Annotated in this window: 44 protein-coding genes; 25 read left to right on the forward strand and 19 right to left on the reverse strand. The window is 61.0% G+C overall.

Going from position 1 to position 56524, the window contains the following annotated elements; all coding sequences use genetic code 11:
- Positions 1–36: 36 nt before the first annotated feature.
- From HOC_RS15225 to HOC_RS15255, 7 genes are all read right to left on the reverse strand, one after another.
- Entirely contained in the window at positions 37–1386 is a 1350-nt protein-coding gene (locus tag HOC_RS15225) for a M24 family metallopeptidase (RefSeq protein ID WP_035540142.1), read from the reverse strand.
- Between the two features lie 89 nt (positions 1387–1475).
- The gene (locus HOC_RS15230; protein ID WP_241767054.1) at positions 1476–3134 is read right to left on the reverse strand and encodes an MFS transporter; all 1659 of its coding nucleotides are present in this window, start codon (positions 3132–3134) and stop codon (positions 1476–1478) included.
- Positions 3135–3185: 51 nt separating this feature from the next.
- On the reverse strand, positions 3186–6470 hold the full coding sequence (locus tag HOC_RS15235) for an efflux RND transporter permease subunit (protein WP_084146362.1): 3285 nt from the start codon (positions 6468–6470) through the stop codon (positions 3186–3188).
- Positions 6467–7543 (reverse strand): efflux RND transporter periplasmic adaptor subunit, encoded by a 1077-nt coding sequence (locus tag HOC_RS15240; protein ID WP_051624956.1) that lies wholly within the window; start codon positions 7541–7543, stop codon positions 6467–6469. The genes HOC_RS15235 and HOC_RS15240 overlap by 4 nt, the downstream gene beginning before the upstream one ends.
- Before the next feature lie 176 nt (positions 7544–7719).
- Complete coding sequence (locus tag HOC_RS15245) at positions 7720–8748, reverse strand: zinc transporter ZntB (RefSeq protein WP_051624957.1); 1029 nt, start codon at positions 8746–8748, stop codon at positions 7720–7722.
- Positions 8749–10266 carry an amidase family protein gene (locus tag HOC_RS15250; protein WP_035540214.1) on the reverse strand — a complete coding sequence of 506 codons (1518 nt, stop codon included), beginning with the start codon at positions 10264–10266 and terminating at the stop codon, positions 8749–8751. It lies immediately after the preceding gene.
- Positions 10267–10383: 117 nt separating this feature from the next.
- Positions 10384–10971 carry a superoxide dismutase family protein gene (locus tag HOC_RS15255; protein ID WP_035540143.1) on the reverse strand — a complete coding sequence of 196 codons (588 nt, stop codon included), beginning with the start codon at positions 10969–10971 and terminating at the stop codon, positions 10384–10386.
- A 71-nt stretch (positions 10972–11042) separates the two neighbouring features.
- Here HOC_RS15255 and HOC_RS15260 point away from each other — a divergent pair, with 71 nt between their 5' ends.
- Positions 11043–11771, forward strand: a complete 729-nt coding sequence (locus tag HOC_RS15260; protein ID WP_035540144.1) for a TlyA family RNA methyltransferase — start codon at positions 11043–11045, stop codon at positions 11769–11771.
- Here the strand turns inward: HOC_RS15260 and HOC_RS21425 are convergent.
- Positions 11768–12613 (reverse strand): hypothetical protein, encoded by an 846-nt coding sequence (locus tag HOC_RS21425; protein WP_051624959.1) that lies wholly within the window; start codon positions 12611–12613, stop codon positions 11768–11770. The two genes, HOC_RS15260 and HOC_RS21425, sit on opposite strands and share 4 nt — an antisense overlap.
- 118 nt (positions 12614–12731) lie before the next feature.
- On the opposite strand from HOC_RS21425, the gene HOC_RS15270 reads away from it, so the two are divergent.
- Positions 12732–13805 (forward strand): class I SAM-dependent methyltransferase, encoded by a 1074-nt coding sequence (locus HOC_RS15270; RefSeq protein WP_035540145.1) that lies wholly within the window; start codon positions 12732–12734, stop codon positions 13803–13805.
- On the opposite strand, the gene HOC_RS15275 is transcribed toward HOC_RS15270, so the two are convergent.
- Both HOC_RS15275 and aroC read right to left on the reverse strand, forming a co-directional pair.
- Positions 13806–14861 (reverse strand): hypothetical protein, encoded by a 1056-nt coding sequence (locus tag HOC_RS15275; protein ID WP_035540147.1) that lies wholly within the window; start codon positions 14859–14861, stop codon positions 13806–13808.
- A 94-nt stretch (positions 14862–14955) separates the two neighbouring features.
- Positions 14956–16047: a chorismate synthase gene (aroC, locus tag HOC_RS15280; protein ID WP_035540149.1), complete on the reverse strand. Its 1092-nt coding sequence runs from the start codon at positions 16045–16047 to the stop codon at positions 14956–14958.
- 81 nt (positions 16048–16128) lie between these two features.
- On the opposite strand from aroC, the gene pdxH reads away from it, so the two are divergent.
- Entirely contained in the window at positions 16129–16785 is a 657-nt protein-coding gene (pdxH, locus tag HOC_RS15285; protein ID WP_035540150.1) for a pyridoxamine 5'-phosphate oxidase, read from the forward strand.
- Positions 16786–16789: 4 nt separating this feature from the next.
- Here pdxH and HOC_RS15290 read toward each other — a convergent pair whose 3' ends face one another.
- Together HOC_RS15290 and HOC_RS15295 are read right to left on the reverse strand one after the other, a co-directional pair.
- On the reverse strand, positions 16790–17239 hold the full coding sequence (locus HOC_RS15290) for a glyoxalase superfamily protein (RefSeq protein WP_035540219.1): 450 nt from the start codon (positions 17237–17239) through the stop codon (positions 16790–16792).
- A 204-nt stretch (positions 17240–17443) separates the two neighbouring features.
- Positions 17444–18478: a glycerophosphodiester phosphodiesterase family protein gene (locus HOC_RS15295; RefSeq protein WP_241767056.1), complete on the reverse strand. Its 1035-nt coding sequence runs from the start codon at positions 18476–18478 to the stop codon at positions 17444–17446.
- Between the two features lie 103 nt (positions 18479–18581).
- Between HOC_RS15295 and HOC_RS15300 the strand changes: the two genes are divergently transcribed.
- Positions 18582–20207 carry a long-chain-fatty-acid--CoA ligase gene (locus HOC_RS15300; protein ID WP_035540152.1) on the forward strand — a complete coding sequence of 542 codons (1626 nt, stop codon included), beginning with the start codon at positions 18582–18584 and terminating at the stop codon, positions 20205–20207.
- Positions 20208–20285: 78 nt separating this feature from the next.
- Here the strand turns inward: HOC_RS15300 and HOC_RS15305 are convergent, their stop codons facing one another.
- Positions 20286–20660, reverse strand: a complete 375-nt coding sequence (locus tag HOC_RS15305; RefSeq protein ID WP_035540155.1) for a hypothetical protein — start codon at positions 20658–20660, stop codon at positions 20286–20288.
- Between the two features lie 156 nt (positions 20661–20816).
- Here HOC_RS15305 and HOC_RS15310 point away from each other — a divergent pair, with 156 nt between their 5' ends.
- Positions 20817–21692, forward strand: a complete 876-nt coding sequence (locus HOC_RS15310; RefSeq protein WP_051624960.1) for a DUF1499 domain-containing protein — start codon at positions 20817–20819, stop codon at positions 21690–21692.
- A gap of 23 nt (positions 21693–21715) precedes the next feature.
- Positions 21716–22204 (forward strand): GNAT family N-acetyltransferase, encoded by a 489-nt coding sequence (locus HOC_RS15315; RefSeq protein WP_035540158.1) that lies wholly within the window; start codon positions 21716–21718, stop codon positions 22202–22204.
- Here the strand turns inward: HOC_RS15315 and HOC_RS15320 are convergent.
- Complete coding sequence (locus HOC_RS15320; RefSeq protein WP_035540162.1) at positions 22201–23112, reverse strand: ABC transporter permease; 912 nt, start codon at positions 23110–23112, stop codon at positions 22201–22203. The two genes, HOC_RS15315 and HOC_RS15320, sit on opposite strands and share 4 nt — an antisense overlap.
- The gene (locus HOC_RS15325) at positions 23112–24083 is read right to left on the reverse strand and encodes an ABC transporter permease (RefSeq protein ID WP_084146365.1); all 972 of its coding nucleotides are present in this window, start codon (positions 24081–24083) and stop codon (positions 23112–23114) included. The genes HOC_RS15320 and HOC_RS15325 overlap by 1 nt, the downstream gene beginning before the upstream one ends.
- 132 nt (positions 24084–24215) lie before the next feature.
- Here HOC_RS15325 and HOC_RS15330 point away from each other — a divergent pair, with 132 nt between their 5' ends.
- The 3 genes from HOC_RS15330 (at position 24216) to HOC_RS15340 (ending at position 26660) form a co-directional block, all read left to right on the forward strand.
- On the forward strand, positions 24216–24626 hold the full coding sequence (locus tag HOC_RS15330) for a protein tyrosine phosphatase family protein (protein WP_035540165.1): 411 nt from the start codon (positions 24216–24218) through the stop codon (positions 24624–24626).
- Positions 24627–24773: 147 nt separating this feature from the next.
- The gene (locus HOC_RS15335) at positions 24774–25712 is read left to right on the forward strand and encodes an ATP-grasp domain-containing protein (protein ID WP_035540167.1); all 939 of its coding nucleotides are present in this window, start codon (positions 24774–24776) and stop codon (positions 25710–25712) included.
- Positions 25713–25748: 36 nt separating this feature from the next.
- Positions 25749–26660 carry an MBL fold metallo-hydrolase gene (locus tag HOC_RS15340; RefSeq protein ID WP_035540170.1) on the forward strand — a complete coding sequence of 304 codons (912 nt, stop codon included), beginning with the start codon at positions 25749–25751 and terminating at the stop codon, positions 26658–26660.
- 8 nt (positions 26661–26668) lie between these two features.
- Here HOC_RS15340 and HOC_RS15345 read toward each other — a convergent pair whose 3' ends face one another.
- Positions 26669–28588 (reverse strand): DUF3604 domain-containing protein, encoded by a 1920-nt coding sequence (locus tag HOC_RS15345; RefSeq protein ID WP_035540173.1) that lies wholly within the window; start codon positions 28586–28588, stop codon positions 26669–26671.
- Between the two features lie 88 nt (positions 28589–28676).
- Positions 28677–29183 (reverse strand): hypothetical protein, encoded by a 507-nt coding sequence (locus HOC_RS15350; protein WP_051624962.1) that lies wholly within the window; start codon positions 29181–29183, stop codon positions 28677–28679.
- Between the two features lie 112 nt (positions 29184–29295).
- Here HOC_RS15350 and HOC_RS15355 point away from each other — a divergent pair, with 112 nt between their 5' ends.
- From HOC_RS15355 to HOC_RS15365, 3 genes are all read left to right on the forward strand, one after another.
- Positions 29296–30921: a peptide ABC transporter substrate-binding protein gene (locus HOC_RS15355; protein WP_035540177.1), complete on the forward strand. Its 1626-nt coding sequence runs from the start codon at positions 29296–29298 to the stop codon at positions 30919–30921.
- A 24-nt stretch (positions 30922–30945) separates the two neighbouring features.
- Positions 30946–32019, forward strand: a complete 1074-nt coding sequence (locus HOC_RS15360; protein WP_035540181.1) for a DUF3667 domain-containing protein — start codon at positions 30946–30948, stop codon at positions 32017–32019.
- A gap of 181 nt (positions 32020–32200) precedes the next feature.
- Positions 32201–35212: a TonB-dependent receptor plug domain-containing protein gene (locus HOC_RS15365; RefSeq protein ID WP_051624963.1), complete on the forward strand. Its 3012-nt coding sequence runs from the start codon at positions 32201–32203 to the stop codon at positions 35210–35212.
- 215 nt (positions 35213–35427) lie between these two features.
- Here HOC_RS15365 and HOC_RS15370 read toward each other — a convergent pair whose 3' ends face one another.
- Together HOC_RS15370 and HOC_RS15375 are read right to left on the reverse strand one after the other, a co-directional pair.
- Positions 35428–36318 carry a class I SAM-dependent methyltransferase gene (locus HOC_RS15370; RefSeq protein ID WP_051624964.1) on the reverse strand — a complete coding sequence of 297 codons (891 nt, stop codon included), beginning with the start codon at positions 36316–36318 and terminating at the stop codon, positions 35428–35430.
- Complete coding sequence (locus tag HOC_RS15375; RefSeq protein ID WP_035540187.1) at positions 36315–37127, reverse strand: TrmH family RNA methyltransferase; 813 nt, start codon at positions 37125–37127, stop codon at positions 36315–36317. The genes HOC_RS15370 and HOC_RS15375 overlap by 4 nt, the downstream gene beginning before the upstream one ends.
- A 97-nt stretch (positions 37128–37224) precedes the next feature.
- Here HOC_RS15375 and HOC_RS15380 point away from each other — a divergent pair, with 97 nt between their 5' ends.
- The 13 genes from HOC_RS15380 to fusA all read left to right on the forward strand — a co-directional run bounded on the left by HOC_RS15380 (position 37225) and on the right by fusA (position 56452).
- Complete coding sequence (locus HOC_RS15380; RefSeq protein WP_035540189.1) at positions 37225–38670, forward strand: OmpA family protein; 1446 nt, start codon at positions 37225–37227, stop codon at positions 38668–38670.
- On the forward strand, positions 38670–40484 hold the full coding sequence (locus HOC_RS22200; RefSeq protein WP_051624965.1) for a hypothetical protein: 1815 nt from the start codon (positions 38670–38672) through the stop codon (positions 40482–40484). The genes HOC_RS15380 and HOC_RS22200 overlap by 1 nt, the downstream gene beginning before the upstream one ends.
- Before the next feature lie 121 nt (positions 40485–40605).
- Complete coding sequence (locus HOC_RS15390; RefSeq protein WP_051624966.1) at positions 40606–41457, forward strand: M48 family metallopeptidase; 852 nt, start codon at positions 40606–40608, stop codon at positions 41455–41457.
- 201 nt (positions 41458–41658) lie between these two features.
- A complete protein-coding gene (gene rplK / locus HOC_RS15395; RefSeq protein ID WP_034740641.1) occupies positions 41659–42105 on the forward strand; it encodes a 50S ribosomal protein L11 in 447 nt (148 codons plus the stop codon).
- A 5-nt stretch (positions 42106–42110) separates the two neighbouring features.
- Positions 42111–42803: a 50S ribosomal protein L1 gene (gene rplA, locus HOC_RS15400; protein WP_035540193.1), complete on the forward strand. Its 693-nt coding sequence runs from the start codon at positions 42111–42113 to the stop codon at positions 42801–42803.
- A gap of 394 nt (positions 42804–43197) precedes the next feature.
- A complete protein-coding gene (gene rplJ / locus HOC_RS15405; protein ID WP_035540195.1) occupies positions 43198–43713 on the forward strand; it encodes a 50S ribosomal protein L10 in 516 nt (171 codons plus the stop codon).
- Between the two features lie 58 nt (positions 43714–43771).
- Positions 43772–44149, forward strand: a complete 378-nt coding sequence (gene rplL / locus HOC_RS15410) for a 50S ribosomal protein L7/L12 (protein WP_035540198.1) — start codon at positions 43772–43774, stop codon at positions 44147–44149.
- Positions 44150–44303: 154 nt separating this feature from the next.
- Positions 44304–48440, forward strand: coding sequence for a DNA-directed RNA polymerase subunit beta (gene rpoB / locus HOC_RS15415; RefSeq protein WP_035540200.1), 4137 nt, complete (start codon positions 44304–44306; stop codon positions 48438–48440).
- A gap of 132 nt (positions 48441–48572) precedes the next feature.
- The gene (rpoC, locus tag HOC_RS15420; RefSeq protein WP_035540201.1) at positions 48573–52799 is read left to right on the forward strand and encodes a DNA-directed RNA polymerase subunit beta'; all 4227 of its coding nucleotides are present in this window, start codon (positions 48573–48575) and stop codon (positions 52797–52799) included.
- Between the two features lie 81 nt (positions 52800–52880).
- Entirely contained in the window at positions 52881–53129 is a 249-nt protein-coding gene (locus tag HOC_RS15425; protein ID WP_035540203.1) for a hypothetical protein, read from the forward strand.
- Positions 53130–53383: 254 nt separating this feature from the next.
- Entirely contained in the window at positions 53384–53755 is a 372-nt protein-coding gene (gene rpsL / locus HOC_RS15430) for a 30S ribosomal protein S12 (protein ID WP_034740661.1), read from the forward strand.
- Positions 53756–53767: 12 nt separating this feature from the next.
- Positions 53768–54238 carry a 30S ribosomal protein S7 gene (gene rpsG / locus HOC_RS15435; protein ID WP_034740664.1) on the forward strand — a complete coding sequence of 157 codons (471 nt, stop codon included), beginning with the start codon at positions 53768–53770 and terminating at the stop codon, positions 54236–54238.
- A gap of 90 nt (positions 54239–54328) precedes the next feature.
- On the forward strand, positions 54329–56452 hold the full coding sequence (gene fusA, locus HOC_RS15440) for an elongation factor G (RefSeq protein ID WP_035540205.1): 2124 nt from the start codon (positions 54329–54331) through the stop codon (positions 56450–56452).
- The last annotated feature ends 72 nt before the right edge of the window (positions 56453–56524 follow it).

Raw genomic sequence — 56524 nt, forward strand, 5'->3', positions numbered from 1 at the left:
TAAACACTGCAGATCGCGTCAGGCGGTTTTGCGTGTTCACTCTTCACCGATCAGATGCAGACGCGTTTGGCGCCCATCGATGAACCGAACGGTTTTGCCGTCAAAGAACGCGTCATCCTCTGTGCGGAACGGGATTTCCTGCCCCCCCCATTCAGGAACAGCCTTCTTGGCGGCCAGTTCAATGGACCAGGCCGTGTTCGGTCGCAGGCGATAGGTGCCTTTGTCGGATGGTGCCTGGTTGTCCCAGAAGCCAATGGCCGACCCGGCGCCGTGTCCATGATAGCCAATCGGGTGGCTGTAGATCGTTGGCTCAAGACCGGCTGCGATGGCTTTCTGCCGGGCGCGCGCAAGTATCTCGTTGCCTGAGAGGCCGGTCTCGAAGGAGGAGATAAGCGCGTCCTGTACGTCATTGCTGGCCCTCAGACCCGCTTTGAGGCCTTCGGGGGCATCCGTCTCGCCATCCTTCAGGACATAGGCCATGTGCTGCGTATCGGTGTTGAGGCCAAGGTAGACGATCCCGAAATCGATCCAGAGCAGGTCGCCCTTCTCGATAACCGTATCGCCCGCCAGTTCTTCCGGCTCACCTTCCCTGAAAACGCTCACCGAGGTGTGAAACCACGGGGACAGGCCAAGATCCGAAATCTTCTGGCGTGTCCACCAGACAACATCATCTGCCGTGGTCTCGCCCGGTGTGATCACGCGGGAGGAGAAGGCTTCGCCGATGATGCTGTGAGCGGTGCGGACGATCTCGGGATAATACTCCATCTCGCCGGGAATGCGCGTCTCAAGCCATCCGGTGGCGAGTTCGAAACCCGAGACGATACGCTTCTGGTATTCCGGATCAAGCGCAGCATAGAAATCCGTATACTGGCTGCTTGTCAGTCCGTCCGCGAAGGCCGAGGCGGATGACACATTGACGGCGATCTTCTCTGGATTGCGCTCGGCAATGACTTCCGCAAGACGCGCCCATTGATCGTCGCCGCCTTCCGGATTCCAGGCTGCCTTGAAGAAGTCACCCATGCCATAGCGGCTGACCGTCAGACGCTCTACGGGCTCACCATTGCCGGGGTCACTGAACACAAGCACGGTGCGTCGGCGTGCCCGCATGCTTGTTGAATTCAGCATCGTGCTCAGCACAGGGTCTTCCATGTATTCGCGGGCGATGATGACCCACATGTCGATCTTGTGTTCGCGCATGAGGGCTGGGACCACAGTATCGAGGCGTTCGGCCAGCCAGCGGTCGTGGATCTCGGCCTGATCGCGCAGCGACAGGATTTCCGGTGTCTCCGGCGAGAGGCTCGTCTCGCCCTGTGCAGGCTCATCAGCGTGGGCGGCACCCACGGCAAGCAGTGACAGGGCAGACAGCGCGTAGAGAAAATGGCGCATTGTGGCATTCCTTCAGAAGATCAGCCCATGGGTAGGATGGACGGTGTTGCAGGGGTTTCGGGGCGGGCAGAAAATCGTTTACCGCCTCACTAGGTCTCGCTTGGCTCAGGCGGGTTGGTGGCGGGCTTAGGTAATGAATGCGTATCGGCAGATACTTGCCGTTCGATCAGGCGATGCACAACGGGCTTCTGTCCGTCCTTCATCAAGCGCCGTATTTCATCGCCAATGTCGGCATCCGCCTTGGTGCGGCGCTGCGTATTGCGCACATAATCGAGCCATGTCGGCACACGATAACGTTCGAGCCATTTGTCCGGATCGTTGAGGTCGCGCGCGAGGGTCCACCGGAAGGCGCCGTCGCGGCGGCAGATGCGGCGACGTTCGCGCATGGCCGTCAGAAATTCGGGGATGTTATGTTCGGCCACCCTGTACTCGACCATGATGACAATCGGGCCGCTGCGCTGTTCAATTGGCAAGACAACATCCGGCTCTTTCCAGCGCCCGAGCGGGTCGAGATCAATATCTTCCACTTGCGGCAGTTTCACAAAGAGGCCGACCAACATGCCAAAGGCCTGAAAGCCGGCCGCCGCGAGCAGCGCGTCCCGCACGCCATAGTGTTCCGACACATAGCCAAACGCGGCGCTGCCGAGCGCCATGCCGCCAAAGGCCGCCATCTGGTAGATCGAGAGGCTACGCGCGACGACCCATCGCGGCGCCGACAGCTGGATGGCCACGTTGAAGGTGGACAGCGCGAGCACCCAGCCCGCACCGGCAATCATCAGCGCCGGAATGGTGAAGAGGACCGATCCGCTGAGGGCCGCGCTCGTGACGCCGACAACAAGCGCCGTGGACGACAGCCGGATGATGCCGTCGGTTGACAGGCGCGCCCGCAGGCGGCGGCTCGAAAATGCACCCAGCACAGCGCCGATACCGAACGCCCCGAGCAGGCCGCCGTAAATCAGCGGGCCGCCTTTGAGCAGTTCCTTGGCCACAAGTGGCATCAGGGCCGGCACAGCGCTGGCGGCGATTGCAAACAGCGTGGCGCGTAGCAGGGTGATCTGGATTTTGGGGGAAAGCGATACGTATCGCAGGCCGGCCAGGATGGCGATGGACGTGGGTTCGCGGGGCAGGAGACGGGTGTGCTGCGGCGGCTTCCATTTCAGCAGCACAAAGATCAGTCCGAGATAGCTGAAAGCATTGACCATGAAGGCGGCGGCCGCCCCTGCCGTGGCAATGATGATGCCGCCAATGCCGGGGCCGACACTGCGGGCGATATTGAAGCCCATGCTGTTGAGCGCCACGGCGCTTGGCAGGACAGGGCGCGGGACCATGTCACCCACCGAGGCCTGCCAGGCCGGGCTGTTAAAGGCCGTGCCGCAGCCGATCAGGAAGGTGAATGTCAGCAAAAGGGCGGGCGTCAGGGCGCCCGACCAGGCAAAAAGGGTAAGGCCGACCGAGACAATCAACATGAAGCTCTGCGTGCACAGCATCATGATGCGCCGGTCGAGATTATCAGCCAGCGCGCCGGCCCAGAGCGAGAAGAGCATGATCGGCAAGGCCGTCGATGCCTGCACAAGGGCCACGTCCGTCGGCGAGTTCGACAGCGTCGTCATCAGCCATGCGGCGCCGACCGACTGGACCAGGCTGCCGAAGTTTGACGCAAGGTTTGCCAGCCAGACATTCCGGAAAATCGGGATGTTGAAAGGCGAAGGCGGCGCCTGGGCTACGGAATCGGGTGATATCTGTTCCACACGCCATTGGTAGTAGCGGTGGCTCAGATCGCAAGAATCTTTGTGCGATCCCTATTCAGCGGCGGGCAGGATCCGGACAGGCTTGTCGTCCTTTTTCACAGATTCGCGAGGTCCCGGTTGGGGATCCGAGGGGGGCTTTCGGGTCACAAAGCGCTTTATTCGGGTCATAAGGCGCATTATCTGGCGCCATAGCCAGAGGATAGCTGGAACCAGGACGCGCCGTGTCCAGCGGCCCACGCGGTGGGGCACAAGCAGCCAGACCGGCGTCACCAGCAGGATCATGAGCGTCGAGAAGGCGAGGCCGAAGACGACCGCGGTTGCCAGCTGCGTCCACCATTCCGAAGAGGCGCTGCCATAGTTGATGGCACCGGCGCCGAAATCCACGTTCAGCTGGAAAACCATGGGCAGCAGGCCGCAAATGGTCGTGCCGGTGGTTAGCAGGATGGGGCGGATACGCTGGGCGGCTGTTGCAATCGCGGCGTATTCGGGCGTGCGTCCATCGCTGCGCAGTCGGTTATAGGTGTCGATCAGAACGATATTGTTGTTCACGACGATACCCGCCAGCGCCACGATACCCGTGCCGATCATAAGGACCGAGACATAGGGCAGCACGAGCTGGATGCCGACCAGCACGCCGGCCGTGGAGATGATGACGGCCGTGAGCGTCAGGATGACCTGCCAGAAATTGTTGAACTCCCAGAGCAGGATGACGGCCATCATGAACAGGGCCGCCGCTGCAGCGCCCGCGAAGAATGCGCCAGCATCGGCGGCGTCTTCATCGGCACCTTCGAAGCGGACTTCCACATCGGACGGTATGTCTTGCTGGGCGATCCAGTCTTTCAGATCGGCGACGATGACGGCGCCTTCACCCTGGACCCTGGCATTCGCGCGCACATCAACGACTCGCTTGCCATCGCGCCGCTCGATCGAGCTGACTCGTGGGGCAGGCACGCGTTTGACGAACAGGGAGAGCGGCACATTGCCTGCCGGCGTTGCGATACGCAGTTGGTCGATGGCCGACGCACTCCGGTCGCCTTGCGGGAAGCGGACGCGAATATCGACTTCATCGGGCGCATCGTCGGGCCGGTAGCGGCCGACGAGGATACCATTGGTGATCAGCTGAACGGCCGCGCCGACCTGTGACACGTCCACGCCGAACTTGCCGGCTTCGGCGCGGTCGACTTCGAGCTGGTATTCAATACCAGGCAGCGGGCGGGTGTCGTCAATCTCCTGCACGGTGTCCATGCTGTCGAGCTTGTTGCGCACGAGGGCAGCCGTGGCGGCAAGCGCGGGACCGTCCTCCGAGAGGAGGGCGATCTGCACGTCCTTGCCGGCTGGCGGACCCTGTTCGCGGGCCTGGATCTGGTATTTCAGCGCGGGCACGGTCGACAGGCGCTCGCGCACCGCGATCAGCGTCTTGCGGCCATCATGCACGCCATCATCTGTGGCGAGGTCCAGCAGGATCTGGCCAATCGTGTCGACAGGCGCACTGCCGCCATCGCGGCTGAAGCCGTCGCTGCCTGGCCCACCCGTGCGTGTGGAGATGTCCTCGATGCCGTTAATGTCGCGAATGGCCGCTTCGGCGCGCTTCACGAGGTCAGACTGCTCGCTGGCCGAGAGGGCGCCCTGTGCCTGGATGAAGACATAGGCCTGTTCCGGCTCGATATCGAGGAAGAGTTCCGATTTGTGGGTTGTGCTGCCAAACCACATGAAGATCAGGATGACTGAGCCGATGGCGACACCTGTCACCATCAAGGGCCGCGCGATGAGGCCCTTGACCAGTTTGACGTAACCGCCGAGCCAGCCCTTGGCGAGTTCCGGGTCGGCATCGGCTGCGAGGGCGGCAAGGTCTTCATTGGTGCCGCTGGGGCGAGCGCCGATCACCGAGCCAAGCACGGGCAGGAAGATAAGCGCCATCACCAGCGAGGCCGTCAGAACGAAGATCAGCGTGATCGGCAGATAGGCCATGAACTTGCCGGGCATCGAGTTCCAGAACAGGAACGGCACGAAGGCCGCGAGCGTGGTCGCGTTGGAGGCAACAACAGGCCAGAACATGCGCTTGCCGGCGAGGCCATAGGCTTCCTTGCGGTTCAGGCCTTCAGCCATTTTCCGGTCAGCATATTCCGTCACGACGATAGCGCCGTCGACGAGGATACCAACCGCGATCACCATGCCGAACATGACCATCATGTTGATCGTGTAGCCAAAGGCGCCAAGGATCAGGAAGGCCATCACGAACGAGGCCGGGATCGAGATGCCGACCAGAAGGGCCGAGCGCCAGCCGAGGGCGGCGACGCAGATGATCATCACGAGCAGCACGGCGGCGACGATGGAGCTTTGCAGCTGGCCGAGCTGTTCGCCGATCATTTCAGATGCGTCAGACGTGACCTGCGCGCGGATCGTCGAGGGCCAGGACTTTTCCTCGTCAGCAATCTCACTCCGCACGAAATTGGCGGTGTCGAGAATATTGGCGCCGGTGCGCTTGATGACTTCGACAAGAATGGCGGGCTGGCCGTTGAAGGTCGCATAGCTGGTCGCGTCCTTGTACGTCCGGCGCACCTGCGCGACGTCCGAGAGCGTAACCACCGAATTGGCCGTCCGGCGGATCGGCAGGTCGAGCGCGTCCTTCGCGGTGCGGATCAGGCCGGGCACCTTGACGGCAAAGCTGCCCTCGCCAGTGTCGATCTGGCCAGCTGGCACCAGCTGGTTATTGGCGGATACGACCTGCAGGATTTCCTGATAGGAAATATTGTATGCTTCGAGTTTTACAGGATCGACGATGATTTCCAGAACGTCGTCGCGGCGGCCGACGATGCGGGCCTCAAGGATGCCGGCATTGCGTTCGAGCCGGTCCTGAAGGTCTTCGGCAATGTCGTTGAGGCCGCGTTCCGGCGCGTCGCCATACAGGTTCACGATCATCATCGGGAACTGGGCGGCGTTGAATTCGGTGATGATCGGCTCGCGCGCGTCGGCGGGGAAATAGCGCTTGGCCATGTCCACCTTGTCCTTCACGTCCAGCACGGCCTGGTCGATATCGGTATCAATCTCGAATTCCAGCACGAGCTGGCCGGCGCCTTCAGCGCCATAGCCACGGAAGGTCTTCAGGCCTTCCAGAGACTGGATTTCCTGTTCGATCGGTTTGACCAGCAAGCGCTCGGAATCTTCCGGCGTCACGCCGACCAGCGGTACAGTGATGCTGACAAAGGGAATCTGGATGTCCGGGTCAGCTTCCTTGGGCAGGCCGATATAGGTGACCGTACCGGCAATGATGGCGCAGAACAGAATGGCGAGCACCATGCGTGCCCGCCCAATGGCGCCGTCGATCAAACTGTTCATCGTTGCGCTCCACCCGACATGACTGGCTTAACCTTGACCCCTTCATTGAGATAGTCCTGCCCCATCGAGATGATGCGGACTGTGTCAGGCAGGCCCGTCACCCAGGCGCCGCCCGGACCTTCGTCGACGATCCGTACGGGGGCAAAGCGGACTGTATTGTCTGCCTCGACATAGCGGACGCCGAGTTCGCCGCTGTCTGAAAGGGTCAGCAGGGCTGGCGAGATCAGCGTGGCCGGCGTGGTGCCAATCGGGACCAGCAGTGAGGCAGAGACACCTGCGGCGAGCGTGGCGTCGCCTGAGTCAATCTCGGCTTCAATGATGAAGGTCCGTGTCTGGTCACTGGCCGTGCGCGACACATAGCGGATGCGCGCGGGATAGGATTCGCCGCTGGCCAGCTTGGCGGTAGCTTCCATGCCGGGCTTCAGCTGGACGGCATAATCTTCTGCAACTTCGGCTGCGACGATGACGGGGGTCATGTCGACCAGCACACCGCAGGCGCCGCCGGGGCCGAGATAGTCGCCGGCTTCGGCAAGCTGGGTCTCGAACACGCCATCGAAGGGCGCGCGTACCTGGGTCTTGCCGAGTTCGACCTTGGCTGAGTTGAGGGCTGCTTCTGTGGCGTCGAGCGAGGCCTTCGCGGCGGCTTCCTGGTTGGCAGGCGTCAGGCCTTTGGATGCCAGCGTACGGGCGGCTTCATAATCGATGCGGGCGGAATCGCGCCGGGCCTGCGCTTCGCTGACACGGGCGGAGCGGGCCTCGACATCCAGGCCGCAGAGCAGGGCGCCCTTGCGGACAAAGCTGCCTTCTTTTGCCGGGGTGGAGATAACGGTACCCGTCGTGCCGGCCTTGACCGTGACCGACTTGTCGGGCGCGGTGCGGCCTTTGGCTTCCAGCATGATCGCGTGCGGCGCTGTGGAGACTTCTTCCACAATTGCGTCAGGCGTTTTCACGGACGTATCGACGGCGGCTGCTTCAGTTTGGGAGCTGATACTGCCGCGCATGACGCTGCGGATGCCGAAATAGGCGAGAAGGACGACCAGAAGGCTGAGAGCGATGTAGGCGGAACGGTTCACGGGTGATAACTTTCTGGGAGCTGACTATAGCCAATATAGGTCGATACGTCGCCGGGATAAGCGCCGTTTCAACCTTAACTACACGAACAGCATTGAATTATGACAAACCGCGTGCGTCGTTTTCACGCTAGCCTGAAAGCTATGGTTAACAAATGCCCTAAGGGAAGGGCGTCGGATCAGATCCAGCGACGCCATCGGAAGATGGCCAGCATGATACCCGTAGCCAGCGCCAGCGAGCCGATTAAGATGCTGAAAGCCATCGGGCTATTCACGCCCGGAATTCCCCCGACATTGACCCCGAACAGGCCTGTCACGAAGCTGATCGGCAGGAACACCGCCGACAGGATGGACAGCACGAACAGGCGCTGGTTCATCATGTCGGATCGCTCTTCCATCACCTGTTCCTGCAACACGATGGAGCGTTCACGAATGGCATCCAGGTCTTCCGCGAGGCGTGTCACCCGGTCGACGGACTCGCGCAGGTAAAGCACGTCCGTATCCGTGAAGAAGCCCGCCGCGCTGCCCTCGCGCACCAGTTGGGACAAGGCTTCGCGCTGGGGCACGATATAGCGGCGCAGGGCGAGAACCTTGCGCCGGAATTCCGAAAGCGTGGCCCGACCGAGCCGAATGGCGGGATCAAGGATTTCATCCTCGTAGCCATCACAATGCTCGTCGAAGGTAGCAATCTCGGGTTCCATCCGGTCGGTCAATGCATTGGCGAGCGCCGATACGAGGCCACCTGTCGAGGCCGGGGCTTCGCCCGCTTTCACCAATGCCTCGACATCGCGCGAGGCCTGCACGGGGCGTGATCGGAGCGTGATCAGCATGCTTTCACTGGCCCACATGCGCAGGGCGATCATGTCTTCCAGATCCGCGCCGTCATTGAGGTTCACGCCGCGCAAATTGATCAGGAAGCCGTTGCCATGGCGTGTCGATCGTGGGCGCGTTTCTTCCTGAAGCAGGGATTGCACGGCGACCTTGTCGATGCCGCTCTTGCGATAGAGCCAGCCTTGCGTTTGCCGAGACAGGCGGTTGAGATGCAGCCAGACGCGTGGATAGGTGGCCAATTCGCCTGAAATCACGTCTTCCCATTTGAGGGGGGTGGCCGCGCCATCCGCCGTAAACCCGAAACCAAACAGAAACGGATCGATGCCGAGGACATCGTCCGAATCCGCATTGGTAACGGGGGCAGGTTCGATGATCATCTAGATCGCGACGACCCCTGGCAGTTTGTCGGCCCATGGGCGGGCTGCTTCGAGTTCCAGCGCCAGTTCGAACAGGAGCTGGTCGTCGCCGCTCTTGCCCGAGAACATCGAGCCGATTGGCAGGCCCTCGGGCGACCATGACAGCGGCACACTCATCGAAGCTGCGCCGGACACGTTCATCGGCGCCGTGAAGGCGGCGAACGTGATGACCCGCTCGTAGAGCGTGTCAAAAGCGACTGTCGGCGCCTGTTCGCCCAGCTTCACGGCCGGGCTGCCGGTTGTCGGCGTCAGCAGAAGGTCAATGCCCTGGTCCGCAAGGTCGGCATTATAGACCGCCTCGAATCCCTTGAGCCATTTCACCGTCTCTTCCATTTCGTCTTTGCGGCTCATGAACATCTGGGTCAGGCCGAGTGTCCAGGGTTCGACAATGTCGGGGCCAACCGGCTTGCCGGTATAGGCGCTGGCCTGTTGCGCGAACTCGGCTGCGCCCGCAGCCCAATACAGCAGGAACTTGTCGACAAATTCCTGTCCGGAATAGGTCGGCTTGTAAGCGACGATTTCATGGCCCAGCTTGCCACATAGCGCGGCCACATCATCCAGCGCGGCTTTCGTTTCCGGTGCGACCGGCGTGCCGGCGGGGGCGTCGGTCGTGAAGCCGATCTTCAGGCGGCGCTTGAGCGGCTGCAGGTTGGCGGCGAGCGGCGCAAATGTGCCGTCATTCATTTGCGTATCGCGGAACAGGTTGATGGAGTCCCGCACGGAAATCGTCACGGCGTGCTGGACGGAAATCTCAAGCGGCGCACTGCTTTCGCCTTGCGCAGGCAGCTGGCCGCGCGAGGGCTTCAGACCGAAGACGCCGCAGGTGCTGGCCGGAATGCGGATCGAGCCGCCGCCGTCACTGGCATGGGCAAAGGGAACAACACGCGCGGCGACGAGGGCCGCTGCGCCACCTGACGAGCCGCCAACGATACGCGTCGTATCCCACGGATTGCGGGTCTCGCCGGTCACCAGCGGTTCGGTCGAGGCCATCAGGCCCATTTCCGGGGAGGTGGACTTGCCGAGCACGACCACGCCTTCAGCGCGCCATTTGGCCGGCAGCGGGGAATCCTTCTCAGCGATATGGCCTTTGAAGGCGCGGCTGCCATACATGGTCGGCGCGCCTTTCCAGTCGTGAAGGTCCTTGATGAACGTCGGTACGCCCTGGAACGGCCCGGCGGGCGTTTGGCCAGCCTCGGCGCGGGCAGTGTCATAGATTTCCGATGCAATGGCGTTGATCTGGCCATTCACGGATTGGGCCCGCGCAATGGCAGTATTTACCTGTTCCAGCGAAGTTGTCTGGCCCGAGGCGATGGCGGCGGCCATGGCTGTGCCGTCCATCCAGGCGGACGATGCGGCGGCAGGGGCCGTCTCGGAAACTGGCGTGACATCTGCCTGTGCCGTGGGGGATTGTTTGCAGGCGGCGAGCGTCGCCATTGCGGTCGCGCCCAGCAGGACTCCGCGCCGTGAAATCTGTTTCAATGTCATTTCCTCTCAATTTTTTAGCTAGGCGCATCGTGAATTGCGCCGCCTTCAAGCGCAAGTGGCGCAAGTGCTGGAACACCTGCGCCACCGGGCCAAAAACTGAAAGTGTGTTTCTTAGTTGATAACGCCGCACGCAACCCGTGCGCCGGCGCCGCCGATGGGCTGCGTCATGGCATCATCTTCGCCCTCATGGATGAGGAGGGCCGAGCCGTCTTCGTCCTGCAGGTCAGACATCTTGGTCAGCGTTGTGAAGGCTTCGTAGCCAGCCGAGCCGTCAGCGGCGGCCCAGATGTTCGGGATGTCACCGCCTTCTGGCCCTTTCGGGTTCAGCAGGCCGTGGCCGCCTTCAACCTTGCCGACGTGGCCGCCGGATAGCTTGAACGTGCCGATGTCCGAGCAATCACCCACGGCATGCAGGTGAAGGCCATGCCAGCCGGGCATGAGGCCGCCCGGCGCGATTTCAACACGAATGAGGAGGCCGTTCGGGCCGCCGATAAGATTGCCTGTGCCGATCTCGGTACCTTCGCCACCGACGATGGATATGCTGGACTGCATCATGGACGGGTACACGCCCTCATCAGGCCCCGGCATCTCGGCGGGTGTGGGCAGAGGTTCGGCTGGCAGTTCCTGGGGCTCTGCTGCCTGCTGGCTGCAGGCGGCGAGTGAAAGTGCGAATAGGCCGATTGCGAAACGGTCAAGCATGGGCATGTCTCCTGTCGATATTTGGGGCAGTATAGGGCACAACGCAGCAAATGCAGGGGAAGTTTCATGAAATGAAAGAGCGGGCCGATAAACTCCTTGTGTCCATGGGCCTTTTTGACAGCCGGGCGGGCGCGCGTGCCGCGATTGAGGCAGGCGGTGTGACGGCGAATGGCGTGAAGGTGACCAAGCCATCTCAGATGCTCTCAGCCGCCGATTCGATCATAGCGGAGGCGGCGCATCCTTATGTGTCGCGCGGCGGGCTGAAACTTGCGCATGGGCTTTCGGCGTTCGGTGTGGACCCTTCAGGCCGGTATTGCCTCGATATTGGGGCCTCGACGGGTGGGTTCACGGATGTACTTTTGCGGGCAGGCGCGGCGCATGTGACCGCGGTGGATGTCGGGCGGGACCAGTTCCACCCCTCGCTACAGGGCGACCCGCGCGTGACGTCGCTGGAGGCTCAGGATGCCCGGACGCTGACGGTGGACATGCTGCCACAGGCGCCTGGCCTGCTGGTGTGCGATGCGAGCTTCATCTCACTGGAGAAACTGCTCGGGGTGCCGCTCAGCCTCGCGTCGCCGGGGGCGGACTTAGTCGGGCTGTTCAAGCCGCAGTTTCAGGTTGGCCGCGAGAATGTCGGCAAGGGTGGCATCGTCTCCAATTTGGCCGAGGCGGACGCGGCGGCGGAACGCTTTGCAGTGTGGATGAAAGAAAAAGGCTGGCCTATCCATGCCTGGACAGCCAGCCCGATTTCAGGTGGCGACGGCAATGCCGAACGCCTGTTTCATGCCGTGAAGGCCTAGTAGCCGCCGTAGAGTTCGTCGCCCTGCTGGCCATTATTGGCGACCGGGCGCCATGTGTCGGTCGGGCTGTTGCGGCAGGCCATGACATGGCCGCCATTCATGTAGATCTGGCGGCATTCCTGCTGCGAATAGGCCGAATTGTCCTGATAGCCGGAATAACCCTGATCATAGTCGGAATAGCCCTGATCATTGTAGCCCTGGTTTCCATAGTCCGGGCCGGGATAGCCGGATGTCGGATAGGCTGACGCCGGATAGGTGCGGGCGGGCGTTGGCGAGGCCGGGTAGCGCGGCTGCTGCATCACTTCCGGCCCACCATAGAGGCCGTCCGTGGTGCGCGGGATGGAGCCGCCCTGATAGGCGCCATTATAGCTGTTGCTCTCATAATAGCCGTTACCATTGTAGCCGCCTGAGGGCTGGTAAGGTGTCGGGCCTGTGGACTGGCAATCATTGTTTCCCGCCGCGAGGCTGCTGCCAGCGAGGCCGCCAACGACCGCGCCAAGCACCGCGCCAACGGCGACCTCGCCGCTATTGCTCCGGGGCTCGGAATAGTAATAGCCGCCGCGACCCCGTCCGCGCCCATGGCCGTGATGTCCGCGCCGGCCTGGGACATAGTAATAGTCGTCGCCTGCATCGATATTGTTGCCGATGGCACCGCCAACCAGCGCGCCAACCAGGGCACCGGCGACACCGCCGGCCATCTTGTCATTGCTGCGCTGGCGCTCGCATTGCGTGTTCTGCGGTGTGTAGTTGTTGTTATAGCCATAGCCCTGCGCGGAGGCAGCGGCGGGAATGGCCAGCGCGGCAAAGGCTGCGGCGCCGACAAACAGCGATCGTTTCATCATCGCGTATCTCCTTCTATGGCAGGCATGATGCTGCCAGATTGACGGCCAATGTGACAGGCGCAACCTGAACCGGAGCTGAAGGCTGGACCCGTGTGCAGGGCCGCCCCATATTAGCCTCATGGGAATTCTGGATACCGCCGCCAAAACCGCCGCCCGCGCCCGTTATGCGGCCCAGCAGGGCCTGCGCTCGGCGTGGTATGGCGCCCAGATGTCGGCCGCGCGGCGCAGTGCGAATGGCTTCAACCGGCCAGGTGAACCGGAATTCCGCCCGACGCGCGGAACACCCGACATGGCGGCGCTGAGAAAGGCCTATTTCCAGCTATTCATACAGGACCGGCTGAATGTGGAAGCCGGGCTTTACCCGGCGCCTCAGGACATGCGGGTGCGTGATCTGCCGGACGCGCTGAAATCGGCGCGCGCTTTCATGGCCGACGTGGCCGAAGTGGACCGGCGCCGGATCGCGCGGGACGGGACCGAGATACAGAGCCATATCCCGGAAGGCTCCAACCGCTATCCTGATTATTACCAGCAGAACTTCCATTACCAGTCCGGCGGCTGGTTCACCGACGAGAGCGCCGAACTCTATGACACGCAGGTCGAGGCCCTGTTCAGCGGCACGGCGGACGCGATGCGCCGCGCGGCGCTGGCCGAAATATCCCTCGAGTTGAAAGGCCGGGACCAGCGCACGGTCAGCCTGCTGGACATGGCGTGCGGTAATGGCCGCTTCCTGTCACGTGTGATGACGATTTATCCGCGCCTCAAGGCCAGCGGGCTGGACCTCTCACCGAACTATACCGAGGCGGCGCGCAAGCGGCTGGCCCGCTGGCCGCATGTGAGCGTGCTGCACGAGGCCGCCGAGGCGATGCCGCTGGCGGATGCGAGCCTCGACATGGTTGTGTCGATCTTCCTGTTCCATGAGCTGCCGCCGGAAGTGCGCGGCGCGGTACTGGCGGAAGTGTCGCGCGTGCTGAAGCCAGGCGGGCTGTTCATTCTCGCCGACAGTACGCAGTTCGGAGACTATCCGGAGATGGACGGCCTGCTGGAATATTTCCCGCACGGTTTCCACGAGCCCTATTACGAGGGTTATCTCTCCTGGGACAAGGCGGCGGCCTGCCACGCTGCGGGCCTTGTGAAGGAGCGCGAAACGGTGGCTTTCCTCACAAAAGTAACGACCTGGCGCAAGCCGGTCTGATCAAAGCCCCGGCAGCTTACCCGTGCCAATCAGCGGCATCAGGAAGGCCAGCAGGATGGAGATGATGAGGCCGAGGAAGGCGCGGCCCGCATCGCTGAGCACGTCGCGAACGGTCTCGCCCTTGTCACGCAGATGGGCGACGTAGGCGATGGCCAGTTCACGTCCTGCGAGCAGGCCGAGGAAGACCCAGGTCGTGCTCATCGGCACATTGCTCATCTCTTTGAAGACAAAGAGGATGATGCCGTAGAACACGTCGACGATCGTCGCGGCGCGCACGTCGACCGTGTTGACCTTTGAGGATACGATTTTCTGTATGTCGCCGCCCTTGGTGGCGAAGATATAGGCTTGGATCAGGACCAACAGCACTGTGCCGCCGATGACATAGGCCGGGTCGAAGCTGACATGCGTGACGCCCCCGGTGACTGTGACGGTGCGGGGCAGGTAGATGAAAATATTGGCGAGATCCTGCATCAGCCATTGCGACCAGAGGAAGGTTGTCGACAGCCACTGGAAGCTGACCCAGTAGGGAAAGGGCAGTTCTTCCTTCGTGTCGAACACCCAGCGCTCGAATGTCCGCGAGATGACGATCCAGATCAGGACACCGACGACGAAGGCGACGACATAGCCGAGCGCAGACTTGACCAGCATGCTCTGCAGCACGCCTTCGCTGGACGCCCCGCCGGACAGGGCGAACAGGGTGAGCACGAGGAACGTCGTGGAAACGGGAATGCCGTAACGCGTCATCACCAGCAGAACGACGGGCGGCAGCGCGTGCCACCATTGTATGCCGGGCATGAGCAGCGCCGTCCGGTCGCCTTCACCGGGGATGAATGACAGCTTGTCGAGCCGGTCGTAGGCGACGTCGCCATGGCCATGAAAATAGCCATAGGCGATCACGAGCACCATGATCAGACTGGCGAAAATCCACAGCACCCACCAGGGGCGTTTGGCATTCGAGGACAGGAATGTGCCCAGCGTCTGGATCGAGTCATTTGCCACAACGGCATAGGCGGCCACGGCAAAACCGATGACCCCGAAGATTTCCACGCCACCCATTTTGTCTGCCCGCCAGTCTGTTCAACTGGCACTTCAGTTAGCAGCTTGAAGGCATGAATCCGATGGGAGGAATTTGAATAGAATGTGACAGCGACTAGCGCCCCGTCTGCCCCCGGTGGCGCAGTTTCGCATCGGCCAGCACGCAAGCCATCATGGCCTCGGCAACGGGCACGGCGCGGATGCCGACGCAGGGGTCGTGGCGGCCCTTGGTGCGCACATTCACATTCTCGCCGTCACGCGTGACGGACTTCACTTCAGTCAGGATGGACGAGGTCGGTTTGATGGCGACACGCACGACCACGTCCTGTCCGGTCGAGATGCCGCCCGCGACGCCGCCATTATGGTTCGACAGGAAGCGGATGCCGTCATTCCCGGCGCGCATCTCGTCGGCATTCTCTTCGCCGCTGAGGGCGGCGGCGGCAAAGCCTGCGCCGATCTCGACGCCCTTGACCGCATTGATGCTCATCATTGCGCCAGCCAGTTCGCCGTCGAGCTTGCCATAGATGGGCGCGCCCCAGCCTGCGGGCACGCCGCTGGCATGGATTTCGACGATGGCCCCTGTGGACGAACCTGCCTTGCGGGTCGCATCGAGGAAGTCTTCCCATTGGGCTGCCGTCTCAGCGTCCGGGCACCAGAACGGGTTCTGGTCGACCATGTCCCAGTTCCACCTGTCCCGGTCGATGGCGTGCGGGCCGATCTGGACGACGGCGCCGCGAATGGTGATGCCGTCGCCGAGGGCGCAGCGGGCCACGGCGCCAGCGGCGACACGCGCAGCGGTTTCGCGGGCGCTGGAGCGTCCGCCGCCGCGATAGTCGCGCACGCCATATTTGGCGTCATAGGAGAAGTCGGCATGGCCGGGCCGGTAGCGGTCGCGGATCTCGCCATAGTCCTTGGAGCGCTGGTCGGTATTCTCGATCATCAGCGAAATCGGCGTGCCGGTGGTGACGGGGCCGCCGGTACGGTCGTCCTCGAACACGCCGGAGAGGATTTTGACTTCGTCGGCTTCCTGGCGCTGCGTTACGAAGCGCGATGTGCCGGGGCGGCGCTTGTCGAGGAAGGTCTGGATGAACGCGGGCGTCAGCGCGAGGCCGGGAGGGCAGCCGTCAACCACACAGCCGAGGGCCGGCCCGTGGCTTTCCCCCCAGGTCGTGACGCGGAACAGATGACCGAATGTGTTGTGTGACATGTTGTGCCGCACCCCTCGTTAAAGCTGGATGCCTCCTATATGAAAACATGAAGCCTAACAAACCCGGAAAAAGGCAGATTTATCGTGTCCCCAGTCATCCCCCCTTCGCCCAGCGCCGCCGATTATGCCTCGGAGCGCGACCGGCCGCTGATCCCGCTGGTCGATAATCCGATCGCCTTCTTCAAGGACTGGATGGCCGAGGCGCGCGCGGCGGAGCTGAATGATTCCAACGCGATGTCTTTGGCGACGGTGGATTCAGACGGCATGCCGGACGTGCGGATCGTGTTGCTGAAGGAGATTTCGGACGCCGGTTTCTCGTTTTTCACGAACCTGCAGAGCATGAAGGGGCGCCAGCTGGCGACGAATCCGAAAGCGGCCCTGTGCCTCCACTGGAAGAGCCTGCGCCGTCAGGTGCGCATCCGGGGCAATATCGAACAGGTCTCCGAGGCCGAGGCTGACACGTATTTTGCCTCCCGCGCCGCGCAGAGCCGCATCAGTGCCATCGCGTCGGACCAGTCGCGCCCCTTGCCGGACCGTTCCGTGTTCGAGCAGCGGATTGCCGAGGTCTCTGAAGTTTACGGCGACGGGCCGGACATTCCGCGCCCCGCATTCTGGGGCGGGTTCCGCCTGGCGCCGACAGAAATCGAGTTCTGGCAGGACCAGGCGTTCCGCATGCATGACCGGCTGCGCTATACGCGCGTCGGCGAGGGTTGGACGACGACGCGCCTTTATCCCTGAGCCGTCAGACGATCCCGTTCAGCACGGACAGGAGCCGCATGTGCGGGTGGCCGTCGCTGGTCTTTGCCCATGAGCTGCCGTCGGACGAGATCGTCGCTTTGACGCGCTGGCGGTAGGCCGAGAAGCTTTCGAACTCGACGACATCGACCGGCTCGTCAAAGTGCAGCGTCACCTCGAAGGCCGAGCCGCCACCAATGTCGCGCACGGCGATGACGACGCCTTCAAACGGCTTCTTCAGGTAGAGCCCGCTGACGCGGTCACCGACCTGCACCGGCACTTCGGGCAGGTTGGAGAGCCGCGCCGAGGCGGTGTTCCAGTCGCGATAGCCGAGTTCGGTCGCGACGCGTTCGAGCGCGGCGGAGTGCGAGATGGGGTGACCGGCCAGTGTTTCCACGGCGCGGATTTCACGCGCACGGGCCTTCGCCTGTTCGCGGGTATTGATTTCGGGTGACATGAATTCAGGTCCTTTACCGTCGTCCAGATGCGGTCGCGTCAACGCGGGGGCTCGCCTTGCCGCAGGACCGCTGGAAGAGGTTCAGCATCCTGATGGAAACAGCCGCTGTGAGGCGCCTGTGAGATCTTCACCTTCGGGATTTTGTCCCGGCGAGCGGCTGGTGTCTCAAACCGGGGCCGCAAATACGCCGGGTTTCCGCTTGCGTCAACGTCCGCATTTCTCGCGGGCGAGGTCGTCGGACTTGAGGGCGGCCGCGACGCGGTAAGGCTCATCCGTCGCGAGGAGGACGAGGCCATTGTCGACCAGGTCCTGGTATTCGCTGCCGTCGCCATCAGCCCAGTACTGATCATCGAGGCGTTCGCCCTTGCGGCCGAGCGTGCCGAAAGCGGGCTCGACGCCTTCCTGTATATCGCGGGCCCAGGCGGCATAGTCGGGTGAGCTGGTGCCGGTCCAGGCGACGAGGCGGGTGCGGTCGACACCGCGCGCTTCGAGGCGGCCAATGTCGCGCGAGCCCTTGGCGCCGGCGGTCATCATGAGGCCTGCATCAGCCGCGGCGATCTCGGCGGCTTCATCATCGGAATAGGAAATGAGCAGCACATTGTCGCCCGCCCCGGCGGCGCGGACGGCGGACGCGATGTTTTTGAAACTGGTGGTCGGCTTGCGGTCGAGTTCGAGGATGGCGCCGGACTGTTTGGCCCAGAGGAGAACGTCGGTCAGTTTGGGCGGGTGGAAATCGGTGCGCTGGTTGTCATCATCGACCATGCGCAGGCCGGCAAGGTCCGCCCAGTCAGTGTCGGCGACATAGCCATCGCCGGTGGTTGTGCGGTTGAGGCGGTTGTCGTGCATCAGCAGCATGACGCCATCGCGGCTCTCGGCGATGTCGACTTCAAAGACGCGGATGCCCTCGGCGAAAGCATGCTGGAGCGTTTCGAGCGTGTTTTCTGGATAGCCCGGCGCCGGGCCACCCCGATGGGCCGCGATGAGCAGGCCCTTGTTCTCGCGCACGCAGTCGAAATAGGCTGGCAGGGGAAGTTTCTTCAATTCGGACAGGCTTATCGAATTGGAACCGGTGTCAGAACTGCGTGTGCCGCAAGTATCGGGGAGTGGTTTGCCCGTGTCGGGATCGAGATCGCAGGTGTAGACTTGCCCTTGGGTCGCTTCCGGATTTTCACTCTCTGTCGGCTCGGGACTGCATCCGACTGTCAGCAACATTCCGCAAAGTAACGCAAATCTCAACATGGGTGCGACTCCTCATCCTTGCATGGCAGCAATACCGCGAATAAAGCAGGGGGCAACGCAGAAATCGTCGCCTGTCTGAGGCGCACCCCATGGAGGAGACCCGATGCTCGGCATCATGCAGGACTGGCCACTCACGGTTAACAAGATTCTTGAACACGCGAACACGATCCACAGTGACCGTGAGATCATCACGCGCCGCGTGGAAGGCAATATCGTCCGCACGACTTATGCCGACCTGTTCAATACGTCGAAACAGGTCTCCAATGCGCTGAAAGACCTGAACATTGGCATGGGTGACCGGGTCGCGACGCTGGGCTGGAACTCCGAGCGCCACATGGCCTCCTGGTATGGCACGATGGGCATTGGCGCGATCCTGCACACGATCAACCCGCGCCTCCACCCTGAGCAGATCGCCTGGATCGCCAACCATGCCGAAGACAAGGTGCTGATCTTCGACAAGACCTTCCTGCCGATTGTCGAAGCCATCAAGGACCACCTGCTGACGGTGAAGACCTTCGTGATCTATGCCGATGCCGACACGATGCCGGAAAACACGCTGGGCGCCATTGCGTTTGATATCTGGGTTGATGGCCGTTCGACCGAGTGCCGCTGGGGCGACTTCCCGGAAGAGACAGCATGTGGCCTTTGCTACACGTCGGGCACGACGGGCAATCCGAAGGGCGTGCTCTATTCGCACCGCTCGAACGTGCTGCACACGCTGATCACGATGTCGAAAGATGCGATGGGCATGGGCGCCGCTGACTCTGTCATGCCGGTCGTGCCGATGTTCCACGCCAATGCCTGGGGCCTCGCCCTCAGCTGCCCCGCGACGGGCGCCAATATGGTGATGCCGGGCGCGCAGATGGATGGCGCATCGATCTATGAACTGCTCGACACCGAGAAGGTCTCGATCACGGCAGCCGTGCCGACCGTGTGGCTGATGCTGCTCAACTACCTTCAGGAAAACGACCTGAAGCTGCCGCACCTCAACCGGGTGCTGATCGGCGGTTCGGCCATTCCGGAGAAGATCCTGCGGGCCTTCGAGGAAGATTATGAAGTGGACGTGGTTCACGCCTGGGGCATGACCGAAACATCGCCGCTGGGCACGCTCGGCTCGCTGCCGCCGCACCTGATGAATGCCGATATCGACACGCGCATGAAGCAGAAGCTGAAGCAGGGACGTCCGCCCTTCGGCGTCGAGCTGAAGATCGTTGACGATTCCGGCAAGACACTGCCGCGTGACGGCAACACATCCGGCAAGCTGATGGTGCGCGGCCCGGCGATTGCGTCCGGCTATTTCAAGGGCGATGGCGGCGAAGTGCTGTGTGATGAAGGTTTCTTCGACACGGGCGACGTGGCCAATATCGACAAATACGGCACGATGACGATCACCGACCGCGCCAAGGACGTGATCAAGTCCGGCGGCGAATGGATTTCCTCGATTGATATCGAGAACATTGCTGTCGGCCACCCGAAAGTCGCCAACGCGGCAGCTATCGGCATCTATCATCCGAAATGGGATGAGCGTCCACTTCTGATCATCCAGGCTGCGCCCGGCGAAAAGCCGAGCAAGGAAGAAGTCCTGAAGTCGCTCGAAGGCAAGATCGCCAAATGGTGGACGCCGGATGATGTGGCTTTCGTGGACGAAATCCCTCTGGGCGCGACGGGCAAGATCAACAAGCTGGCCCTGCGTGAGACGTTCAAGGACTATAAGCTGCCAACAGCTTAAGGCCTTTCCAGCAGCACAAGCGGCGCCTGTGAGGGCGCTTGCTTGTGGGGCTGAATTCTACGAACTGCCGCTGCCGGGTCAGGAATCCGGCAGCGGCAGGGCGGTTGCTTGCACGGCCGGATGGCGCGGCCCGTATACCGAGGCAACGCACGAATGCGCACTACAAGAAATGAATTGCACGTATGCGGGCTCAGGGTCTTCGCCGCTGAGCGCGGCGGCGAGCTGTGGCGAGGCATGGGCCGGTTGCGGGCGCACATGCGTGCGGTCGCGCGAGTCCAGATCGATCCAGATCAGGTGGACGCGCCCGGAATGTGTCGCGCCCCAGCAATAGCGATAGCCCCGCCCATAGGTGAGCCGAATCCACGCGAGCAGGACCTGGTGCTGCAGCCATATCCACGGCCAGATTGGCACGAGATGCGCAGGCACATAATCAGGGGGCATAAGCAAAGACATCACCTGTCATCATAAGCCCGCGCGCCCGGTGTCGGAGAGATTTTCCCGACATGCCGTGATTGTTACTGACCGCAACCAGAAAACTGTTGGATAAGGCGGGGGCGACAAGTTCGGCGGGTCGCGCTATCTGATGGGAAAATCGAGGGAGTTGAGCCAATGGCAGACATGAATGATGTATCGCAGGACGCTGGCTGGCGCGGCAAGTTTGCGGGCTTTGCCCTCGGGCTCTCGATCTTTTCGGTGCTCTGGTTCGCGATTGCGGCCATAGGCACCAAGCTCGGCCTCTGGGGCTGGCAGTTCGGCCTCGGAAAGATGACGATTGGCTGGGGCCCGATGCTGCTGATGCTGGCGCTTGCCGTGTCACTGATCGCCATCCTCCTCGCCGTGATCAAGTCGCCGCGCAAGCAGGCGCTGATGCTGGCACTGGGCGCACTGCTGATTTCCACGCTCGCCTTTGGCCGCGTGATTGCCTTCAAGGGCCAGGCCGAGCGCCTGCCGCCGCTGCATGATGTGCAGACCGACTGGGCCAACCCGATCATGCCAAGCGAGGTCCTGCTGGCTGACCGCGCCGAAACGGGCGCGCTGAACCCGGTCGAGGCTGCGCCGATTGTGCCGGAGGCCGCCGATGCGCGCTGGCCGGGCACGGGTGGACGGCTTGTGTCCGAAGTGCAGGAAGAAGCTGAATTTGATCCGGCGAAGCAATCTTCGCCGAAGAACGCGCCTTATCCCATGCTGGAAACGCTGGTCGAGCCGGCCGTCTCTTATGACATGGCCTATGAAGCGGCCCTCGAAGCGGTGAAGGCGCGCGGCTGGACCGTTGTGACCGACGACGTTCAGTCCGGCAGCATCGAAGCGACGGTGAGTTCCTTCTGGTTCGACTTCAAGGATGACGTGATGATCCGCGTCATGCCCGAAGGCGAAGGCTCGCGTATCGACGTGCGCTCGATCAGCCGGGTTGGCCTGTCGGACCTTGGCGCGAACTCGAAACGCGTCAGCGACCTGCTCAACGAAATCCAGACGCGCCTGAATTAGGCCTTTGTTCCGGGAGGCGGGCCATGCGCCAGCCGGATGGCGATCTGACGGTTCGCGCCTATCGGGGCGAGGACGTGCCGCGGCTTGCGGAGATATTCCGCGAGGCCGTGGCGGCGATTGGCCCTGCGAATTATAGCGAGACACAGGTGGCCGCCTGGCTCGGGCGTGTGCCGTCAGCGGATGCGCTGGCCGAGCGTCTGGGTGATGGGCGGCGCGTCTGGGTGCTGGCGGATCAGGCCGGGTGTGCCTTCGCCTTTATCGATCTCGAGCCTGACGGGCATATCGACCTGCTCTACGCGTCGCCGGCGATTGCCGGGAGGGGCGCCGTCGCGGTTCTGTTCGCAGAACTCGAAGGGCATGCGCTGACGGTGGGTATGGCGCGGCTTCATGTTGAGGCCAGTGCGGCGGCGCGGCGGTTTTTCCTGAAGCAGGGCTTTGCCGTGGTGCAGCGCCGCACGTTCGAGATCGACGGCGTTGAGATCCATAATTTCGCGATGGAGAAGGTGCTTTAGCGCTCTTTCGGGTCGAGCGCGTCGCGCAGGCCGTCGCCGATGAAGTTGAGGCAGAGCAGCGTGACCGCCATGGTAATGGCAGGCGCCAGCAGCATCCATGGCTTCTCGCCCATCGTCTTGGCGCCTTCCGATATCAGCACGCCGAGCGATGTCAGCGGCTCGTTCACGCCGAGGCCGAGGAAGGAGAGGAAGCTTTCCGCCAGGATCACGACCGGGATGGTGAGCGTGACATAGACGGCCACGGGGCCGATCACGTTGGGCAGGATGTGGCGCAGGATGATCGCGCGGCGCGACACGCCGGAGGCACGGGCGGCCTCAATGAATTCCTTGCCTTTGATAGCGAGGGTCTGGCCGCGCACGATGCGCGCCATGGTCAGCCATTCGATGGCGCCGATGGCAGCGAAGATCAGCACGATGTTCCGCTCGAACACGGTGAGCAGCAGGATGACGAAGAAGATGAAGGGCAGGGCGTAGAGCACGTCGACGATGCGCATCATGAAATTGTCGATGCGGCCGCCGAGATAGCCCGCTGTGGCACCCCATGTGACGCCGATGACGAGGCTGACAGCCGTCGCCACAACGCCGACCATGAGCGAGATGCGCAGGCCGATCATCAGGCGGGCGAACAGGTCGCGGCCCTGGATGTCAGTGCCGAGGATGTGCCCGCCCTCCAGTGTGGGGGCGATTGTCCGAAGGTCGGAGATTTCCTTGTAGTCATTCATCCAGACCATCGGCCCGAACACGGCGACGATCACGATGACACCAAGGATCCACATCGAGATGACGGCGGCCTTGTTGCGGAACAGGCGCGCGCGGGCATCGTCCCAGAGGGAGCGGCCGCCGACAATGGCCTGGCGGACGGGCTGGATACGGCCGGTCGGGTCGAGGAGGGGGTCGATATCGGTCATCAGTCGTACTTCACTTTGGGGTCAAGCACCGCATAGAGCACGTCGGCGACGAGGTTCAGGATTACGATCAGGCCCGCATAGACAATGATGGCGCCCATCACGAGCGTGTAGTCCCGGTTGAGGGCGCCGTTGACGAAATAAGAGCCGAGGCCCGGCAGGCCGAAAATTTTCTCGATGACAACGGAGCCGGTCATGACACGGGCCATGGCGGGGCCAGCATAGGAGATCAGGGGCAGCATGGCCGCCGGCAGGGCGTGGCGCACGATGACCTGCTGTTCCGAGAGGCCTTTCGAGCGCGCGGTGCGGATGTGATTGGAGCGCATGGTCTCGATGATCGAGGCACGCATGAGGCGCGAGATGATGGCGATCTGCGGCAGGGCGAGGGCGACGACCGGGAGGGTCATGTTGTGCCAGTTCATGCCGATGTTCGGGTATTCGCCAAGGCCGCCAACGGCGAAGATGCCGGCGCCAAGGGAAAGGAGGAGGATCAGGATTGGCCCTGTCACGAAGGTCGGGATGGATATGCCAGCCATGGCGACGCCCATGACGGTGAAGTCTGCCGCCGTGTTTTGTCGGAGCCCCGCAAAGACGCCGAGCAGCGTGCCAAGCCCGAGACCGAGCAGCATGGCGAGGGAGCCGATTGTAAGCGAAATCGGCAGGCCGTCGGCAATCAGCTGGTTAACGCTCTTGCCGAGTGTCTTGTAGGACGGCCCGAAATCACCCTGCAGCACACCGCCGACATAGTTGAAATACTGTTCGTGGAGCGGCTTGTCGAAGCCGAACTTGGCCGCGATGGCCTGTTCCGTGGCGGCGGGCAGTTTGCGCTCGCCATCAAAAGGTCCGCCCGGCGCGGCGCGCATCATCAGGAAGGCCATCGTGATAATGGCCAGCATTGTCGGGATGGCAATCAGGAGGCGCCGGAACGTATAGGCCCATGGAACGCGGCTGAGAGCTCTCTGGAGGGATGACAAGGGCGGGAGACTTTCTGTTGATAACACGGCGAAATCCCGAAAGATTGCGCGTGCCGCTTGGAAGGTTGCGCCATCCTCCTTAGCTTGTGTACAGAGCCAATCAAGACTGCGGCAACATTCAGGATATTTCCCATGGCAGACATTCGACGCGTAACCGACGCCTTTTCCGTCGCTCCGCAAATCTCCGAGGATGATGTGGAGGCGATTGCCGCCGCCGGTTACAAGACACTTGTGGCCAACCGTCCCGATGGCGAGGGTGGTGTCGACCAGCCCCGCATGGGCGCAATAAGGGCAAAAGCCGAATCGTTTGGCCTGAGCTTTGCGGCCTTGCCATTCTCCGGCGCGCCCACGCCTGAAATCGTCGAGCGGATGGCCAACATCCTGAACGAGGCGCCCCAGCCGGTTCTGGCATATTGCCGCACGGGCACCCGCAGCATCACGGCCTGGGCCCTGACGCAGGCCGGACAGGGCTCTGCTGACGATATCATTGATGCCGCAGCGGCCGCCGGATATGATCTGTCCAGTCTTGAGTCGCTGCTCTAGCGCGGGGCAGGCCACTTGATGACGCCAATTGTGATCAATTATTCACAATTGCGCCGCATTAAGTGTGTTGTCAGTGATTAACCGCCGTGCGAGGCAGACGGACCGAGGGTGCAGCCATCCGTTGTTCCCGCGACAGGAGTTGACCCGATGTCAGAGCGTCTCTGGATCACGGATTTCAAATACGACGAGGGTACGATCCTGGTGAAGAAAACCGGGCACCGGATTGTTCCGGACCTGTCGCTCCTGCACAGCATTTTTATCTGGTTCTGCTTCTATTTCTTTGCCCAGACATGGCGCACATGGCGCCGCGTAACGGGTCACAAGCGCCCGACCATCGCCTTTTATCCTGACAAGCCGCGCCCCTGGTATTTCATCTGGCCGGTCATGCACGTCTCCGGCGCCAAGCTGATTGATGACGTCTCGACCGCCGACATTGTTTTCCAGTTCGACGATTCCACCGAAACCGACAACGCCATTCCCGCCGTCAAAGAGGGCGCACGCCTCGTCAATTTCGGCTGCCAGGATGTGTCCAAATCCACCGTCGCCGAAGTGTTCGAGCGCGCCTCCGGCTATACGCTGAAAGTTGATCCGACCACCCATCAGGGACGCATGGTCGAGAAATCTGAAATGAATGCCGCGCATGACGGCCGCGTGCTGGAAGGCCCGCTCGATGCCCCGGTCGAAGGCAAGGCTTACCAGCTGCTGATCGATAACGAGATCGAAGGCGGACTGGTCGAAGACCTGCGCTGCTGCCTCGTCGGCGGACGCCCGACCGTTGTGTTCCGCAAGCGCCGCCCTCTGGAGCGCCGCTTCCTCAACGAGAATGTTGAAGTTTTGCTCGATGAGCCTGCCAATTGCTACACGGCTGATGAAATTGCTGTGATTGAGCGTTTTGCTGCAGAGCTTGGGCTGGACTGGGGCGGGGTAGACGTCCTACGTGACCGGATGTCTGGTCGAATCTATATCGTCGATGCGAACAAGACCGACATGGGTCCCCCAGTGGCGCTTAAACTGGCTGCGAAGCTTCGCGCCACGCGCCGCATGGCCCGGGCCTTTGCCGGGGCGTTCGCACCGAAGAAGCGCTGACCGGCGCAAGCAAGGCGAAAGTTCAAGAGTTATACAATGGCAATTCCCTACGTCCGCGGCATCGAATTCGAATATGGCGAGGTCCAGCAGGTCTCACCGCTGATCCGCCGTGTCATCGCCAACAATCCGGGCCCGTTCACCTATGTCGGCACAGGCGTCTACATTGTGGGCCATGGAGAGGTTGCGGTCATCGATCCCGGCCCGATGGACGAGACGCATTTTGCCGCCCTGAAGAAAGCCCTCGAAGGCGAGACCGTGACGCACGTTCTGGTCACGCATGGCCATTCTGACCATTCTCCGCTCGCCATGCCGATGGCCGAATGGGCTGGCTGCAAGACCTATGCGAAGAATTGCGGTGTGCCGACGGCCAAGGGCGAACTCGGCAGCGCTGACGATCTTGGCTTCATGCCCGATGTCATGGTCGGTGACGGCGACACGTTCTCCGGCCCCGGCTGGACGATCGACGTGATCGAGACGCCGGGCCATACCTGCAACCACCTCTGTTTTGCCCTGCGCGAAGAGAATGCCTGCCTCTCCGGTGATCATATCATGGGCTGGTCCACGACCGTCGTTGCGCCGCCGGATGGCGACATGGCCGACTATATGGACAGTCTCGAGAAGATCCGTGTGAAGGGTTTCGACACGCTGTGGCCGACGCATGGCGACCCCGTGCGCGGCAAGGACTTCGTCAACGAGTTCATCACGGAATACGCCAAGCACCGTCGCGCCCGCGAAGCGGCGATCCTCGAACACCTGCGAAACGGTCAAACGTCTATCCCGGCCATGGTCGAGATCATGTATGCCGATGTCGAGAAACGCCTCCACCCTGCGGCGGCCATGTCTGTGCTCGGCCACATGATCGCGCTCATCAAGACCGGTGTCGTGGTCTCGCCTGATGCGGAGCCCACCGTGCGGTCACGTTTCGAACTCGTCCGCACGGCGGCCTGAGGCCTAGTTTACTCGCCAGAATAGCCCCCATACCAGATCGGCGACGACCAGGCGCGCTCCTGCAGCATTTTCGGCAATTCCGGATTAGGCGGCGTGCCTGCACGCTCCGCATCCCAGGTTGACCAGCGACAGGTCGGGTTTTCCAGCACACGCACATAATAGGCCGCTTCAAGGTCCGGCGCGAAATCCGGGTCCTGCCAGTAGGCTTTCAGTTCGCTGGCGCCGCTGCCAGGCTTAGTGCTGCAATCGGAAATGTCGACGCTGGCCCCATTGTCCGGGCAGCGATGGGTTGTCGCATCCGGAACGGCGCCGCCGGAACAGGCGACATCGTGAACGGCCTCGTGCGTTTCTCCGCCATCGGACCAGACTTTCACGACCTGCGCCCGTTGCAGCGGCGCGCTCAGCGGATCGCGGATCGCCCAGACAAGGAAGCCCGGTGCAGCATCGCCGCTGACCTTCTCAAGCTGGCCGCCCATCGGCACGCCCTCCGCATAGGCTGTTTCAAGCAGCGCAGCCGAGCCCAGCATTTCGGGCGCGTAATCCATGCCGGCAAAGAAGCGCACCTTCATGCGCGGGCCGGATGTGCCGAAGGTTTCCTTGCGCCGCATGGCGTCGAAAATGGCCTCGCGCGTGTTGGACTCGGCCCAGACACCGGCCAAGCCGCTGGAGCTGAACTGCGTCGCGGTGATCTGCCGTCTGGTGCTCGGGTCTTCGGCGCCCTCCCATGTCGCGGCGCCGTTTGGCGGAACGGATCGGCGGGCTTCGGGGCTGGCACCGTCCTGGGGTGTCTTGCCCCAATGGAATTCCTCGACCAGCGAGGCCGCCGCAACATGCGTGTCGCTGGAGCTGATGAGGCCGAACTTGAAGGGGTTGAAGCCCTCGGTTTCCTGCAACGCCAGGCCGGCCTTGTAGGCGGGGCGAACAAAGTCGCCTGCGCTGGGCGTCGACTTGACCGTGCTGCCGATGAAATACTCGTACTGTTCGAAATCGGCCCATTCATCATTGGGCGACAGGGTGGGGGCGGTTTCCGACGTGCCCTTGACCTGTGACACTTCCACAAGTGGCTCGTTGCGCATGCGGGTCGTGGCATAGCCAGCGGTCAGGGGCTCGCCCTTGTATGTCTGCAGGGCGAACATCTGGCCGTTCGAGGCATTCGAATTATGCGGGATCGCAAGCACATCCCGGCCGTCTGCGCGCTCGGTCTCCATCCAGGCCCAAAGGTCTTCCGGATTGGTGGAATCGAGCGTCGAGAACAGGCGCGCGGGCGCCTCGCCACGGAAGATGACGTTGCGGTGCAGGTTCGCAGCGGCGGCCGGGCCATCGCCGGGAACCGGCAGCATGGAGGTGAATTCATAGCCCGAAAATGCGGTGAACTTGCCCGGCTCATTGTTGCCTTCAGCCGAGGCGATCGTCGCGGCCCAGACGGAATCGATGAGGTCGCGGTCATAGATTTCCTCAATCTCCTGTCCTGTCACCACGGTCATCCCAACGCGCAGGAAGGACGTGCCGGGATCGGTGGCGTCCGGGCCGAACACCGATTGCGCCAGGGCTGTCTGCGAGAGGGGGGACGAGGCCGTGTCCATCGCAGGGACCACGCCGAGATATTCGCCATGGTCCGTGACAGCGAGGAAGTCGAGCGGCGGGCCGGCGAGCTTGATGTCATAACCCGCCGGATGCCGGATCGCTTCGCCCTTGGCGAAGCGGTAGGCATCATCGGGCGTCGCCCTTACGCCGAAGATATAGGCGTCGAAGGAATTGCTGGTATGGACATGGACGTCGCCGAAATAGGCATTCCGTGTCGGGTTGGCGTCGACCGTGGCGGTGGCCGGGGGCGGCGGGGCCGCCTCAAGATCCGTCGTGATCTGCGTACTGGGCGCGCATGCGGCCAGGGCGAGGGCGGGCAGGGCCCATCCCGTAAATCTGCTCATGTTGTTTCCTCCCGTGTACCTTTTGCCGGTACTTGTGGGAGAGAGTGACGAATGGACCCTCGCTTGCCAAGGGAAAATCGAGGCGGCGCTATTGTTCCCGGCGAACCCGGAAGGCCATGCCGCCATCGATCTTCATCTTGTAGCTGCCAAGGGCGGCCGCATAAATACGGGCTTCGGAAGGATTTTTGGCGCGAATCCGCATGCCGTCATTCTGCACCCAGACCTGTCCGCCTTCGAGCGTGATACGCAACTTCCCTGCAGCGTCGCGGCTGACCGATTTCACGGCAAGCGTCACTTCGTCGAATTTTTCCTGCGAGCCGTCGTCATTCTTGAACCCGAAAGAGCGCAGGGACGGCATGGAGAATCCGAAGGTTTCGCGCTTGGCCTGCTCGACTTCGGCACGGGTGACCGTGGTCACTTCACCAGCCTCTTCAGCAGCTTTGAGGCGTCCGACGGCGGCGTCATAGCAGGCCAGGCGCTCGTCATTGCCGGTGATTTCGGCGCAGGCATAAACGTCCCCGGTTGAGGCATTTTCTGCAATGGCAGGCAGCGAAACAAGGCAGATCGCGGCAATCGCGCTCAGGAATCGGGTCATTTCGGGGCGTCCTCCATAATCGTTTTACGACGCAGGCTTCCCAAAGCTGCATCAGTCTGGCAGCAGTGTGGCAAATCTGGCGAGAGCCGGGAAGCCACCGGAGACAGGAAACATGTTGCTGAAATCCCTGATGAGTTCGACCCTCGCCGCTGCTTTGGCGCTCACACTGGCCGCTTGTGGCGGTGGTGGCAGCACAGCGGCCGACGATGTGCCGACCCTGCGCAGGGGTATTTCAGCCAAGGTCGACACGCTCGATCCACACAAGTCATCGGCCCAATGGGAGAATATTGTCATTGGCGACATGATGATCGGCCTGATGACTCATGGCCAGGACGGCAAGCCGGTGAATGGCATGGCCGAAAGCTATGAAACCACCGACGATGGTCTGGTCTGGACCTTCCATCTGGGGGATTATGTGTGGTCGGACGGTGAGCCGGTGACGGCGGGTGACTTCGTTTATGCCCTGCGCCGCATCCAGAACCCGACGATCGCGTCGCAGTATGCGTCGCTGCTTTACGTCATCAAGAATGCCGCCAAGGTGAATTCAGGGGAGATGGCGCCGGAAGAGCTTGGCGTGCGGGCCATTGATGACAAGACGCTTGAGGTCACGCTCGACTATCCCGCGCCCTATTTGCCGGGCCTCCTGACCCATTACACGACCTATCCGGTACCTCAGCACGTCGTGGAGCAATATGGTGACGCCTGGATTCAGCCGGGCAACATCGTCACCAATGGCCCTTACAAGCTGGTCTACTGGCGCACCGGCGACCAGCTCGTGTCGGAAAAGAACCCGACGGGCTTCGGCGCCGCGGATGTCTGTTTCGATCGTATTGTGTATTACGAACTCGAGGACCAGACGGCCGTCGAGAACAAGATTGAAGCCGGCGAACTGGACATCAACAATGCATTCGATGGGGCCCGCAAGGCCGAGCTGGAACAGAAGTTCCCCGGCTGGCCGCATACTTCACCGTCCCTGATCACGACCTATTGGTCATTCAATTCCACGCAGCCGCCGTTCGACGATATCCGCGTTCGCAAGGCCCTTGCCATGGCGCTGGACCGGGAGTTCATCACGCGCAACGTGCTGACCTCCGGCTATGTGCCGGCTTATTCCATGGTGCCTCCGGGCATCGACAATTACGATGTCGAGCGCCCGTCCGTCGAATGGAAGGACATGCCCCGCGCAGACCGTCTCGCCGAAGCCCGGCGCCTGCTTGAGGAAGCGGGCTATGGCCCGAACAAGCCTTTCCGCTTTGAATTCATTCACCGCTCGACCGACGACAACCCCAAGGCCGCCCCGGTCGCGCAGCAGAACTGGGCCGAAATTGCCCCATGGGTTGATCCGGTCATCATCAAGCAGGACACCAAAGTGCTGTATGCCCGCCTGCGCCAGTCCGACTTCCAGGTCGCCGATGGCGCCTGGGTCGCCGATTATGATGATCCGCTGAACTTCCTGTACCTGCTGGAATCCAATACCGGCCAGCAGAACTATGGCCGCTACAAGAACCCGGAATATGACGCGCTTCTGGCCAAGTCCAATGCTGAGATGGACCTGAAGACACGGGCCGAAACCTTTGCCGAGGCCGAACAGCTGATGCTGAACGACTATCCAATTACGCCGATGTGGTTCCAGGTGACCAAGAATCTCGTCGATCCCACCCTGACGGGCTGGACCGACAATGCAGTGGATCAGCACCGTTCGCGCTACATCTGCCGGGAGGGCATGAAGGCCGAATAGGGCTCAGCGTCGCGGGAGGGCGGCATGGAGCATGACATCGAAGCAGCTGGCGCTGCCTCCCTTGGGGGTCTGTCCAAGGGGGCGCATCACCCGGTGAATTCCGGCCAGCCGTGCGAGAATTGCGGCGTGGTGGTGCCCGACCGCTTCTGCTCGGCCTGCGGCCAGCTCGCCTCCAGCTTCCACCGGCCTCTATGGGCGCTGGTGACCGAGAGCATCGCCGACATGTTTGCGCTGGACGGGCGGCTCCTCCGGTCGCTGCCCATGCTGATGTTCCGTCCGGGGCGGATGACGCGCAACTATCTTGATGGCAAGCGGGCACGCTATGTGCCGCCGTTCCGCATGTTCCTGCTGGCATCGGTGATCTTCTTCCTGACGATCTTCACGATGAACGATACGCAGCGCTGGTTCGAGGGCTGGACATTCGACCCGTACAGCAAGAGCGGCATGGACTTCTCCCCCAGCGCAATTGACGCGGCCCTGGAAGCGCCGCCGGCTGACGCGCCTGCGGGTCCCGAAACGCCACCAGTGGATGACGTCGTTGCGGACAGCGTGCGGTTTGCCGACATCATGCAGCCGGACGGCACGATCGACCGGGCCAAGTTGCACGAAATGGTCAAGCAGCAGGCAAGTCCGGGGACGACAGATGCGGAGCTCAGGACCAGTTATCTCGCTGCCGACAAGGCCGCAACCGTTTACGAGAACCAGGACCGTTTCGGCGTTAGGTTGCGGCAATGGGCACCGCGCTTCAGTCTTCTCTTCCTGCCGGTTTTCGCGCTACTGTTGACGCTGATGTACGCTTGGTGGCGCAAGTTCTATGTATTTGACCACCTTGTCGCCAGCCTGCACTTCCAGACGTTCCTGTATATTCTGGGGACACTTGTGCTGCTCTTTACGGCCATTTTCCCCCATTTGGCCTATGCGGCGCCCGGAGCGGCTCTTCTGGCAGTTTTTGTTTATATTTACAGGATGTTAAGGGTAATTTACGGCTCTGGTCTTGTCGCGTCCCTGCTCGGCGCTACCATCCTCCTGATTTTCAGCATGATATTGCTCGTCAGCCTTGCTGTCGGCCTAGTCATTCTCAGCTTCGTGCTCACCTGAGGCAGGAAATACCCTCAACTGAGGCAAATAAACCACACCCTGAATCTAATAATGACGGAAAGGTAACGGCGCGTTGACGGCTACGTGACGAAAGCCCTATTGATACTGCCAAGTTCCGGAATCAGGGGTCCGGAACGCGCCTTGTGAGGAGGCGCCATTTTCAATCATTGGAGGTACCAACGTGAACGGGAATACTATTAAGTCCCGCCTGCTTGCCTCGTCCGTATTCGCGGGCGTTGCATTCATGGCATCGGCGAGCATACTCGCCACCGCACAAGAAGCAGATCCGGCAGTCGATACCGTCGCAGCGCCAGCCGCTGAAGACACCACTGCCCGTCAGGCAACTGTCTATGTCACCGGCACGCGCATCCAGAGCCCGGGCGTCGTTTCGTCCAGCCCGATCGCGACGGTTGGCCGTGCAGAGCTTGAAGTTGCTCAGACTGTTGAAGTCGAGCGTCTCTTCAAAGACCTGCCGATCACTGTCCCAGGCGACGGTCAGAACACAAACAACGGTACGGCCGGTGCAACCACCGTCAACCTGCGCGCCCTCGGCACGCAGCGCAGCCTGATCCTTGTTGACGGCAAGCGCATGACCCCGTTCGACGTGAACGGTCAGGTCGACGTTTCCGCCATCCCGGTGAACATGCTCGAGCGCGTTGACGTCGTCACCGGCGGTGCTTCCGCTGTTTACGGTTCGGACGCCATGGCTGGTGCGATCAACTTCATCACCCGTCAGGACTTTGCTGGCGTTGAAGTCGACTCCAAGTACACCGTCACCGAAGAGGGCGACGGCCAGATCTATGATATCGCAACGCTCTTCGGCGCCAACTTCGACGGCGGCCGTGGGAACGTGACGGTTTCGATGGGTCACACCGATCGTAAACCTGTTCTGCTCGGCGACCGTGAACTCGGTCTCTTCGGCATCGCGACGTCCGAAGGCCCGAACGAAGGCGGCGCACCTGCTTCGCCAGAAGCAAACTGCGACAACCCAGACACCACGGCGTTCAGTTCAGGTGTTGGTTCGACCACAACGATCCCAACGACACTCGATCTGACCGGCGGCTCGCTGCAAATCCGTAACGACGGCACAGTTGGCCCACGTTGCTCGCGCTTCAACTTCAACCCGTTCAACTATTACCAGACGCCACAACAGCGCTACAACGCGTTCACGACGGCACGGTATGAAATCACGCCGAACATCGAGGCCTATGCACGTGCATCGTTCTCGTCGATCAACGTGACGCAACAGGTTGCTCCATCGGGCGTGTTCGGTAACGTCTTTGAAGTTCCATTGCAGAACCCGTTCCTGTCTGATCCAGCTCGCACGGCGATCCTCGGCCAGATCAACACGTTCCTCGCCGGCAACCCAGCTGTTGGTTTTGATGACGTCGGCGTGAACGACCTCAACGACAACGGCATCTTTGACGATCAGGACTCGATAACAGTTCCTATCCGTCGTCGTACAACCGAACTCGGCACACGTTCGACTTCCTATGACAGCAACACATTCCAGATCCTCACGGGCCTCCGTGGCGATCTCGACAATGGCTGGAACTATGACATCTCGTTCGCGCACGGCGAATCCGACCGTACGAACACGAGCGCTGGCTATAGCAACGTTGCAAACATCGCGACGGCTCTGAACACGATCAGCGCCGACACATGTACGACACCTGGTGGTTCGACGACCGACGGCTGTGTGCCGCTCGATCTCTTCTCGACCGGTTTTGGTTCGATTACGCCAGCCATGGCTGCCTACGCGGGCGCAACGGCTCTCGAAAAGCGTAACTACACGCAGAACGTTGCTTCCGCCTCGATCTCGGGTCCGGTTGAAATGCTGACGTCGCCTTTCGCTGACAGCCCGCTCCAGTTCGCACTTGGCACAGAGTACCGTGAAGAAAGCGGCTCGACCACGCCTGACGAATGCTTGAAGCTGGCTCCAACCAGCTGCCTCGGCGGCGCCGGTGGTAACCTGCTTCCTGTTTCGTCGTCCTTCGACGTGATCGAACTCTTTGCTGAAACGATCGTGCCACTGATCAGCGGCAAGCAGTTTGCACAAGACGTGAGCCTCGAGCTCGGCGGCCGTATCTCCGACTACTCGTCGGTTGGTCAGAACGAAACCTGGAAGGCCGGTGTCAACTGGGCTCTTACAGACTCGTTCCGCGTTCGTGTCATGCAACAGAAAGCTGTTCGTGCACCAAACATCGGTGAGCTTGGTTCGCCAATCACCACCGGTCTCGGCGATGCGTCGTTCGACCCATGCTCCGATGGCAACCCGAACGCAATCGATGCCGATCTCGCAGCACTCTGCGTCGCGACAGGTGTGAACCCTGCGCTCGTGGGTATTGTTGGTGACATCGTGTCGGGCCAGATCAACCAGTTCCAAGGTTCGGATCCGAACGCTCTGCCTGACGCAGAAACGGCTGATACGTTCACAGCTGGTTTCGTGTATCAGCCGGGCTTCAACCTGGGTCCGCTTCAGGGCACCACGATCTCGCTTGACTACTATGACATCGAAATCTCCGACTACATTGACGCGTTCAAGCCTCAGGAAGTTCTGGACCAGTGCTATATCGTCGGTAACCTCGAAGAGTGCGCCAAGATCAACCGTATCGGTGGCTCGCTTGCAACGGCCGGTTCGGGCGTCGACACTTACACGACCAACCTGGACTATATCCGTACGGAAGGTGTCGACCTCGTCGCATCGACCGGTCTGGATTTCGACCAGTACGGCGCGCTTGACTTCTCGTTCTACGGTAGCTTCCTGATGACTCAGGAAAGCCTGTCCAAGGAAGGTCTTGACCCGATTGATTGCCTCGGCAAGTTCGGTAACGACTGCTACCCGACCCCTGAATTCCGCTTCCAACAGCGCACCAGCTGGAGCATGGGCCCTGCAAGCCTCTCGCTCAACTGGCGTCACCTCGGCGAAGTCGAAATTCAGGACAGCCAGAAGGCAAACACGTTTGACGGCTTCGAGAAAATCAAGGCTCAGGACTACTTCGACCTGACCGGCAGCTATCAGATCAACGACATGGTTGGCCTCACCGTTGGTGTCCGCAACCTGTTCGAAGAAGATTTGCCAGTCGTTGGTAACGAAGCTGGTTCGACGGATGCGAACTCGGGTAACACGTTCCCAAGCACGTACGACGTCTTCGGCCGTACCTACACGATCGGCCTGAAAGCCACTTTCTAGGCTTTCTGACCTAACCAAAATCGGAAACGGCGGTCCTTCGGGGCCGCCGTTTTCTTTTGGGCGAATGTCAGGTCTGGGGAGGGGTGGCTGTGACTTGCTAGCCGACAGCCGCAGCCTGTTCGGGCAGGTCCGTATGGTCTTCGGGGTGTTTTCGGGCTTTATCCGGGCATCTGTCCGGGGGGCGCAGCTGATGGAAAAGGCAGGGCCTTTCCTGCCTAGCTGGCGCGCCAGCGGGCGTAGAGGGCGGTTGGCAGAAGGCGGCTGGAGCCTTGTTGTGGCAGCGCCATTTCGCCCTGTTCCATGATGCCGCCAAAGGAGGCAAGCCGGTCGCCCAGCGTCTGCGACAGGGCGAGATATGAGAGGCGCACCGCATAGGCCGTTGCAATCACGAAGAGTGGCTTCTCGACCAGCAATTCCTTTATATTATCAAGCAGTTCGGGCAGGTCATGCTCGAAACGCCAGGTCTCGTTCTTGGGGCCGCGGCCGAATTTCGGCGGGTCGAGAACGATGGCATCATAGCGGTTCTCGCGGCGGATTTCGCGAGCGACGAACTTCATCGCGTCATCGGCGATCCAGCGGATCGTGCGGTCCGACAGGCCGCTCAGCGCCTGATTGTCCTTGCCATAGCCATTCGATTTGGGACTCGCATCGAGATGCGTCACCTCGGCGCCAGCAGCAGCGCAGGCGAGGGACATCATCCCGGTATATCCGAATAAATTCAACACTTTGACTGGCCGTTTGGCGGCGCGGATCTGCTCCTGCGCGAAGCGCCAGTGGACTGAATGTTCCTGGAAAACGCCCATGTGGCGGAAGGCGGTGCGACGGGCAGTGAAGGTCAGCCCGTTCCATCGCATCGGCCAGTCTTCGGCCGCGCGAGGCGACAGGGTTTCCCAGTTGCCGCCGCCATCTTCGTCGTCATTCTTGCTCAGAAAAGCGGCGTCCGCCTTCCAGCTATCAACAGGCCGTGCGGGCTCCCAGAAGGCCTGCGGGTCGGGCCGGATGACGGTCTGGCTGCCAAAGCGTTCCAGCTTTTTCAGGTGGCCGCTGTCGAGCAGGGCATAGTCGTCCCAGTCGTCGGCGATGAGGAGTTTGGTCTCGGTTTTCATGTGAAATCCCTCTGCCGCCAGGCCTCATAGGTCATGATGGCGGTGGCCTGTGCCAGGTTCAGGCTGTCCGCCCCGCCGCGCATCGGGATGAGGGCGAGCGTATCGCACTGCGCCTCAATCGCTTCCGGCAGCCCGGCCTGTTCATTGCCCATGATGATGACTGACCGCGCCCCAAAAGGCGCCTTGTCATGCCGCGCTGTGCCGTTCACCGAAGCAGCGGTTAGCGACAAGCCCTGCGCCTGGCGCCAGCTGTTGAACGCGTCGAACGAGGCGTTCGCAAATGGCATGTCGAAGATCGACCCCATCGAGGCGCGGACTGTTTCGAAACTGTAGGGATCACAGCAGGTTTCGAGCAGAACAACCCCGCTCGCCCCGGCGCAGTCGGCGGTGCGCAGGATGGTGCCCAGATTGCCCGGATCGCGTACTTCGTAGAGGGCGATCCAGATGCCGTCGCCGGTCTTGGTCAGGGCATCCAGCGGTCGGTGCTGCTGGTGGAAGGAGGCGATCACGCTCTGCGCATTGTCTTTGTGGGTCACCTTCGACATCAGCCGCTCAGGCGCCAGAACCACGCGCGCGCCGGCCGCGCTGGCGCGTTTGGCAAGGGCTGCCAGGTGTGGCCGCTCTGCCATGGTCGCCGTGATAACGAGCGTTTCTGCCTTCCAGCCTTGCTCCAGCCCCTGTTCGACGAGACGTGCGCCCTCGGCCAGGAACAGGCCCGTTTCGCTACGGCCCTTTTTTCTTTCCAGACTTTTCAATGACTTGATAAGCGGATTGGACGGGCTCGTAATGGTCTCGATAGGGTGGTTCATGGGGCGTCAGGCCTGCAGCGAAAGTCTTGCGATTAGGGGGTGAATAGGGCATCCCTGAAGGAAGGGAAGTGACTTCAGGGAGTAAGGCGGGGTCCCAATGAGGCTACTCGATCACCTGTTTGCACTTGTGTCTCTCGCCGGTCTCGTGGCGATGGGTTGGTGGGGCGTTTATCAGTCACCGCAGAATGCTGCAAATCTGCAGATGGAACTTCAGCAGAAAACCTCAGCTGCCCTCAAGGCCGCCGGTCATGACTGGGCCCTTGTCACCATGGATGGCCAGCACGCTGTCCTGTCGGGCAAGGCACCCTCAACCGATGCCGTACGCGATGCCGCACTCACCATTCTCACGGCCGCCGGCCCGGGCGGCCTGATCTTTGGCGGCGTCACGCAGGTCGAGAGTGTCGCCGATGACGCGCCGCCGGTTTCGCCCTTTGTCTGGCATGTAGAGAAGACACCTGAGGGCGCGCTGGTCCTGTCGGGCCATGTGCCCTCGCGCGCGATCCGGAAGGCCCTGCTCGCCGAGGCGCAAGCCGTTGCCGCCGGGGCGCCGGTGGAAGACCATATGCAGCTTGCCTCCGGCGCGCCTGTGGGCAATTGGCAGGGCATTGCGCGCCTCGGCCTGCAACAGCTGGCCAGCCTGGATTCAGGCGATGTAACGCTTGAGGATACGCGTCTGCGCGTGAATGGCGTGGCAAGTGACAAGGCCGTGCGTGAGGCCGTTAAGACGGAAGTTGCCAATATTGCCGCGCCCTTCCAGGGGCAGCCTCTGGTGCGCGGGGCCTCGCTCTGGCTGGCGCGGGTGTCGGATGAAGGCCTGCTGTTGAAGGGCAATGTGTCCAGCGAATCCGAGCGCCGGGAAATCCTGACGCTGGCCAAGAAGCACTACCAGGGCAAAATGGTGGACGAGATGGCCATTGCCGACCAGGTGTATAATGGCTGGATGGAAGGCGTACGGCGGGGGCTGCCGCAGTTCGTGCAATTCCAGAGCGGAGAAATGGATTTCGACCCGGATGGGGCGGGCTTCCTGATCCTGGGGCAGGCGCGGCCCAGCACGCTGGCCTACCTGAAACAGGACGTGGCAAGCCTGACCGCCCCTTATGGGGCAGAGATCAGGGCTGTCAGTCGTCTGCCAGCCCCTCCTGATGTCACGCCTGCTGCGACACCTGTCGAGACATGCCAGCGCCTCGTGGACGCCGCTGTGGCTTCCGGGGATATAAGCTTTGCAGAGGGCGCCGCTGAGCCGCAGCGAACAAGTGGGCCCGTTCTCGATGCCTTGGCGGCTTCTTTTTCGGCCTGCGACCCCGCGCTCGGATTCAGCATCAATGGCCGTTCGGAGGCCGCGAACCCCAAACCGGCAGATGTTGCTTTGGGCAGGGCACGCGCGGTGGCGCTGGTGGCCTTTCTTGAGGCAACCGGGGTGGATGCGGGGAGTTTGTCTGCGATTGGCTATGGCCCCAGCGCTGCGGAGCAGGCTATTGATTCAGCTGACGCCGGGGCAGACAGCCGGACAATCGAGATCACAGTACTGGAACGGAGCGAATAATGGCCTGGCTTCTGACGCACATGTGGATGGCACTTGCAGGCGTCGGCCTGTTCAGCCTGCTTTTCGGTTGGTCCATGCGCGGCATCCTGCTTGTCGGCAAGCTGCGGACGGCCCGTGTCGACCGCGATATTGCGCGCACTGAACTGGAACAGGCCAAGGCCGAAATCGAAGGGCTCTATGCGGCCCAGCGCAACACAGTGCCCGGCGGCGTTGCGCCGGCCACAATGGCCGACCCGTCCCTGAGGGCCGAATTGAACGTTCGCGAGAAGCGACTGTCGGAACTGTCGGCTGAGCTGTCAAAGTCCAAGGCTGAGCTGCAAGCCCTGAAATCCGGCGCCGGACGTAGCGCTGCACCTGTCGCCCCAAAAATGGCCAGCGACCAGACCGAGCCAAGCCTCCTGTGGCGCAACCGCCATCTTGAGAGCCGCGTGCAACATCTGGAGGCCGCGCTGCACGAGCAGGCCGCTGCACCGGCTCAGGCTGTCGCAGCGCCAGCCGCAGCTGCTGCTGTTTCGGCAGAGCCTGCTGTCGATCAGGCTGAAGTGGACAAGCTGAAATGGCAGGCTGACTTCTTCAAGCAGCGTGTCGAGACACTGGAGGCAGAACTGGCAGCCCAGCCGGCGCCTGAACCGGCAGCGGTTGCAGCGCCGATTGAAAGTGATGATGCGGGCGAGGAACTGGCCCGGCTGCGCTGGCGTAACCGCTTCCTTGAGGGGCGCCTCGCCTATTTCGAGGGTGATGCTGCCCCTGAGGACGCCGCCGCGCCGGACGTGGCCGAGCTGGTCGATCTTGAAGTTGAGACAGACGAGACGCCGGACGATGATGACGAGGTTATCTCTGCCACGGATGCCATCCTGCAGGAGCTGGAAGAGGCTGATGCAGCGGCAGATGCCGAGGAAGAGGGTGAATTCGACGACGACGTTGATGAGCCTGAAGACGACATGGCGGACGAGATCGAAGACGAGCTTGAGGGCGAGGATGAAGCCGATGAGCTGGAAGATGAAGACCTCGAGGACGAGGCGCTAGAGGATGACGACGAAGACGAGGGTGATGAGAACGCGCTGGACGAGGACGAAGATCTCGAACTGGAAGATGACGCGGACATCGACGAGGAAGACGAGGACGAGGCGGAAGCGGACGAAGAGTCCGACGATGAAACCGAGGACGACGATGCCTATGACGAGGAATCCGATGAGGAGGATCTCGACGCGGAAGATGAGGACGATCTAGAGTCCGACGATGAGGCAGATGAAGACGTCCTGGAGGACGACGAGTCTGACGAAGATGAGTCAGAAGACGATGAATCTGACGAGGATGATGAGGACGACGAAGTCGAAGAGGATGATGTCGAAGACGACGATTCCGAAGAAGACGACGCGGACGAGTCTGATGATGAGGAAGACATCGACGAAGACGATGAAGAGTTCGACGAAGAGGCGCTCGACGAGGCGGACGAGGATGACGACGGCGAGTATGATGAAGAATCAGACGATGATGCCGACGAAGAGCTTGATGACGAAGACGGCGTGGACGATGAGGAGGCTGAGGCTGACGAGATCCCTGCAGAGCGCCCGATCGCCCTGCCTAAGGCCGTTGCGGACTCGCCTGACGACCTGACAATCATCGGCGGCATCGGTCCGAAAATCCAGGAAGTGCTGAATGAACTCGGCATCTTCCATTATGACCAGATCGCTGCGTGGACACAGGCCAACATGGCTTGGGTCGACAACCACCTGAATTTCTCGGGCCGGATTGCCCGTGAAGGCTGGGTGGAACAGGCCGCGATCCTGTCCGGCGACGTCGCCGAGGAATAGGCGCGCAATTCACGGTGCATTCATTCCGGATCTGGCAGGTGCGTCTTGGCGCTATTCTTGTGGCATTGCTTTTCAGCCCCCAGAGAGTAACCATGGCGCCAAAGGGTGAAGGAGTTTTTATATGGTCGAACGCATCGATTTTGACGGCGAAATTCTCGCGAATGCGCCCCGTATCAACATGTCCCGCCGGGCGATCATCTGCGGCATTGCCTCCGGTAGCGTGCTGCCTTTCGTAACCAGTTGCGCAACAAATCCGGCGACGGGTTCCAACCAGTTCATTATGTTTGGTGAAGATCAGGTCGCAGGCATGGCCGCATCGGCTTGGACCGACATGAAGGCGCAAGTGCCGGTGACAGCCAATTCCAGGCTCAAGAGCCGTGTGCTCAACGTGTGGAACCGCACAGTGCGCGGTGCAGGCCAGACCGGCTATGTCGACCCGAACGCTGATTGGGATGTCGCCGTGTTCGATACCGATGACGTCAACGCGTTCGTCATGCCAGGCAACCGGGTGGGCGTATATCGCGGCATAACCGAACTGACCGAGAATGATGATCAGCTGTCGTCCGTTCTGGGCCATGAGACGGGGCACGTCGTCGGCCGCCATGCCGCCGAGCGCCTGTCGATCACGACGGCTGCGCAGGCCGGCCTGATGCTGGGCCAGATCGCCATCACGCAATCGGAAACGCTCAGCAAGTATGGCACGGCCATTGGTGCGCTCGGTGGCGCGGCCATGCAGTTTGGTGTCGTATTGCCCTACAGCCGCCGGCACGAATCCGAGGCCGACCGACTGGGCGTCGATTACATGCACAATGCCGGCTATGACGTGAAACAGTCCGTGCGCCTGTGGGAACTCATGGCGGCCAACTCGGAAGTCCAGCGCCAGCCGGAATTCATGTCCACACACCCGGATCCGCTCAATCGTGCGGCGGCGCTGAAGCAATATATCAATGCCAAGGGCTATGCGCTGATGTAGGCGGCGCCTCAAGGCGAGACGAAACAAGCCCGGATGGCCTGCGCCGTCCGGGCTTTTCACATCCGGGCTGCTTGACCTGAAGGGGTGATTGGGCCATACGCCCGCTTCTGCGGAAGGCCCGCCAGCCGGACCGCGGACCCTCGATACCAATCGGGGCGGATCGAAAGACCACCGCCCCCTCGTAACAATTGTGAGGACACAATGGCTAAGAAACTGCTGGGGCAGATCAAGCTCCAGATTCCCGCAGGCAAGGCAAACCCTTCGCCGCCCGTCGGCCCAGCGCTCGGTCAGCGCGGCATCAACATCATGGAATTCTGCAAGGCGTTCAACGCCAAGACGCAGAGCATGGAAGAAGGCCTGCCTATCCCGGTCGTCATCCAGTATTACCAGGATAAATCATTCACCTTCGTCACGAAGACGCCACCTGCCACGGTGCTGCTGAAGAAGGCTGCTGGCCTGAAGCTCGGCAAGAAGCCAGCTTCCGGCTCGAAAAAGCCTGGCTTTGACACGGTCGGCAAGGTCACCATGAAGCAAATCCGCGAAATCGCGGAAGCCAAAATGGAAGACCTCAACGCAAACGATCTCGATGCAGCGTCCAAGATCATCGCAGGGTCCGCCCGCGCGATGGGCCTGACAGTGGTGGAGTAAGAACGATGGCGAAACCAGGAAAGCGCTCACGCGCAATCGCAGAAACGATTGACCGCGAAAAAGCCTACACAATCAGCGAGGCCGTCTCGGTGGTGAAGGGCAACGCGAAATCGAAATTCGACGAAACGATCGAGATTGCCGTCAATCTCGGCGTCGACCCCAAGTACGCTGACCAGATGGTCCGCGGCGTGGTCAACCTGCCAGCCGGCACGGGCAAGGACGTTCGCGTCGCCGTGTTCGCGAAAGATGCCAAGGCTGACGAAGCCAAGGCTGCCGGTGCTGACTTCGTTGGCGCAGAAGACCTGATGGAAAAAATCCAGGGTGGTTTCATGGACTTCGACCGCGTTATCGCGTCGCCGGACATGATGGCTATCGTCGGTCGTCTCGGTAAGGTCCTCGGCCCACGCGGCCTGATGCCTAACCCGAAAGTCGGCACGGTCACGCCAAACGTCGCACAGGCTGTCAAAGACGCCAAAAGCGGCTCGGTTGAATTCCGCGTTGAAAAAGCCGGTATCATCCACGCAGGCGTCGGCAAGGCAAGCTTTGCCGAAGCTGACATCGAAAAGAACGTCAAGGCGTTCCTCGATGCGCTCGTCAAGGCGCGCCCAAGCGGCGCAAAAGGCACGTTTGTTCGCAAAATCTCGCTGTCCTCGACGATGGGCGCGGGCATCATGATCGATACGGCCGAAACCAAATAGGCTCGCTTCGGCGGCTAATTTGCTCGAAAATCAGAAAAGCCCGGTGCCAAAAGGCGCCGGGCTTTTTCCTGTGATAGCACTTTTTCTGGATTCAGGGGGTTGCGGGCCTTTGGATAAAGCGTTAACAGACCTCTCTTGACGGGAGATCACCGATGTGCATCGGCGGCCTCCCGTTTTCCTGTCCTAGACCATAGGTCACGTTTTCGGACGCGGTAAAGGCTTTTTAGCCACCTATGCAGACGGGGTGAGGCGTTGAAACGGTTCGGAAAAACAGGATTTCCTGTTTTGCTTTACCGGGCAGGCCAATCCCTGGGCAGGCGCTGGAAGGCCCTTGGGCCGGAAGGCGATTACCAGGGCGGCCGGATGGTCCGGGCGCCTCTACTGGAGACCCGCTATGGATAAAGCTGGAAAAACAGTGGCCCTCGACGCGCTGAAAGGCGTGTTCGCTGAGTCCGGTGCTGTCATCGTGACGCACTATTCCGGAATGACCGTTGCGGAAATGTCAAAGCTGCGCGCCCTTCTTCGTAAGGATGGCGGTCAGCTTAAGGTGGTCAAGAACCGTCTGGCGAAAATTGCGCTCGACGGTCAAGGCGGCGACGATGCCCAAGCCCTGTTCCAGGGGCCTGTGGCAATTGCCTATGCTGCTGATCCGGTGTCCGCTGCCAAGGCAGCTGATGAATTCGCGAAAGATAATGCGAAGCTCATCATCATCGGCGGTGTTATGGGTGACGTGGTTCTGGATGCTGATGGCGTCCAGGCTCTCGCGAAGCTTCCGTCTCTCGACCAGCTCCGTGGCAAAATTGTTGGCCTTCTGCAGGCACCGGCAACGAAAGTTGCAGGCGTCATTCAGGCTCCGGCCAGCCAGCTTGCCCGTGTGGTGTCGGCATACGCGTCGAAAGACGCCGCCTAAGGCACCCGTTTTCGCAACATCTCAACACTAACAACCGAACCAAACAGGAAATCATACAATGGCAAATCTCGAAAAGATTGTCGAAGACCTCTCGGCCCTGACCGTTCTTGAGGCTGCAGAGCTCGCAAAGATGCTCGAAGAAAAATGGGGCGTTTCCGCCGCTGCGCCAGTGGCTGTTGCTGCTGCCGGTGGTGCTGCTCCAGCTGCCGCTGCTGAAGAGCAGACGGAATTCGACGTCGTTCTGACGTCGGCAGGCGACAAGAAAATCAACGTGATCAAGGTCGTCCGCGACGTTGTTCCTGCCCTCGGCCTGAAGGAAGCTAAAGACCTCGTCGAAGCTGCTCCTAAAGCCATCAAAGAAGGCGTCTCCAAAGCTGAAGCTGAAGAGATCAAGAAGAAGTTCGAAGACGTCGGCGCTACGATCGAAATCAAGTAGCGCTTGCTGCTTTAAAATCCGGACAGTGTTCGCGCGAGGCGCTGTTCTATCTAAAAGATGCGCGGCGGTCTCATTCAGAGGCCGCCGCGAACTCGCGTTCTGGTGATAAGGTCTGTGGCCATGTGGCCCGGACGGACAAAATTGGGATCCTGGGATGGCACTCTCCTTCACGGAAAAGAAACGTATCCGCAAGTCCTTCGGGCGCATTCCCGAAGCCATCGAAATGCCGAACCTGATCGAGGTTCAACGCGATTCTTACGAGAGCTTCCTTCAGATGCACACGCCGCGCGAGAAACGCACGGATGATGGTCTCGGAGGCGTTTTCAAGTCGGTATTCCCGATTACAGATTTTTCCGAGCGCGCGACGCTCGAATATGTGAACTACGAGTTCGAAACGCCGAAATTTGACGTTGAAGAGTGCATGCAGCGCGATCTGACCTATCAGGCGCCGCTCAAGGTACGTCTTCAGCTCGTCGTATTCGACATTGACGAAGACACGGGCGCCCGCTCGGTCAAGGAAGTCAAAGAGCAGGAATGCTATCTCGGCGACATCCCGCTGATGACCGACAAGGGTACGTTCGTCGTGAACGGCACCGAGCGCGTGATCGTCTCGCAGATGCACCGTTCGCCTGGCGTGTTCTTTGACCACGACAAGGGCAAGACCCATACGTCCGGCAAGCTGTTGTTCGCGGCGCGCATAATTCCTTACCGCGGCTCGTGGCTCGACTTCGAGTTCGACGCGAAGGACGTGCTCAACATCCGTATCGACCGTAAGCGCAAGCTGCCGGCGACGACGATGCTTTACGCCCTCGGCTACGACACCGAGCAGATCCTCGACCTTTTCTACACGCACTCCATCTACCGGATGGACAAGCAGGGCTGGGTCACCGGGTTCCGTTCGGAAGCCTGGAAAGGCCTCAAGCCCGAGTTCGACCTGATCGACGCCAAGTCGAAAAAGGCCATTGCCGAAGCTGGCAAGAAGATCACCGCGCTGAAAGCCAAGCGCATCGCTGAGGCCGGCACGGACGAGATCCTGGTCCCATCTGAAGCCCTCGTTGGCAAATTCCTGGCACGCGATGTCGTGAACATGGAAACCGGCGAGATCTTCGGTGAAGCTGGCGACATGCTGGAAGAAGAAGTCATCGCCGAGATGCGCGAATACGGCATCAAGACGATCGAAGTCCTCGACATCGACGCGTCCGGCCGTGGCCCATGGCTGCGCAACACGCTGAAGGCTGACAAGAACGAAACCCGTTTCGAAGCCCTGTCGGACATCTATCGCGTCATGCGCCCAGGTGAGCCACCAACGCAGGAAGCCGCTGACGCCCTGTTCGGCCAGCTCTTCTTCGATCCAGAGCGCTATGACCTCTCGGCTGTCGGCCGGGTGAAGATGAACATGCGTCTCTCGGTTGCCGTCAAAGGCTACGAGTCCGCTGCTGACGACATGCGCGTGCTGCGCAATGACGACATCATCGGCGTCATGAAGGTCATTCTCGACCTGAAGGACGGCAAGGGCGAAGTCGACGACATCGACAACCTTGGCAACCGCCGGGTCCGCTCGGTCGGCGAGCTGATGGAAAACAACTACCGTATCGGTCTCGTGCGTATGGAGCGCGCGATCAAGGAACGTATGGGATCGGTCGATATCGACACGGTCATGCCGCACGACCTGATTAACGCGAAACCGGTTGTGGCGTCTGTGCGTGAATTCTTCGGCTCCTCGCAGCTGTCGCAGTTCATGGACCAGACCAACCCGCTGTCGGAAATCACCCACAAGCGCCGTCTTTCAGCGCTTGGCCCAGGTGGTCTGACACGCGAACGTGCCGGCTTTGAAGTCCGCGACGTGCACCCGACCCACTATGGCCGGATCTGCCCGATCGAGACGCCGGAAGGCCCGAACATCGGTCTGATCAACTCGCTCGCCACGCATGCGCGCATTAACAAGTACGGCTTCATCGAGAGCCCGTACCGCAAGGTTGTGAACGGCAAGCAGACTGACGAGGTCGTCTATCTGTCGGCCATGGAAGAGTCGATCTACTCGATCGCCCAGGCCAACGCCTCGGTGAATGACAAGGGCGAGCTGCAGAACGAATTCGTCAACGCCCGTGTGGCTGGCGAAGCGACCATGGTTTCGAAGGACGACATCCAGTTCATGGACGTCTCGCCGAAACAGGTCGTATCGGTTGCTGCCTCGCTCATCCCATTCCTTGAAAATGACGACGCCAACCGCGCCCTCATGGGATCGAACATGCAACGCCAGGCGGTTCCGCTGGTCCAGTCCGAAGCGCCGTTCGTCGGCACGGGTATGGAATCCATTGTGGCCCGTGACAGCCGCGCCGCCATTATCGCCCGTCGGGCTGGTGTGGTCGAGCAGGTTGACGCGCTGCGTATCGTTGTTCGCGCGACCGAAGATCTCGAAGGCTCCAAGTCGGGCGTTGACATCTACCGTCTGGCCAAGTTCCGCCGCTCGAACCAGAACAGCTGCATCAACCAGCGTCCGATCGTCAAAGTGGGCGACACGGTCTCGAAGAATGACATCATCGCGGACGGTCCTTCGACCGATCTCGGTGAGCTGGCCCTCGGCCGGAACGTGCTCGTCGCGTTCATGCCGTGGAACGGCTACAACTTCGAAGACTCGATCCTGATCTCCGAGCGTATCGTGAAGGACGACGTCTTCACGTCGATCCACATTGAGGAATTCGAGATCGCGGCACGTGACACGAAGCTTGGCCCTGAAGAGATCACACGCGACATTCCGAACGTCGGCGAGGAAGCCCTGCGCAACCTCGACGAGGCCGGCATCGTGGCTGTGGGCGCTGAAGTGAAAGCTGGCGACATTCTCGTCGGCAAGGTCACGCCGAAGGGCGAAAGCCCGATGACGCCGGAAGAGAAACTCCTCCGCGCCATCTTCGGTGAGAAGGCTTCCGATGTGCGTGATACGTCGCTGCGTGTGCCTCCGGGCGACGCCGGTACGGTTGTGGATGTTCGCATCTTCAATCGCCACGGCATCGACAAGGACCAGCGCGCGCTTCAGATCGAACGCGAGCAGATCGAACAGCTGCAGGAAGACAAGGAAGACGAACAGTCCATCCTTGAGCGCAACACTTATGCGCGTCTTGCTGACCTGCTGACCGGCAAGGAAGCCGTTGCGGGGCCGAAAGGCTTCAAGGCTGGCAAGATTGCGGCCGACGCACTTGAAGAGCTGAGCGAGAGCCAGTGGTGGGATATCGCCCTGAAGTCTGAAAAGGCCCAGTCCGATCTCGACGCCCTGCGCGCCCAGTTCGATGCGTCGATCCACGAGCTTGATGCCCGTTTCAACGACAAGGTCGACAAGGTCCAGCGCGGCGACGACCTGCCTCCGGGTGTGATGAAAGTCGTCAAAGTCTTCCTGGCCGTGAAGCGTAAGCTTCAGCCGGGTGACAAGATGGCCGGCCGTCACGGCAACAAGGGTGTGATCTCGAAGATCAACCCGAGCGAAGACATGCCGTTCCTCGAAGACGGTACGCCTGTCGACATCGTTCTGAACCCGCTCGGTGTGCCGTCGCGCATGAACGTTGGCCAGATCCTTGAGACCCACACAGGCTGGGCCTGCCGCGGTCTTGGCCGGATCATCGACCAGGCTCTGGAGGAGTTCCACCAGAAGCATGACATGGACGCACTTCGTAAAGCGGTTACCTACGCCTATGGAGAAGAGCAGGAGCTTCCTGAAACCGACGCTGAAATCGTCGAGCTGGCCGGTAACCTGCGCAACGGCGTTCCGATCGCCACGCCAGTGTTCGATGGTGCCCGCGAAAGCGACATCAACGACCTGCTGACACGTGCCGGTCTCGACACGTCAGGCCAGGTGAAAATGTTCGACGGTCGTACCGGCGTTCAGTTCTCGCGTCCTGTCACGGTCGGGTACAAGTACCTGCTCAAGCTTCACCACCTCGTGGACGAGAAAATCCACGCGCGTTCGACTGGTCCTTACTCGCTCGTTACCCAGCAGCCGCTGGGCGGCAAGGCGCAGTTCGGTGGCCAGCGCTTCGGGGAGATGGAAGTCTGGGCACTCGAAGCTTACGGCGCAGCCTACACGCTGCAGGAAATGCTGACTGTGAAGTCGGATGACACTGCAGGCCGTGCGAAGATCTACGAATCGATCGTCCGTGGCGACGATTCCTTCGAGGCTGGCATCCCGGAAAGCTTCAACGTGCTGATCAAGGAAATGCGCTCGCTCGGTCTCAACGTGGAGCTGATCGAAGAAGACAATGGCGAAATCGAGGACGAAGAGTCCACGGTTGCTGCCGAGTAGATAGTAAACGAAATATCGGGGTGCCCCGGGAAGCGACACGCGTTTCACTGGGCACCCCATTCGATACGAAATTTCATGAGGGCAGGGGCCCTTTCGCCCCGACAACATCGCCCACCCAAGGAGCAGACACCCATGCGCCAGGACGTCGCCAGCATTTTCAACCCGAATACGCCCGCCCCGACTTTCGAGGCGATCCGCATTTCGATCGCAAGCCCGGAGAAAATCCGCTCGTGGTCGTCAGGCGAGATCAAGAAGCCTGAAACCATCAACTACCGGACGTTCAAGCCCGAGCGCGACGGCCTTTTCTGTGCCCGCATCTTCGGTCCGGTAAAGGACTATGAGTGCCTTTGCGGCAAGTACAAGCGCATCAAGTATCGCGGCATTGTCTGCGAGAAGTGCGGCGTTGAAGTCACCCTCGCACGCGTCCGCCGCGAGCGAATGGGCCACATCGACCTGGCTGCACCTGTTGCACACATCTGGTTCCTGAAATCGCTTCCATCCCGGATTTCGACGCTGGTCGACATGGCGCTGAAAGATGTGGAGCGCGTGCTCTACTTCGAAAGCTATGTTGTCATCGAGCCGGGCCTCACGGAACTGGAGCCCAAGCAGCTTCTGACCGAAGAAGAATACATGGATGCACAGGACCGTCTGGGTGAAGACGCGTTCACAGCCATGATCGGCGCCGAAGCCATCCGCGAGATCCTCCGCAACCTCGACCTGCCAACGCTGGCCGAGACGCTGCGCGATGATCTGCGCGAGTCCACCTCGGAACTGAAAACCAAGAAGGCTTCCAAGCGCCTCAAGGTGGTTGAGTCCTTCCTCCAGTCGCGCGCCAAGCCCGAGTGGATGATCCTGACCGTCGTTCCGGTGATCCCGCCGGACCTGCGTCCGCTCGTTCCACTGGACGGCGGCCGCTTTGCGACGTCCGACCTTAACGACCTCTATCGCCGCGTGATCAACCGGAACAACCGCCTGAAGCGTCTTATGGAGCTTCGCGCACCGGACATCATCATCCGCAACGAGAAGCGTATGCTTCAAGAGTCGGTTGATGCCCTGTTCGACAACGGCCGTCGCGGCCGCACGATCACTGGTACGAACAAGCGTCCGCTGAAGTCGATCTCCGACATGCTCAAGGGCAAGCAGGGCCGCTTCCGCCAGAACCTTCTTGGCAAGCGCGTCGACTATTCCGGCCGTTCGGTCATCGTGGTTGGCCCGAACCTCAAACTGCACGAGTGCGGCCTTCCAAAGAAGATGGCGCTCGAGCTGTTCAAGCCGTTCATCTATGCGCGTCTCGACGCCAAGGGCCTTGCCGGCACGGTCAAGGCTGCCAAGAAACTGGTCGAGAAAGAGAAGCCGGAAGTCTGGGATATCCTCGACGAGGTCATCCGCGAGCACCCAATCCTGCTCAACCGCGCACCGACGCTTCACCGCCTCGGCATCCAGGCGTTTGAACCGAAACTGATCGAGGGCAAGGCCATCCAGCTTCACCCGCTGGTCTGCGCCGCGTTCAACGCTGACTTCGACGGCGACCAGATGGCCGTTCACGTGCCGCTGAGCCTCGAGGCCCAGCTGGAATGCCGCGTGCTCATGATGTCGACGAACAACATCCTGTCGCCTGCCAACGGCAAGCCAATCATCGTGCCGTCGCAGGATATCATCCTCGGCCTCTACTACCTCTCGCTCGATCGCGACGAGGAAGTCGGCAATGGCATGATGTTCACGGACCTCGCCGAAATCGAGCAGGCGCTGGACAACGGCTTCGTCTCGCTGCACTCGAAAATCAAGGCGATGTACGAAGGCGTCGATGATGAAGGCAAGCCATGGCGCCGTGTGATCGACACGACACCGGGCCGCTTCATGGTGGCAAACATCCTGCCGCGTTTCAAAGGCATCCAGCCTGACATGGTCAACCTGACGCTGACCAAAAAAGCCATCGGCCGGATCATCGACGATGTGTATCGTCTGTGCGGGCAGAAGGCGACGGTCATCTTCTGCGATCAGATGATGGGTCTCGGCTTCAAGGAAGCTGCGAAAGCGGGCATCTCGTTCGGCAAGGATGACATGGTCATTCCGGAAGCGAAGAAGAAGCTCGTCGAAGCGACCAAGGAACAGGTGTCCGAATACGAACGCCAGTATGCCGACGGTCTCATCACGCGCGGTGAGAAGTACAACAAGGTTGTCGACGCCTGGTCCACATGTACGGACAAGGTCGCGGACGCCATGATGGAATCCGCGTCCAAGGCCCAGGTGGCCAAGGGTGACCGGAAGGCTCAGGTCAACTCGATCTACATGATGGCCGACTCCGGTGCGCGTGGTTCGAAGAACCAGATGAAGCAGCTCGCCGGTATGCGGGGCCTGATGGCCAAGCCGTCAGGCGAGATCATCGAGACGCCGATCATCTCGAACTTCAAGGAAGGTCTGACCGTCCTTGAGTACTTCAACTCGACCCACGGTGCCCGTAAGGGTCTTGCCGATACGGCTCTGAAAACGGCGAACTCGGGTTACCTGACCCGTCGTCTTGTCGACGTTGCCCAGGATTGCATCATCAACGAAGATGATTGCGGTACGGAAAAAGGCATCGACATCTCGGCTGTCATGGAAGGTGCTGATGTCACCGTTTCGCTGGGCGAGCGTCTGCTCGGCCGTGTTACGGCTGAAGATGTCAAAGGTGCGGACGGCACGCTGGTCGCGCCTGCCAACACCTATATTGACGAAGACCTTGCCGACATCATCGAGAATGCCGGTGTGGACGTGGTGAAAGCCCGCTCTGCGCTGACATGTGAAGCGCGCAACGGTATCTGCGTTCAGTGCTATGGACGTGACCTTGCCCGCGGCACGGTCGTCAACCGCGGTGAAGCGGTCGGCGTTATCGCTGCCCAGTCGATCGGTGAGCCGGGTACCCAGCTGACCATGCGTACGTTCCACATTGGTGGCGCAGCGCAGGTGGCCGACCAATCGTCCATCGAAGCCAGCTTCGAAGGCACCGTCCGGTTCACGGATGGCGAGTATGTGACCCGCAAGGACAAGAACATCATTGTTGTTGGCCGCCGCATGCAGGTCGAGATCGTCGATGCCGACGGTCGTACACGTCAGTCGTTCCGCCCGGCCTACGGCACACGCCTCATGGTCAAGGACAAGGCGAAGGTTTCGCCCGGCATGCCGCTCGCAGACTGGGATCCATTTGCCCAGCCGATCGTGTCGGAAGTGGCTGGCGAAGCCAAACTGATCGACGTGATCGATGGCGTCTCCGTGCGTGAAGAAACCGACGAAGCGACGGGCATCTCGTCCCGCGTTGTGATCGACTGGCGTTCGGCCTCGAAAGCGGCTGACATCAAGCCGTCGATCCAGGTCATTGACAAGGACGGTAAGCCCGTCAAACTGCCTAATGGCTCTGATGCTGTCTATCTTCTCTCGGTGGGCGCTATCCTGTCCGTCGCCGATGGTGACAAGATCGAAGCCGGTGACACGCTCGCACGTGTTGCGACCGGTGGTGCGAAGACACGGGACATCACGGGTGGTCTGCCGCGCGTGGCGGAACTCTTCGAAGCGCGCCGTCCGAAGGACCACGCCATCATCGCAGAAGTCGATGGCAAGGTGCTTTACGGCCGTGACTACAAGAACAAGCGCCGCGTCTCGATCGTGCCGATCGAGGAAGGTCGTGACCAGATCGATTACCTCGTTCCGAAGGGCAAGCACCTTGCCGTTCAGGATGGTGACTTCATCAAGCGTGGTGAATACCTGATGGACGGTAACCCGGCGCCGCAGGACATCCTGTCGACGCTTGGTGTCGAGGCTCTGGCCAACTACCTCATCGACGAAGTGCAGAAGGTCTATCGCCTGCAGGGCGTGCCGATCAACGACAAGCACATCGAAGTGATCGTTCGCCAGATGCTGCAGAAGGTCGAAATCGTGGACGGTGGCGACACGCCATTCATCGTCGGCGAGCATATCGATCTGATCGACTTCGAGGACGCCAATGAAGTGGTGCGCAAATCCCGTAAAAAGGACCAGCGCGAGGCAACTGCCAACCCGCTTCTGCTCGGTATCACCAAGGCTTCGCTCCAGACCCGCAGCTTCATCTCTGCTGCGTCGTTCCAGGAGACGACCCGCGTGCTCACCGAGGCGGCTATCCAGGGCAAGATCGATACGCTGGACGGCCTCAAGGAGAACGTCATCGTTGGCCGCCTGATCCCGGCCGGTACGGGCGGTGGTATCCGTCAGTTCCGCCGCGTTGCGGCCGAGCGCGACCTGAAGCTGAAAGCCAAGCGCGCTGCTGCGATGGCCAAGGCCCAGGAAGAAGCGGCAAATCTCGCGATGGCGGCCCTTCCGGCACCTGCTGCCGAGCCTGCGGACGAATAGTCCGGTCGATACGGCTCTTGATGCAAATGAGAAAGCCTGCCAGCCTTGGCAGGCTTTCTTGCTTTCGGGGATAGGCGTCAGATGGAACGAAACGATATTATCGGCGCGGCGTGTGCGGTCGTTGCGATTGGAATCATTACGTTTCTATCGCTGGACAGCTGGGCCATTGCCGATTGCCGCACCGTTCTGAGAGAAGCGGAATTTCAGCGGGCAGGGGCGCTGGAGCCGGATGCTGCGGCCGATCTTGCGGCATTCCGCGCCCAGCTTGAAGGCGGCGCAGCGGGCCCTGAGGCGGCTGCCTGCGTCGACAGGATCGGCCTGCCGTTCTAGAGGTGCCCGTCTAGGCCTAATATTGCTGCGGTCTGGCCGCATGCGACCCTTGACGCCAGCGCTTGAGAGGCTTAAACGCCACCCATTGTCAGAGAGGCAGCTGGGCTTTTGCCCTTTCGCCGTACCGGTTCAGGAATGGTCCGGCCAATCTGACCCCCAAGTTTTCAGCCGTCCCGGAAGCTGCTATGGCATTCGGGGCATCATTTCGTTACCGGCCCATCGGGCCATGAGTTCAGAAGAGACAGAAGGCCCGAATGCCCACAATTCAACAGCTTATTCGTAATCCGCGTTCGCCAAAGCCGACGCGCACCAAGACGCCGGCTCTCAAAGCCTGCCCACAACGCCGCGGTGTTTGCACGCGCGTCTACACAACGACCCCGAAGAAGCCGAACTCCGCGCTTCGTAAAGTGGCAAAAGTGCGTCTCACCTCCGGGTTCGAATCGCTGTGCTACATTCCGGGCGAAGGCCACAACCTGCAGGAGCACTCGGTTGTGCTTATCCGCGGCGGCCGCGTGAAAGACCTTCCGGGCGTCCGTTACCACATCATCCGCGGCGCGCTGGATACCCAGCCCGTCAAGAACCGTAAACAACGCCGTTCGCATTACGGCGCGAAGAAACCGAAATAAGAGGGCCGCTCAATGTCTCGTCGTCACAGTGCAGAGAAGCGTCAGGTCCTCGCGGATCCGAAATTCAAAGACATCGTCGTCACCAAGTTCATGAACCAGATCATGCGCGATGGTAAGAAGTCGGTTGCCGAACGTATCGTCTATGGTGCCTTCGACCTCGTCGAAACGCGCGCCAAGAAAAACCCTGTCGAGGTTTTCCACGCTGCGCTTGAAGCCGTTGCGCCTTCCGTCGAAGTGCGTTCGCGCCGCGTCGGTGGTGCCACGTACCAGGTGCCGGTTGAAGTTCGTACCGAGCGCCGTCAGGCTCTCGCCATCCGCTGGCTGTCGGCTGCTGCCGCAGGCCGCAACGAAAATACTATGCGTGAGCGTCTTGCAGGCGAACTGATGGACGCCAGCCAGGGGCGCGGCAACGCTGTCAAGAAACGCGAAGACACGCACCGCATGGCGGACGCCAACAAGGCCTTCGCACACTACCGCTGGTAATCAGCACTGGAATTTCATGGCAACTGAGGGTAACGCGCCCGTCAGTTGCCACAATTTCCTCCCGGAAAGCAGACACGAAGGTTTACCCACATGGCCCGCGAATACACGCTGGATCGCTATCGTAACTTTGGCATCATGGCACACATTGATGCCGGCAAAACTACGACCACTGAGCGCATCCTTTACTACACCGGCAAGTCGCACAAGATTGGCGAAGTGCATGATGGCGCCGCGACCATGGACTGGATGGAGCAGGAGCAGGAGCGTGGCATCACGATCACGTCCGCTGCGACCACCACTTTCTGGGAACGCACTGAAGACGGCTCCACGCCGCTCTCCGACAAATACCGTTTCAACATCATCGACACGCCCGGGCACGTTGACTTCACGATCGAAGTCGAGCGCTCGCTGGCCGTTCTCGACGGCGCCGTTTGCGTCCTTGATGCGAACGCCGGTGTTGAGCCGCAGACCGAAACTGTGTGGCGTCAGGCTGACCGCTACAAGGTTCCGCGCATCGTGTTCGTCAACAAGATGGACAAGATCGGCGCTGACTTCTTCAACTGCGTCCACATGATCAAGGATCGTACAGGCGCAACGCCTGCGCCGATCCAGCTGCCAATTGGTTCCGAAACCGAGTTGGCGGGTCACGTTGACCTTGTTACGATGCAGGAATGGGTCTGGGAAGGCGACGATCTCGGCGCTTCATGGATTCTGAAGCCTATCCGGGACAGCCTCAAGGCAAAAGCCGAAGAGATGCGCGCCACACTGGTCGAGCTTGCTGTTGAGCAGGACGATGATGCGATGGAAGCCTTCCTCGAAGGCAACGAGCCAGACGTGCCAACCCTGCGCAAGCTTATCCGCAAGGGTACGCTCGCCATGGCATTCGTGCCGGTTCTTTGCGGCTCGGCCTTCAAGAACAAGGGCGTGCAGCCTATGCTGAACGCTGTGATCGACTATCTTCCAGGCCCGCTCGACGTGCCGCCTTACTTCGGCTTCCTGCCGGGCGACGAAGAAGAAGTCCGTAATATCGAGCGTAAGGCTGATGACAGCCAGCCGTTCTCGGGCCTTGCCTTCAAGATCATGAACGACCCCTACATGGGCACTCTGACCTTCACACGTATCTATTCCGGTACGCTGTCGAAAGGCGACGCGTTCATGAACTCGACCAAGGGCAAGAAAGAGCGCGTCGGCCGTATGGTCATGATGCACTCCAACAAGCAGGACGAGATCACTGAAGCTTTCGCAGGCGACATCGTTGCGCTTGCCGGCCTCAAGGAAACGACAACGGGTGACACGGTCTGTGATCCGAACAAGCCAGTCGTTCTCGAAACGATGACGTTCCCCGATCCGGTTATCGAGATCGCCGTCGAGCCGAAGTCGAAAGCTGACCAGGAAAAAATGTCGGTGGGCCTTCAGCGCCTCGCGGCAGAGGATCCATCCTTCCGCGTCGAAACCGATTTCGAATCCGGTCAGACGATCATGAAGGGCATGGGCGAACTTCACCTCGACATCCTGATCGACCGCCTGAAGCGCGAGTTCAAAGTTGAAGCGAACATCGGCCAGCCGATGGTTGCCTACCGTGAGAAACTCGGCCGTGCAGCAGAGATCGATTTCACGCACAAGAAACAGTCCGGTGGTACCGGCCAGTTCGCGCGCATCAAGCTGCAGTTCGAACCTCTCGAAGCCGGTTCTGGCTTCGTGTTCGAAAGCTCGATCGTCGGCGGCGCCGTTCCTAAGGAATACGTTCCCGGTGTGGAAAAAGGCCTCAACATGGCCAAGGAAAACGGCCTTCTGGCTGGTTACCCGGTCACCGACTTCAAGGCCGTGCTGGTTGATGGCGCGTTCCACGACGTTGACTCCTCTGTCCTCGCTTTCGAAATCGCCGCCCGCGGCGCATTCCGCGAGCTGAAAGGCAAAGGCGATCCGCGCCTGATGGAGCCGATCATGAAAGTGGAAGTTGTCACACCGGAAGACTATATGGGCGACGTGATCGGCGACCTGAACTCCCGCCGTGGCCAGATCCAGGGTTCGGAACCACGCGGTAACGCCGTGGCGATCAACGCTCTGGTCCCGCTGGTCAACATGTTCGGATACGTTTCGAACCTGCGCGGCATGTCGCAAGGGCGTGCCCAGTTCACGATGATCTTCGCTCACTATGACGAAGTTCCGCGTGCCGAAGCACAGAAAATCATTCAGGAAGTCGCAGGTTCCTGATCCATCCCCGACCGGTGAGCCGGTCTTTTGAATTTAGAATGAAGGAGAGGCCCGATGGGCAAGGCAAAGTTT

Source organism: Hyphomonas oceanitis SCH89 (genome assembly GCF_000685295.1).
Classification (GTDB): domain Bacteria; phylum Pseudomonadota; class Alphaproteobacteria; order Caulobacterales; family Hyphomonadaceae; genus Hyphomonas; species Hyphomonas oceanitis.

What these genes read in the sequence shown, in the direction of transcription:
- HOC_RS15225 (WP_035540142.1), bottom strand. Translation starts at nt 1,386, where the DNA reads ATGCGCCATTTTCTCTACGCGCTGTCTGCCCTGTCACTGCTTGCCGTG.
- HOC_RS15235 (WP_084146362.1), bottom strand. Translation starts at nt 6,470, where the DNA reads ATGAACAGTTTGATCGACGGCGCCATTGGGCGGGCACGCATGGTGCTC.
- HOC_RS15245 (WP_051624957.1), bottom strand. Translation starts at nt 8,748, where the DNA reads ATGATCATCGAACCTGCCCCCGTTACCAATGCGGATTCGGACGATGTC.
- HOC_RS15255 (WP_035540143.1), bottom strand. Translation starts at nt 10,971, where the DNA reads ATGCTTGACCGTTTCGCAATCGGCCTATTCGCACTTTCACTCGCCGCC.
- HOC_RS15260 (WP_035540144.1), top strand. Translation starts at nt 11,043, where the DNA reads ATGAAAGAGCGGGCCGATAAACTCCTTGTGTCCATGGGCCTTTTTGAC.
- HOC_RS21425 (WP_051624959.1), bottom strand. Translation starts at nt 12,613, where the DNA reads ATGATGAAACGATCGCTGTTTGTCGGCGCCGCAGCCTTTGCCGCGCTG.
- HOC_RS15270 (WP_035540145.1), top strand. Translation starts at nt 12,732, where the DNA reads ATGGGAATTCTGGATACCGCCGCCAAAACCGCCGCCCGCGCCCGTTAT.
- HOC_RS15275 (WP_035540147.1), bottom strand. Translation starts at nt 14,861, where the DNA reads ATGGGTGGCGTGGAAATCTTCGGGGTCATCGGTTTTGCCGTGGCCGCC.
- aroC (WP_035540149.1), bottom strand. Translation starts at nt 16,047, where the DNA reads ATGTCACACAACACATTCGGTCATCTGTTCCGCGTCACGACCTGGGGG.
- HOC_RS15290 (WP_035540219.1), bottom strand. Translation starts at nt 17,239, where the DNA reads ATGTCACCCGAAATCAATACCCGCGAACAGGCGAAGGCCCGTGCGCGT.
- HOC_RS15295 (WP_241767056.1), bottom strand. Translation starts at nt 18,478, where the DNA reads ATGTTGAGATTTGCGTTACTTTGCGGAATGTTGCTGACAGTCGGATGC.
- HOC_RS15300 (WP_035540152.1), top strand. Translation starts at nt 18,582, where the DNA reads ATGCTCGGCATCATGCAGGACTGGCCACTCACGGTTAACAAGATTCTT.
- HOC_RS15305 (WP_035540155.1), bottom strand. Translation starts at nt 20,660, where the DNA reads ATGTCTTTGCTTATGCCCCCTGATTATGTGCCTGCGCATCTCGTGCCA.
- HOC_RS15310 (WP_051624960.1), top strand. Translation starts at nt 20,817, where the DNA reads ATGGCAGACATGAATGATGTATCGCAGGACGCTGGCTGGCGCGGCAAG.
- HOC_RS15315 (WP_035540158.1), top strand. Translation starts at nt 21,716, where the DNA reads ATGCGCCAGCCGGATGGCGATCTGACGGTTCGCGCCTATCGGGGCGAG.
- HOC_RS15320 (WP_035540162.1), bottom strand. Translation starts at nt 23,112, where the DNA reads ATGACCGATATCGACCCCCTCCTCGACCCGACCGGCCGTATCCAGCCC.
- HOC_RS15330 (WP_035540165.1), top strand. Translation starts at nt 24,216, where the DNA reads ATGGCAGACATTCGACGCGTAACCGACGCCTTTTCCGTCGCTCCGCAA.
- HOC_RS15335 (WP_035540167.1), top strand. Translation starts at nt 24,774, where the DNA reads ATGTCAGAGCGTCTCTGGATCACGGATTTCAAATACGACGAGGGTACG.
- HOC_RS15340 (WP_035540170.1), top strand. Translation starts at nt 25,749, where the DNA reads ATGGCAATTCCCTACGTCCGCGGCATCGAATTCGAATATGGCGAGGTC.
- HOC_RS15345 (WP_035540173.1), bottom strand. Translation starts at nt 28,588, where the DNA reads ATGAGCAGATTTACGGGATGGGCCCTGCCCGCCCTCGCCCTGGCCGCA.
- HOC_RS15350 (WP_051624962.1), bottom strand. Translation starts at nt 29,183, where the DNA reads ATGACCCGATTCCTGAGCGCGATTGCCGCGATCTGCCTTGTTTCGCTG.
- HOC_RS15355 (WP_035540177.1), top strand. Translation starts at nt 29,296, where the DNA reads ATGTTGCTGAAATCCCTGATGAGTTCGACCCTCGCCGCTGCTTTGGCG.
- HOC_RS15360 (WP_035540181.1), top strand. Translation starts at nt 30,946, where the DNA reads ATGGAGCATGACATCGAAGCAGCTGGCGCTGCCTCCCTTGGGGGTCTG.
- HOC_RS15370 (WP_051624964.1), bottom strand. Translation starts at nt 36,318, where the DNA reads ATGAAAACCGAGACCAAACTCCTCATCGCCGACGACTGGGACGACTAT.
- HOC_RS15375 (WP_035540187.1), bottom strand. Translation starts at nt 37,127, where the DNA reads ATGAACCACCCTATCGAGACCATTACGAGCCCGTCCAATCCGCTTATC.
- HOC_RS15380 (WP_035540189.1), top strand. Translation starts at nt 37,225, where the DNA reads ATGAGGCTACTCGATCACCTGTTTGCACTTGTGTCTCTCGCCGGTCTC.
- HOC_RS22200 (WP_051624965.1), top strand. Translation starts at nt 38,670, where the DNA reads ATGGCCTGGCTTCTGACGCACATGTGGATGGCACTTGCAGGCGTCGGC.
- HOC_RS15390 (WP_051624966.1), top strand. Translation starts at nt 40,606, where the DNA reads ATGGTCGAACGCATCGATTTTGACGGCGAAATTCTCGCGAATGCGCCC.
- rplK (WP_034740641.1), top strand. Translation starts at nt 41,659, where the DNA reads ATGGCTAAGAAACTGCTGGGGCAGATCAAGCTCCAGATTCCCGCAGGC.
- rplA (WP_035540193.1), top strand. Translation starts at nt 42,111, where the DNA reads ATGGCGAAACCAGGAAAGCGCTCACGCGCAATCGCAGAAACGATTGAC.
- rplJ (WP_035540195.1), top strand. Translation starts at nt 43,198, where the DNA reads ATGGATAAAGCTGGAAAAACAGTGGCCCTCGACGCGCTGAAAGGCGTG.
- rplL (WP_035540198.1), top strand. Translation starts at nt 43,772, where the DNA reads ATGGCAAATCTCGAAAAGATTGTCGAAGACCTCTCGGCCCTGACCGTT.
- rpoB (WP_035540200.1), top strand. Translation starts at nt 44,304, where the DNA reads ATGGCACTCTCCTTCACGGAAAAGAAACGTATCCGCAAGTCCTTCGGG.
- rpoC (WP_035540201.1), top strand. Translation starts at nt 48,573, where the DNA reads ATGCGCCAGGACGTCGCCAGCATTTTCAACCCGAATACGCCCGCCCCG.
- HOC_RS15425 (WP_035540203.1), top strand. Translation starts at nt 52,881, where the DNA reads ATGGAACGAAACGATATTATCGGCGCGGCGTGTGCGGTCGTTGCGATT.
- rpsL (WP_034740661.1), top strand. Translation starts at nt 53,384, where the DNA reads ATGCCCACAATTCAACAGCTTATTCGTAATCCGCGTTCGCCAAAGCCG.
- rpsG (WP_034740664.1), top strand. Translation starts at nt 53,768, where the DNA reads ATGTCTCGTCGTCACAGTGCAGAGAAGCGTCAGGTCCTCGCGGATCCG.
- fusA (WP_035540205.1), top strand. Translation starts at nt 54,329, where the DNA reads ATGGCCCGCGAATACACGCTGGATCGCTATCGTAACTTTGGCATCATG.